The organism is Hallella bergensis DSM 17361, assembly GCF_000160535.1.
GTDB classification, from domain to species: Bacteria; Bacteroidota; Bacteroidia; order Bacteroidales; family Bacteroidaceae; genus Prevotella; species Prevotella bergensis.
This window is the reverse complement of sequence record NZ_GG704781.1, coordinates 41,122-98,792: the sequence shown is the minus strand read 5'-3', so window position 1 is coordinate 98,792 and position 57,671 is coordinate 41,122. Positions and strand designations below refer to the sequence as shown.

The window sequence follows — 57,671 nt, the reverse complement described above, 5'->3', positions numbered from 1 at the left end:
CTGCAAGCGGTTTGCATGGGTGTCGCTAATGCCGTTGGTTGTTCTTATCCTACCCTTGACGACGATGTTGGTAATGCCAAACTGCTTGTCGTTGGCCATGTCATACAAGTTGATGACCAGCCTGCCCGGCTCGTTGCTTGCGGCTACGCCGGTGACGGTTTGGATGTACGAGGTGTACCATCCTCCATCTACATTGTTACGGTTGGGCTTCAGCGCGCTGTCGAGTGTAGTGGTTGTGGAACCAGCTTCCCACGTCACGTTGAACAGTCCGTTGTCTGTTCCGATTCTGGAAATGGTGAAAGACACGCCGGTGGGTTGAAAAACGTAATTGCGGTTCGGTGTGACGGTAAACGTGAGCGCGTTGCTTTCGCCGGCTGCTGCCTGTTTCTCGTTTGGAACAAGTGTTGTTTCCACAACGCCGTTTACAGGTTTGGTGCTGACATGGGCGGCGTCGAAGTTGCTGCCAAGCGAAAGGGTTGTTGCCGCGATTCCGTCCTTGAGATTATCCGACAGTACAGCTGCGGCTGTCAGCGAAGACTGACCTGCGTTAAACGTCCACGTGATGGTACCCTCTTCGCCGGTTGCGGGCGTTTCAGGATCTGTGGTGCCTTCTTCTGTGAGCTTCACCATTCTGCCAGTGTAATATTCTATTCCATCGGCTTTGTTCACGGCGGGGTAGTATTCCTCTACGGGCGATTCGGCATCGGCATTGCCATTCTTCATAATCTCCTCCACTAAGGAGTTGGCAAAGACTTCGAGATTGGTGTAATAGCCTTTGGTGTCGAGCGAGTAGGCTATCGCATCGTTAGGGTTGCTGGGATCGAGCCCATTAGCTATCTCCCAAGCGTCGGGTATGCCGTCGTTGTCGGTGTCGTAACCGGCATCATGCTTACCGGTGGGAAAGTTTTTCTCGGTATATCCGTTGACGTCGGAAACGCGGTCGATGCGTCCTTTCGTTTTGGTCACCGACCCGGTGTAGGTTGATCTGCCATTCTTGGCTTCTTCCATGTAGCGGGCATCCACATCGTCGCGGAAAAAAGAGGCACCGCAATAACTCAAAATCTTCTCGTAGGCCGTTTCGGCACGATGAGTGGTTACAGTGCCGGCCGGTGCCTTAGCTTGATCAAGTTTGATTCTCACGCAGGGCTTTCCAGCTGCATTGCTGACATACTCTACCGCTGTTCCATAATAATGTGAGGGGTCGAGGGTGTAGCGTTCGCCGTTGATGAACTGGATGCCACTGTCGTAAGCCACCCCCTGCCAGTCGTAATTGGGTCCGTAGCCGTGTACATAATTGCCATTGATGTAATAGCGGCTGGTCATGCCCATGTACTTGTCATTGTCGGAAGAGGTGTTGGAATTGGCAATGGAAACCTGTGTTACACGATTCTTTTTGCTGGTTTCGGGTGTAGCTTTGTAATAGTTGTTCACCATATTAATATAGCCACCGCCGGGACCGCCATAACATCCACCTCCACCCCAGTCGAAGATGAGGCAGTTGCGGAAGTCCACATTTTCGGCCTGCAACGAGTTCTCCCATTGGTATTTGTCGTACTCTGTGTTTTGGGTGTAGCCCGCCCAGTCGTATCGTGCACCGTTGAAACGGGGTGCCCTGTTATTGACATGGGCAATCATGTTGTGATGGAAGCTGGCCAGTTTGCCACCCCAGATACCCCCGTAGCCATGCGCACCCTTGCCGTGTCCGGCATTGTTGAGACTCTCACCAACGGTGCACCATTGCATGGTGAAGTTATTGTTGTCGTAGAAAGAGGCCACCTCGTCGATGCTCCATGAGAAGGAACAGTGGTCGAGGATAATATTGGAAAGGCCGCGGTTCCAGATGGCATCAGCCCCATCGTTGACGTCTTTCTCCTCGCCTCGTCGCACTCGGATAAATCGAATGATATTGTTTGAGCCTGGCTTCACCGTGTAATACCTCAGCGTAATGCCGGGATAGGGTGCTGTTTGTCCTAATATTGTCGTGTTAGCACCGATGGATAGTTCTCGTGTCAGTGGGATGACACCGCCCACATCAAAAACAACGGTCTTCGGCAAGCTTCCGCTGACGGCAGCACGAAGTGAACCTGTGCCACTGTCTTTAAGATTCGTTACGTGTATGATTTTACCACCTCGGCCACCTGTGGTGTATCGCCCGTTGCCCTCTGCTCCGGGGAATGCCGGAGCGTTTGTTTGAGCCATAGCGCTGCCGCTGAGTGCAACGGCTGCAAGAGCCAATAGAATTTTTAATCGCATGATTTGTAGCTATTCGCTTGTTGAAGTGTTGTTTTAGTAGAGAAAGGGGGAGACGCCTGTATTCATACAGTATCACATCTCCCCAACCTTATAATTTTACAAAGATTATTTCTGCACGTATTTCTTGCCATTGGCAATGACTACACCCTTATAGTTTTTGCCAACGCGCTGTCCGGCAGGGTTGTAGGTATCGTTGTTCGCACTTTTGGCATCTAACTGATGAATGCCTGTAGACTCGGCAATGAACTCGACAGCATAGAAGTTAATGCTTCCATTGGGAAAGGTGATCACAATGTCGCCGGCTTCGACGCTGGCAGTCACATAGGGATGTACTTTTTTGACAGCTTCGGCCTCATCGAGCACTTTGTTCACAAGTTCCTTGTCATTCTGTGTCAGCACAATAGTACGTGTGTTATCAGTGCCCTTTCCTGTCCGGGCGGCAATCTTTACTGTACCCTTGGAAGGCACAGTGAGCGTGAGAAAGCGTTTTCCACTCGATTTGCCACCGCTTTTCAGACGGGATACGAATTGGGTATTCTCGTCTACGGTACCGAACTTCGCTTTGCTCAAATCGATTGTTGGCTTGCCGTCATTGGTCAGTACAAGCTTTACATCACCTGCAGTCCAGGCTTCGGGTAAATCGGCATTGGGCACAGCTACGTCTCCAAAGGTGATTACCTGTGCGTTGATTGCCATAGTCATAGCCATGGCTGTGATAAGAGTAAACAGTTTTTTCATAAGTTTTGTTTGATTAATTAGTAAATTATAGATAGTTTTTTCCGTAAACAACGGATATGCTGGCGTATTGTGATTTGTTCAGATAGTTATTGTGCAAATGTATTAAAAAAAACATTAATTCGATACTTTTCGAGAATAAAAAGTAAGAATTAATGCTTATAATATTGCAAATGTGTGATTTTAGCGTATGGGTAGCCAATCGGAGCTTATTTTAAACACCTTTTCAAGGGTAAGCTCTTTCATGTCTTTAGGCATGAGTTGGTGGCTCCACGACACCCGTCGATTGCTGTCGGCTCCCTCGCCCGAGTTGTTATATTCCTGATAGCGGGCGGTTTTCTCGTTTTCTTGGTTGCCCCAGTTATGCCATCCTTCTGGCCTGATATGCTTGCCGAGGTTGCAATTCATGAACAGCGTATGGGCATAAGGGCGCCAAGGACGACCCAAATATACCTTGTCGGCCTCGGGAGCAGCAATGAGGGTGCAATGGTTGAAGATGTAGCCGTAGGGCTGGTCGGCTGGTGTCGATGCAGCGGTGATGTAGCTGTTAACCTTGCTGAAGATGGTACAGTGTTCAAACCAAGCTGTACTTGGACCAAAGATGAAATCGGTTGTGCCTTCGATATAACAGTCCTTGAAGTAGAGGCGGGTACCGCCCACACCTGTGTAAACCGTGTCTTGATTGCCCAAGAAGCGGCAGTTGACGAACGTCAGCCTGTCGCCCTCTGTGTGAAGAGCCACGGCTTGCCCGAGTCTGGCGGCATTATTCTCGATCGTGATGTTCTTCACCATAATGTCACTACCCTGTATTTTCAACGTGTACGTGCGGAAAGTGCCCATAGGTTTGCCATTGTCCAACCGCTTGATGTTGGCATGATCGTCATAGGTAATGACGGTGTTATCGCGATCCTCACCACATATTTCGATGTTGGTGAGCCAGGACGGGATGATGAGTTTTTCCTTATAAGTTCCCTTTTTAACAAAAATAACCTTGTGGTATTCCATAAAAGCACGGCACACCTCGATGGCATCGTCGATGTTTCGAAACTCCGCCGTGCCGTCTCGTGCAACGAAAAGGGTATCTGGATTGTCGTACTTGTTGGCAGCCGGGAGTTGTAAAAAGGTTAAGTAGAAAAGTAATAGTAGTGTTGTTTGCTTCATATTTACATGATTTGTTGTACTTCTTGCAGGTCTGGTATCTTTTTGAGATTCTGCATGATGACCTTCACATCATCTCTGTCGTGCACCCGTATCTCCATTCTTCCTTCGAAAATTCCCTCAGCTGCGGAAAAACTTACGCGATGGATATTCACATTCATCTTGTTCGATATGACCTCTGCTACGTCGTGAAGCATTGACTTGCGGTCTATGCCGTTCACCTCAATGGTCGCGTCGAAGAAAAGCTCCTTATGCATATTCCACTTGGCATCGAGAATACGAGGGCCGAAACTCGACTTGATCTTGATGGCTACAGGACACGAGCGCTTATGAATCTCCACACGGTTTCTGCCGTTAATAAATCCCAATATATCATCTCCGGGAATAGGATGGCAGCAATTGGGGAAGAGATACATGTTGATTGTCTCTTCACTGATGATGCAAGGCTTCTTCCTATCAAAATCCTTTCCAACCACCAGTAAATCGTTATGGGTGGCTTGCTGTAATTCGTTGGGCTTCTCTTTTTTGTTGTTTCCAAAGAAAGGCACAAACTTTCGCCATCCCGACGATGCAGAATCCTTTCTCTTGCCATGGATTCCCTCCACGTCTTTTTCGCTGAGAATCACGGTTCGTTCGCCCAGCGCGAGAAGCAAAGCATCCTGATCCTGCACTTCATGCATTTCGCAAAGGCGGTTTAAAATGGAGGTAGAAAGTTCCAGTCCGTTTTTCTTCAGCCAGTCGTTCAGAATATCTTCTCCCTTCTTCTGAAGCTCTCTGCGGTTGCGTCGGAGGATGGCCTGTATCTTACTTTTGGCCTTGGCGGTTGATACAAAGTTTACCCACTCGGGGCGTACATGCTGTGATTTGGAGGCCAGCACCTCCACTTGATCACCACTTTGCAACCTATGACTCAGCGGAACAAGCTTGTGGTTTACTTTCGCTCCAATGCAATTCGTTCCCAAGTTGGTATGGATGCGAAACGCAAAGTCAAGCACTGTGCATCCTGCCGGCATGGTTTTTACCTCGCCTTTGGGCGTAAACACAAATATTTCAGATGAGAAAAGATTGAGTTTGATGGAGTCGAGGAAGTCCATGGCATCGGGCTGTGGATCGTCGAGAATTTCCTTGATGGTTCCCAACCAGTTGTTCAACTCTACATCGTCGTCCCTTGTTTCGCCCTCTTTATACTTCCAATGAGCGGCAAATCCCTGCTCAGCCAACTCGTTCATACGCTCCGATCGGATTTGCACCTCTATCCATTGGCCCTTATGCGACATCATTGTGGCATGAAGAGCCTGGTAGCCATTGGCTTTGGGATGGTTTACCCAGTCACGGAAACGATCCGGATGACTCTTGTAAATCTGGTTGAGGATGACATAAATATGGAAACACTCGTTAATCTCGTTGGCCCAATCCTGTGGTGTAAAAATAATCCTTACGGCCAGGATGTCATAAATCTCTTCAAACGTAACATGCTTGTTCTGCATCTTACTCCATATAGAATAGGGGCTTTTGACACGTGCCTTGATGTGATATTCTATACCAATCTTGTCCAATGCCTCACGTATCGGCTTGGTGAAATCATCAAACAGCTTTTGCCGTTGTTCCTGCGTGTACGTCAGTTTGTTTACGATACTGGCATATTCCTCGGGGTGTTCATATCTAAAACTAAGGTCTTCCAACTCCGTCTTGATCCGGTTGAGGCCCAACCGGTTGGCCAACGGGGCATAGATATAAAGCGTTTCTCCCGCTATTTTATATTGCTTATTGGGAGCCTGCGAGGCCAAGGTGCGCATGTTATGCAACCGGTCGCATATCTTGATGAGTATGACACGTATATCATCACTCATGGTGAGCAGCAGCTTCTTAAAGTTTTCTGCCTGTGCCGATGCGTGGTCACCAAAGATTCCTCCGCTGATTTTTGTTAATCCATCAACAATCTGGGATATCTTGTCACCAAAGATATTCTGTATATCCTCCACCGTATAATCGGTGTCCTCCACCACATCATGTAGCAGCGCGGAGCAGATACTTGTAGACCCCAACCCCATTTCCTCGCAAGCGATCTGTGCAACAGCAATGGGGTGAAGGATATAAGGTTCACCCGAAAGCCGTCGCACGCCTTTGTGAGCTTGCCGCGCAAAATTAAAGGCCTTGGTGATAATATCAACTTTTTTACGATGGTTCGAGTTCAGATAGGTATCCAACAAATGGTTGAAAGCAGCCATGATCATTTCCTCATCGGCCATTTCCCGGTCTGTATTCTTAAACTCTTGCTCGTCCATAATGGTAGATATGTAGTAGATTGATACTCCCTTGTCCGTTATCTTACTCTGATTTTCTTTCCAGCTCTGATGCTACTCCCCTTGATGCCATTCAGCCTGCGTAGTTTTTTAACGGTGGTACCGTTGCGGGCCGCAATCTCACTCAGGGTATCGCCCCTTCTTACCGTCACATGCTTGTTACTCCTCCTGTGCGTGCGTTTTCTGGTTGACACACGTGCATTGCGGCGACTTCCCCGCGCGCTGCTTCTCCTGACGGTGCTACTCCCCGTTCCTTTGATCTGTCCGTTAACATTGGAACTACCGTTTCCAACCATGGTTACCAGATTCCGATTCACCACGTATGTAGCATCGCCGTCGAGTTTCACCTCCCTGCGCTTGGTGAGATATTCTTCCTTATTATAATTGTAGATGGAGTCCTCATTGTCTATAAAAGCATTGAGCACGGTTTCCGGCATACGCAACGGTGATAGTTTAGAGTAGCCATTCACGATATTTCGACGGTATTGGGGATTCAATTCCTCCAACTGTCCAACATCGATGCCCGTCACATGAGCTATTTGTTCGAAGTGGACATCACGTCCCACCATCACCGTATCGGTCTTGGCGGGAAGCGTTGTTGTGAGTGGGCAGATGTTGTGCTCACAATAATAGTTCATGATATAATTCGCCGCAATGAATGCCGGAACATATCCTCGTGTCTCGCGTGGCAGATAGGGATAGATTTTCCAGTAGTCCCTTTCGCCGTTAGAGCGTCGTATGACTTTGTTTATCTTTTCCGGACCGCAGTTGTATGATGCGATAACCAAGTTCCAATCGCCGTATATTTTATACAAGTCGCTCAGGTAACGGGCGGCCGCATACGACGACTTCACAATATCCATTCGCTCGTCTACCAGAGAGTTCACCTCCAGTCCATATCGTTTTCCGGTAGCCAACATAAACTGCCACAGGCCTGTCGCACCCGCTTTCGACACAGCCTTGGGGTTGAGACCCGACTCAATGACAGGTAGGTATTTCAGTTCGAGGGGCAGCCCATAGCTTTCCAGAGCCTCTTCAAAGATAGGCACATAGAAATTTTGCGCGCCGAGCATGTAAGCCACGGAGCGGCGTAATTGCCCACTGTAGCGGTCGATAAAACTCTGTATGATGCTGTTGTAGGGCAGCTCGATAATCGTAGGAAGCTTGGCCAGACGTTCTTTGTACACCTCTTTGGCATACGTACGATTCTCGTCGGGCATGTTACAATCGGGATCAGGTTTAAGATATACCTTGGCATTATACAGACTCATTAAGCTGTCAAGTTCCTGAGTCATTGATTCTGGCAGGTCTATCTCCTCCTCTACCCCACTTTCGTTGGTTACAGTGACTGATGATTCGGTTTGCCCCTGCATGGTATACACACCACCAACTATTGTTATTGCAAGTAATATTCTTTTATAATTCATATTCTTTTATTTATTGCACCTGATTGATTGAAGGCTGGGTTGGCCTATTCACCTTAACCGACCATTCTCCCGCTCTTTTCTTTTCAAAAACTGAGGCTGCACTGCAATCCGATAGCGGAGCCCTTGAACGGGTTGCGATCCAGTCCGCCATTGATAACGGCAGGCGACACATGCATACTCAAATCAGGTGAGATATCAAACTCAGAAAGCGAGGCATCTACATAAGCGTCTACAACAGACAGGGCATAGACACCGATCAGCACAAAGAAACCCAGGTCGCGCCATCGGCGGTATCGGTCTTTGCGCTTGCGGAAAATCTCCTGCCAGCGTGCCATATTCTCCTTTGTTATCTGGTTACCCAAGTGTAAAAACTGATTATAACTCTGGGTTGTCGGATCATCATCCATAATGTCAAGGTAGGCCTGGCTGTAGTCGCGATACATCATATTGTTCCACCTCATGGCATATGCACAGCCCACAAACCCGCCGTAGAAGATAGGTAGCTTCCAAAACTTGCGGTTGTAGATCTGTCCGGCACCCGGCAACACCAGTGCCAACCACATTGCCCGCTTCGGACTGGGGCGCCATGTGTTCCAATCGCGCTTCTGTTTTTTGGGCATCGTGTCGGTTGCAGTCAGAGGCAAAATATCCTTACTCCCACCCGGGAGCAAGTCTATAGCCTGTCCAGGAGCAGTGCCCACCGTATCCTGCGCCATCTGCACGACCGGAGCCCTGCCTGTCGAATCCTTCTCGTTTTGAGCTTGAGCTGTGATTGAAAACCCTATCAAGCTCACAAAGACAAGCGTCTTTGTCAATATCGTGTTAAGGGGTCTCACCTATTTTTGCTCTTTGAGTTGGTCAAAGGTGTGCATGATGCGTTCAAGTTCTTCCTCGCTACTGAAGGGAATGCTGATTTTTCCCTTACCCTTGCTGTTACAGGAGAGTTGCACCTTGGTGTCGAGAAACGACGACAACTGATCTCTCAGCATCGTGAATTCTTCCGACAACTGCGTCTTGGCCATAATCTTTTTCTTGCCCTTCTCCATGTCATCGCCATTCTTCAGGTGCTGTGCCATCTCCTCCACCTTGCGCACCGACCATCCGTTTTTCAGCGTCTCCCTAAACAGTTTCAGTTGGAGCGAAGGGCTGTCCAGTGCCAGCAGTGCACGGGCATGCCCCATGTCTATTTCCTTCTTTTGTAATGACATCTGCACCTGTGCAGGCAGCTTGAGCAACCGGAGATAGTTGGTTATGGCCGTGCGACTTTTCCCCACACGCTCCGACACTTTCTCCTGAGTCATACCCGACTGCTCGAGCAGATGCTCATAGGCCAAAGCGATTTCTATGGAGTTCAAGTCCTCGCGCTGGATGTTCTCCACGAGAGCCATCTCCATCACATTCTCATCCTTGATGGTGCGTATATAGGCAGGAATGCTTTTCAGTCCGGCCAGTTGTGAAGCACGCCACCGACGCTCTCCGGCAATAATCTGAAACTTGTTTTCAGCAATCTGCCGCAGCGTGATTGGCTGTATGATTCCGATTTCACGAATGCTGTGAGCCAGTTCCTGCAGGGCTTCCTCATTGAAAAGGCTACGGGGTTGGTCGGCATTGGGTTCTATCTGGTCGATCGGTATCTCATTGATGGTCGATGACCCCTGCGTGCGTACGGCCTCCGTAGATATAAGCGCGTCAAGACCGCGCCCCAGTGCATTGTATTTTTTCCTAACTGCCATTCTTTCTTTCTAACTTCTAATTCCTATCTCTTTTCGTTTTTCGTGATAATCTCTCTGGCCAAAGCCAAATGGTTCTTCGCACCGGTAGAGTCGGCATCGTAGAGTATCACCGGCAATCCATGGCTGGGACTCTCGGAGAGCTTCACGTTGCGCTGAATCACCGTCTTGAACACCAACTCCTGGAAGTGACGTTTCACCTCGTCGTAAATCTGATTGGCCAAGCGTAGCCGGGAGTCGTACATGGTGAGTAGGAAGCCTTCGATTTCGAGCCTCGGGTTGAGTTTACTCTTGATAATCTTGATGGTATTGAGCAACTTGCTGATGCCTTCAAGTGCAAAATATTCACATTGCACGGGAATAATCACCGAGTCGGCCGCCGTGAGCGAATTCACGGTGATCAGTCCGAGCGATGGTGAACAGTCAATAAGGATATAGTCGTACTCATCCTTCAACGGTGCAAGAATGCCCTTAATCACCTTTTCACGATTCTCGAGATTCAGCATTTCGATTTCGGCTCCCACCAAGTCGATATGACTCGGAATGATATCCAGCCCATCAATATCGGTGGTGTAGATAGCATCGCGCACATCGGCATGGTCGATGATGCACTCGTAGAGAGAGCAGTCCACCTCACTAATGTCTACGCCCAACCCGCTCGATGCATTGGCCTGCGGATCGGCATCCACAACAAGCACCGATTTTTCCAACGTGGCCAGCGATGCGGCCAAGTTAATGGTCGTGGTGGTTTTACCCACACCACCTTTCTGATTGGCCAAAGCTATAATTTTCGCCATTTTGGTTATCTGATTTTTCTTGGGTTCCATCACGGGGACAGTCCACATAAAGGCTGCCGAATAGCACCGTGAGACTCCATAAGTTTTGATTGCAAAGATAGGTATTTTATGCGAGAAAGAAGATAATTAAAGGTTTTTTCGTACTTTTGCAAGATAAATACACAACTCTTGTACAATGGGATATCATCGGAGTTAAGGAAGTTAAAAACCCACAGGCGCCACCTTGGCAATCAAGGAGCTTCGTGCACCACTCCTCCCCTAACTCCCGAGCAAGCCGATTAATTCTTTTTTATTCCCTGAATTACAAGTGGTTGATTATTTTCACATACAATGGTTTACATTGAAACAAAACAGTTTAGACATGGCATTTGACAAACCCCTGATTCTTATTTCCAATGACGACGGCTACCATTCGGCCGGCATCCGTAAACTTGCAGACACAGTCAAGCCCTTGGCCGACGTGCTCGTGGTGGCTCCGGAACATGCCCGTTCAGGATATGGGTGTGCTTTTTCGGCCACCGATTACTTGTGTCTCAAGCGCCGCCACAACATGGGTGACACCGAAGTGTGGTCGTGCAACGGCACTCCAGTGGACTGTGTAAAGATTGCACTCGATCAGCTTTGTGCCGAGCGCCGACCCGATTTAATTGTCAGCGGTATTAATCATGGTGATAATTCCTCGGTGAACAACCATTACAGTGGCACGATGGGTGTTGTCAAGGAGGGATGTATGAAGTATATCCCGTCGGTGGCCTTTTCCAGTTGCTATTATGAAGAAGACGCCAACCTTGAGCCGCTCCGCCTCTATATTCAGAACATCATACGCCGTGTGCTGGCCGACGGACTGCCCAAGGGCATCTGCCTGAACGTCAACTTCCCGGCCCGCGAGACCTTTGAAGGCGTTAAGGTGTGTCGCATGACGAAGGGGCGATGGGTCAACGAGATTGTGAAAGAGCACCATCCGCGTGGCTACGACTACTATTGGGTGGTGGGCGAATACCATAACGACGAGCCGGAAGCTACCGACTCCGATCAATGGGCACTCCATCACGGCTATGTGGCCATCACGCCCACCCATATCGACGTGACGGCGTATGAGTTTATGGACGAGTTGAAAGGCTGGAAACTGTAAACCGTTGTCCCAACTCTGCAACTAAAAAAACTATAATCTCAGCGAGCAAATGAAATATTACCTGATCGTCGGCGAAGCTTCGGGCGACCTGCACGCCAGCCGACTGATGCAATGCTTGAAGAAAGAAGATCCCCTGGCAGAATTCCGGTTCTTCGGCGGCGACCTGATGTCGGCCGTCGGGGGAACGCGCGTCAAGCACTACAAGGAATTGGCTTATATGGGTTTTCTACCCGTGTTGATGCATTTGCCCACCATTTTCCGGAATATGGCGATGTGCAAACACGATATTGTGGAATGGCACCCCGACGTGGTCATCCTGGTCGACTATCCAGGCTTCAATCTCAAAATAGCCAAGTTTCTGCACAAGAACACCCACATCCCAGCCTATTATTACATCTCTCCCAAGATATGGGCATGGAAGGAGTGGCGCATCAAATCCATCAAACGCCACATCAGCGAGATGTTTTCCATACTGCCCTTTGAGGTGCCTTTCTATGAGGAGAAACATCATTACAAAATTCACTACGTAGGCAATCCCACGGCAGAGGAAGTCACCCATTTCCTTTCTGAATACAGAGAGATGAAGGAAATGTTCTGCACCCGTCATGGAATCAATCCACAAAAACGCATCATTGCCCTGCTTGCTGGGAGCCGAAAGCAGGAAATCAAGGATAATCTTCCGGCGATGATGGCCGCTGCCCGCACCTGTTGCCAGGCGCACTCGGACTATCAGATGGTGCTGGCAGGAGCACCCTCGATAGAAGATGAATATTATCAACAATTCCTATGCAATACCGATGTGGCAAAAGTTAACAACGAGACCTACGCTTTATTGGCTCATTCCACAGCCGCTTTGGTTACGAGCGGCACGGCAACGCTCGAGACAGCACTGTTCGATGTGCCACAGGTGGTGTGCTATAAAACGCCCCTCCCACGTCTCTTCCGATGGGGATTTGACCATATACTTCAATGCGACTACATCAGCTTGGTCAATCTCGTTGCCGATCGCGAAGTCGTACCGGAACTTTTTGCCGACCGTTTCGGTGTAGCCAACATGGCCGACGAACTCGGCAAAGTCTTGCCCGGACAGCCTGCCCGCGATGTCATGCTGCGTGGTTATGACGATGTTCGCACCCGGTTGGGAGACGCTGTGGCGCCTGAAAAAGCAGCTCGCCTCATGGTTTCCCTGCTCCAGTAACACGTGCAAGCCTGTCCGCGCCCCTGCAGTCAAAACAGGCTCAAACCCATGTTAAGGTTTGAGCCTGTTTTGTTATCAAGCAGCTTGGTCAGCAACTGTTTTGATCATAGTGCAAACTTATAGCCTACGGAGATTTGGAATACGCTGTTCTTGCTGTTCGATTCTTTCACAATCTTGGTCATACCCCAATTGTAGCGAGCATCTACAACGAAGTTGCTGAACTCATAAGACACTCCGACCGGGATAGCAAGGTCAAACTTGTTGATGGTAGCGTCAATGCCGGCCTGCTTGAATGCCTTGTCCAGACTAACTTCTGCACTCACACCGTTTTGCGACACCTTAATCTTATCATTAACCATAAATCCGGGTTGTAAACCCAGTTTGACGGCAAAGCCCTTGGCCACATAGACATTGGCCAAAATAGGGATATTGATGTAGTCGAGCTTCATGGTGCCATCGACACTCCCTAAGTTTCCCTTGGCGCCCTGCATTGAATAGAGCAGTCCACCCGAAAGGCTAACCATGTCAGTGGCTTGATATTCTATCTCGGCTCCTGCAGCAAGACCGATTCTCGAGTCTGCATCGTTATCTTTTGTTATTGAGGCAACATTGAGCCCCACTTTAGGCTGAACAGTGATGCGCCCTGCTTCCTGCTGGGCATTGGTGCTAAGCGTGGTTAGCAAAACCAACGCACTTAGAATAACTTTTTTCATGCTTCTTAAATTAAAATTTTATTGCTGATTGTCCTGCTGATGGTTGCAAAGGTATGTAAAAAATCAATAATAGAATGCAGAACTTTAAAAATTTTGCTGTAAAATAAACGTAGTTGTCCCATACCTCCGGATGTGCCTGGCACTTGTATTTTTATTGACAATTGCCCCTCTATGTTTTGTTTATTTGAAAATAAAAATCCTTCGGTGTGAAATTCGTAAAATTTCAGACTTTTCGTAATTGGTTAGTAATCAGACATGTAGCTAAACATGACTCTGTGGCATCAATTTCACTCTCTGTGATTAGATATCGAATGGCCTCGCGATTAAGCCTTAGTCACAAGGCGACAACGGCTCAGTCGCGTGACCTCAATGCCCAAACCACGGTACCAAAAGATAAGAATCGCGGAATCTTTGATTTTTTTTGCTCATCCGAATCAAAACTGAACGAAAAAAGATGGCGCTTTTTTCTCTGGATGCAACAAACAGAATGATCGGGAGACCATCATTAAATTTTACAACAACAATTATCAGGAGTCAGTCCCCGTACTATATTTGGCTATCTTTGCCGTTTATCAATTCTTATGGGAAAAAAATCATTTCTTACTGAATGAAGAGGAGTTATTTCCTTAATTTTGCAGCATGCTATATGCAATGATTCTATATGTATTTAAACCTTAAATGAAATAACAATGGCAGAAAGTATATTGAATGGTCGTGAGGGTCTAAGAAAAACCGTTTACGGCGTGGCTGAAGTAGCAGGCTATCTCTGGCAGAACGGATGGGCAGAGCGCAATGGCGGAAATATCACGGTGAACGTCACGGAGTTTGTCGATGAACAGATCAAGCAACTTGCCCCCATATCCGAAGTGAAGCAAATAGGCAGCACCTTGCCTCATCTGAAAGGACAATATTTCTATTGCAAGGGCACCGGCAAGCGCATGCGCGACTTGGCTCGCTGTCCGATGGATAACGGCTCTATTATTCGCATCCTCGACGACTGTGCCAGCTATGTTATCATTGCTGACAATCCCGTGCAGCCCACATCGGAGCTGCCCTCCCATCTGGCTATCCACAACCGCCAAATTGAGAAGGGATCGGGCTACAAAGCTACCGTTCACACACACCCTATCGAACTGATTGCGATGAGTCACACCAATAAATTTCTTAAGAAAGATGTGCTGACCAAACTGCTCTGGAGCATGATTCCTGAGACCAAGGCTTTCTGTCCGCTGGGCCTGGGCATTGTGCCTTATAGTCTGCCGGGCAGCAATGTCATGGCTCAGGGTACGCTCGAACAACTCGAGGAGTATGATGTGGTGATGTGGGAGAAGCACGGCGTTTTTGCCATGGATAAGGACGTGAACGCTGCCTTCGACCAGATCGACGTACTTTCCAAGAGTGCCAAGATCTACATGGCGGCCAAAACCATGGGGTTCGAACCCGATGGGATGAGCGATGAGCAGATGGGAGAAATCACAAGGGTGTTTGGATTGCCGAAATAACAGTTCCCCGATGGGTCGCGTCGCCGGTTAAAAAACTGTTGCTTCGAGAACGGCGAATGGCTAAAAAAGTTGGCACGTGACCTAAAAATTACTATATTTGCGGTATGGAAGTGGATAAGGCGCTGAATCTTTGTCCTTTGTTGCGTATCGCGCTGATGCTTATCCTGGGCATTGTCATGGGCGACGCGATTGGCTGTCGTCTGCCCTTGTGGTTGGGACTGGCGCTGACCGCTGTCGTGGTGGTGGGCGGTCTGACCATAGGCAGGAAGTATGAGACCGTGCAGGGTGTATGCATCATGATGGGCGTGCTGCTCTTGGGCGCTACGCTTGTTTGTTGGAAAAACAAGCTACTGACTGTGTCGCTGGCGGGAACGCCGCAAAGATATCAGGCCATAGTGACAAGTGAGCCACAGGAACGGGGGAAGACCATAAGATGCGACTTGGTCGTCACGAGTTTGGACAACCAGATTTTATCCCGCCCTTTCAACGTGAAAGCCGGTATTTTGAAAGGCACGACTTCTCAAAGATGGAAGCGCCTGCACGTGGGCGATGGCATAGAGGGCTGGTCGGTTTTCGAGCCCTTGTCCTCATTTTATCCGGAAAGCAATTTCAACTATGTGCGGTGGCTGCACACACATGGTTTTGTGGCTCAAACTTTTATTTATTATCGCAACTGGAATAAGGCTGCTGTAAGCACAGCCGGGCTGTCCCGATTTGAGCGCGTCAAGATACATGCGATGAAGCTGCGGAACTCGATGTTGGAGCGATACAGGATGCTGGGGCTCAGCCAGGATCAGTATGCAGTGGTGGCGGCGATGACCTTGGGCGACAAAAGTGGTCTGACCCAGGCGTTGAAAACACAGTATTCGGTGACAGGGGCATCGCATGTGCTGGCACTCTCCGGACTTCATTTAGGCATCATCTATGCCGTTCTCATCTTGTTGTTGGGCAGGTGGAAGCGCCGGCAATGGCTGGTCCGGGCCGTTGTCTTGTTGGCGATATGGATGTATGTCGTGCTGGTGGGGCTGCCCACGAGTGCTATCCGTTCAGCCACCATGCTCACCTTATATTCTGTTTGTGTGGTGCTGGGGCGTCAGCGTGCATCGATCAATACGCTTGCCTTTGCAGCCTTGGTCATGCTTGTGGTCAATCCGCTCAGCTTGTGGGATGTGGGATTTCAGATGTCGTTCATGGCCGTATTGGGCATTCTGGTGTATTACCGCCCCATTTTCCATGCACTGACCTTGCAGAATACTGCTGTGCGATGGTTATGGGGACTCACGGTGGTGTCGCTCTCGGCACAGATTGGAACGGCACCGTTAGTGATGTATTATTTCGGGCGTTTTGCCTGTTATTCCATCCTTACCAATATCATTGTGGTTCCTGCGGCTACACTGATACTCTATGGTGCGGTACTGATGCTGCTGGCCATGCCAGTGGTGGCCGTCCAGAAGATGATAACCATGGCCATGGTGTATGTTTCCGGACTTCTCAACACATTGCTCGGTCACATAGCTCGGTTGCCGGGAGCCAGTATTGAAAACATATCCATCAACACATGGCAAGTATACCTTATTTATATGGTCATCTTATCCACAACGATTCTTGCCCGCTATGCCATGAAAATCAGGCAGCAGGAACGCTTGGATACATTTGGTTGAAATAAAAGCGATGCCCAAAAACACAATGTCCACACAGCAGAAGGCTGTATGGACAGTTGTGAGTCGGAGTTTTATTGTTCGGGGAAATGCTGATAAACTTTCAGTCCGTATTTCCCGGCAAGTGCATAGGCATATTCCATAATGCCGGCCAAAGTGTGCTCGTAGTTTACCCATTCCTTGTTTCTCAGGAAGAAATACAGCTCTATGGGCAGCCCGCTGGCGGTGGCTTCTTTCTGTCGAACCATGAAGGTCATTTGGTTGTTGATGGCAGGATTGTTTTTCAGATAGTCTTCTAAGTCTTGACGATAGCGCGACATGTTAGTTTCCTCCTGACCCTCGTCTGTGAACTTAATGCTGCGTATGTCGAAAAGAATATTGCGGGTGACACGCCTCCCGCCAGCGTCCTGCATACCTTTCCAGTTTTGGAAAGACCCGTTGACCAATGTGATAGGTGATACGGTGACGATGGTGTTGTCGAAGTTTTGCACCTTGACAGTGGTGAGGTTCATCTCGATGACGTTACCGTCGGCGTTGGTCGTGGGCACGGTTATCCAGTCGCCCACATGCAGCATGTCGGCTGAGGTGAGGCGAATGCCAGCCACCAAACCTTCGATGGTGTCTTTGAAGACCAACATCAGAATGGCCGATGTTGCGCCCAGTCCGGCCAGCAGGGTGATCGGGCTACGACCGATGATAATGGAAATGACAATGATAACAGCGATGAAAATCACAACGACTTGTAACAGTCCACAGAACGACACCATGTACTGACGCAGGTTTGTGCCGTTGCCGTTTTGCGACCGCTTCAGGCTGTTGATGATGGCAACGATGAGGTTGACCGTAGCAATGGTAGCATAGATGGCCGTCAGTCGGTTGAGGGCTTCCTGAACAACTGGGAATTGGTAAAAGACGATGGGCAACAGCTGCCACACCACGAGAGCCGGAACAATGCCGCACGCGGCCTGGAGCACGGGACGGTTAAAGAGGATGTCGTCCCACTGGGTTGCCGTGCGGCGCGTAATTTTTTCTACTACGGGAATGAGAATGCGCCGGCAGAGTTGGTAGGCTCCCCAGGCCAATAGCACCACAAGGGCTATCATCACGGTGTGGCGCACCCAGATAATGGCGCTGCCTGAAAGGCCGCACATTCGAATTAAACTCTCAATGTAAGATACGATAATTTCCATAAGGTTTTCTTTCTTTTATAATGTGAATATTACTGTGGGCTACACAGTACTGAGCATACTTTGTCTTGAAACTTGCGGCCATTCTTCGCGTGCATCACCCCCTGATTAATGATGCTGAAGCAGAGTCGGTGGCCATTGGACGCGGTGAGGTAGCCGCAAAGCGAACTGACTCCCTCCAGGGTGCCTGTCTTGGCTCGGACGTTGCCACTTGTAAACTGGGAGCGCATTCTGCGTCGCAGGGTCCCATCTTGTCCGGCAATGGGAAGTGAGGGCAAGAGATGGTTGTAGATATTCTCGTTCTCGTAGGCATAGCGCAGAAGCCGAACTTCTAATTCCACACTGACATAGTTGTATAGCGACAGTCCGGAGCCATCGGCAAAACGATAGCGCGACCCGTCGAGTCCCAATTTGTTGACAAGTTGTCGGATAACAGCCTTGGCACTTTTGGCCGAAGCCGGGTGGTTACCTGTGGAGGCGGCAAGCTGATAGAACATGGCTTCGGCATAGAGGTTGTCGCTCTCTTTCATCATGCGCATGAGGATTTGGTCAATGGTGTGGAAGCGGCGCACAATGCAACTGGCCTCGTGGGGCTTGCGCTTGTTGCCGATCGCGCCGGCGAGATAGATTCCCCCCTTGCGCAGTTCTGTATAAAATCTATCCATGAACTGATCCTTGCGCGAGATGAGTAACGGCGACAGCACGGGGTTGTCGTCGTCCCAACACCAGCCCTCGCCAAGCAGGTCGGCATCTTTCATCGATTTGTCCGCGTAGAGGTTACCGCGAATGGTGTCTATGCCCATCTTGTGCAGCCCCTCTACAAACGCTCGCATGTCGTCGGTGTTGAAACGGGGGTCGAATCCCCCAACGCAGTAGACGTCGCCTTGGAGCACACAACTGTCAACCTGTCCGGTGTAACACAGTTCTGTTTTGAACTGGTAGCTCCCACCGAGTCGGTCAAGGGCTGTGATGGCTGTGATGGCTTTCATGGTAGAGGCCGGCCGCATGAGTTGCCGCTCGTTGAACCGATAGAGGGCAGAGTCGGCATCAAGGTCCCATATCATAAGTCCAAGTTGTGAGGTTTGGAACATGTCATGGGTGAGCAGTCGGTCTATCCTGGCCTGGATATTCTGTGGCCAAGGCAGAGTGTCGTTCCGAATGATGAGCGAATCGACCCACACGGAGTCAGTTTCGAGGGTGTCATTGTCTTCTGTATATTCGTCTTCGATATTCTGTGCCTGCACGATTGTCAAGGCGAAAAGAGACCAAAGGCAGCAAAAAAGAACTTTTATCTTATGACTTGATAACATACGATGTTTCTACTAATTTTCCCGCAGGGCTATACTTCATCTGCGTTGTCGTGAGCTTCTGAGATAGATAGGGTGGCTATGCGGTTTTGTAAGTGCTTCACAAAGGATGCTTCCTGTCTGGGCTCCACTGCAACATATTGTTGGTTGGCAAGACCGAGGAGCAGAAAATGACCCATACCTAAAGCAGTCTTGACGGGTCGGCACGATTTGATGTCGGCCAGGCGGATGGTCCTTGTCTTGCTGAATCGTCCGCGATATATGGTCAATGTGTCATCGTTGAAAACGTATTCAGAATGAAGCACACGCTCGATGAACAACACATGGAGCACAATAAGAATGCATCCGGCAATGATAGCTTGCACCCAAAACAGATAGATGGCCAGCAGGGCAAGAAGAATCGCCCCGCATTTGGAGCCAAGTGTAAACCTATGATGAAATGTACGGATCATATTGACGGAACTGCGCAATGCATGCTATAAGGCAGTACAACGCTACAATGTGCAAAATTACAAATATTATTGCAAACGAGTGGCTTTTGTTATGATATTATGAAGATTTCTACTCATAATATGTACCAGGGGGCAGATCGGGTATTTCAGTAGGCGTCATGGTTCGGAGTTTCTCGTTGTAAAACTCTGAATCGACGGGGATACCGCGGAGGCTGCGCACTCTGGGTATGCTTGCAAACCACGCATCGCTGGACATATACCATGAAAAGTGGGTGATTTCGTGGATGGAGGGTATTTCCTTGTTGAGCTTGATAGCGTATCTGGGGTTGACAGAAGATAGGAACCGCTGGCCATTGTCCATCTGAAGGGCTAATACCAAGTACAGTTGGTAAGTGTTTCGAGGCTTCAGGTTGGACCTGTCCATATTTTCGATTCTCGTCATGACATGTATGTCCCACCCATCGTTATTGAACCGTTCCATCATCTTGCGGAACACCACACCATGCGGTGACGTGTCTTTGATGCCACTGTGAGCAATGGCAAGATGAATCATTTCATGGAGAAGCACACTCTGGAAGCTATGTTCCGACTGGTCGTAGTAATTGCTCATCCTGATGGTGAAGCTACGGTATGGCCTATTGTTCCACAGCGTTCCTTGTTTCCATGACAGGGATCCGAGTTGTGTGCGGGAATAGCCAACGTAGAAGCGGGGTGTGGGTAGTTTGCTATCGAAATACTGGCGATTGAATTGGGCAAACTGTTTGCGTAACCATGTCGTATCAATTTGCATGGGACTGATAGAATTATTGCTGTGTGAGGGTGGCCACGACATATTCTGATTGTGTGCCGACACGGAACTTGCCACCCCAAATTCCCATGCCGCTTGTGATGTAATATTGCGTCTTGCCCTTGGTTAGTTGTCCATAGGCCTTTTCGTAGATCAGGTCTTCCACCCAACTGATAGGCCACACCTGACCATAGTGCGTGTGTCCGCTCAATTGGAAATCAATGCCTGCCTCCTCGGCCTGCTCTAAGTTGTAGGGTTGATGGTCGAGCAAAATGGTGTAGCGAGTCATGTCGAGACCGGCAGTAAGTTCTTGCACCGATTTGCGCTGGGGGTTCATGCGATCGTCACGCCCGATAATGTTGATGCCTTGCACAGTAATGGCTTGATCCGTCAGGAGGTTGAAATGGGCATCCCTGTAGAACTTCTCGGCATTTTGCTTACCACTGAAGTATTCGTGATTTCCTAAGCAGGCATACACTGGTGCATTGAGCCTTCGAAACTCTTCGGCCATGTCTTCGTCGAACAAAGGACGGATATGGCCGTCGATAACATCGCCACCGATGAGGATAAGATCCGGCTTTTCGGCATTGATTTTATCAATCCAGGTAGTAATCTCCTTGCGGTTGTTATGATAGCCTACGTGCAGGTCAGATATCATTACAATCTTTTTGGTATCACCTATAGACTTTACGGTGTGCAATTCTATAGGCACGCGCACCTTATGCAAATAGTTGAAATATCCGTAAGTAAACACCGCGATGAGTATTCCGACCACCGTCAATATGCCTTTCCAACTACCGAACATAAAGCTATGAGGCACGAGATGCAGCAACCGCCCAATGTCCAATATCAAGAACACCAGCACGGCATACAACAAAATGAAGATGGCCGAGTTGCCTACTTCGTATGAAACGCGAGCCAGCGGCATAGGCCATTTGTCGATATTGAGTAGGGCGAAGTTGGCAAAGAACCAAAAAGTAAGGATAAGGAGAATGCCCAGCACTATACCTTTGTAAACGTTTGACAAAGGCAGAATATACCATATGCGCCAAGAAGTATATGCTAACCCAATGAGTGGCAGCACAAGAAAAATGAAAGCCCACATTTTATACATAATAGTGACAAAGGTAGTGAGAAAACAATAATATCCGTTAACGATTTAACGGATATTATTGTTTGGCTTATGAATTTACGAAGCGTTAGGAAGTGCCTATTTCACTTCTTCCCAACGGAACACAGCTCCGTTCTTCCTTGCGGGATCGGCACCCTTATAGTCCATGGAGTAGGGGCTGCCCGTAGTAGGACTTTTGCCCATATAGGTATGCTTGTCAAAGGACATCAGCATGAACTCGCGATTGAGGAAATCCTGATACATGAAGGTTTCTGCTTCGTTTTCGTTCTTTGTCATACGCACGTCTCCGGGTATTCCGAAGCCTGCTGACATAACATATCGACCATCTTCGCATTGTAGCAGTACCTTGCCCTCGCCCTTGTCGACGAACCGGAAGTGGGTGAGCACACCGTTGTTATGGGCTTGCGTGTCATGAAGCACCCCGTGCGTGGTAGCCTCGGCAGGTCGGTTGGTGGCCAGGTTGATGATTCGGAACGTCTTGTTATAAGGTATGTTTTGGCTCCGATCGGCTTGCGTCTCCTCTACGGTGAAGTCGTCAAAGAGGGCGTATCCGCCCTGCCGTCCTTTCTGATTGAAAGCAAAGAGGGCTGTACGGCTACCCTGGAAAGTGGTGAGCTGATAGCTGAGCCGCATCTCTGGACCTGCATCGGTGAAATTTTTCCCATCTGTTGAATAGGCATATCGCGCTTTGTCGTTGTCGAAGTCTCCGTTGAAGCGTAGCCATACGGTCTTGGGCATCATGCCTTTCTTGAATGTAGCCAATACGATAGTGTCGTTGGTCTCTTGTATGTAGGTCTGCAGGATGGCTTCTTTGGCATTTTTCACAATACCCACCCACGAGCAGGGAACGTTGATATTGCCCAGTCCGGCCACATCACCATCCTTTAAGTTTCTGGGATCGAGCTTCACGGTGGTAATCGATGTCGGGCCAATCACGCGTTGGGTAAGTGTGTTGCGTGCCCACATCAGTTGGTCAGCCGGCATGGTTTTTAGCCTGAGCTGTCCCTTGCTAAGGCTCCACATCGACTCCTCTGGATTGTGATTCCACTGCCAAATGCGTCCCAGCTCCTTACCGTTGAAGTTTTCGTTGCGCTCATAGGGAGCATGAGGAGTGGTCACAGCGTTGTTGGGCTTGAGCCAAGTTCGTGGTGCACGTCCTAAGTTGCCTTCCAAACCAATCATTGGCCAGCCGTCTTTCCAGGTCACGGGAAGCAAGTCCACTGTGCGGCCGATAGAGTGGAAGTCTTGCATCAGGAGGGCATACCACTTGCCATCGGGTGTTGACACAATGCCACCTTGGTGTGCATTCGATGCTGCTGTGGCGTGAATGTCAGGCTCGGGAATATGGAACGGTGTGCCATTGTCAACGATGCGACCCTTCCATTGGGTAATTGGTGCAGCATGATAACCGAACGTTTCGTCAGCCGTGATGGTAATTGTCTCATATGGACCCCATATGCTCTTCGAGCGGCTGCACAGTGTCCGGCCATTAGGACGGTAGTCGGTCGAAATGAGATAGTACCAGTCGTTGATTTTGTAGATGTGATGTCCTTCACCCACAGCGGTGCCTTCAGGAATGATGATGCGCTCTGTTTCGTATATCGGCTCGCTCAGGTCGGGCTTTAGCTCGGTACATTTTACATCGCCGTAGCCATGAATGGCATATATTTTACCATCATCATCAAATAGTACGCTGAGGTCGTAGATGTTGCCTTTCATATTGATGTGTTTCCATGGGCCACGCGCATCATCGGCAGTATACACCTGAAGGCCTTTGCCATTGATGTTAGTAAACACATAGAATTTGCCATTATGGTACCGGATAGCTGGTGCCCACACTCCCTGTCCGTAAATTTCCTTGCCATCCTTGAGAGAGAAAGCGGGCTCGGAAAAGTCGAAGCGATCGAAGCAATAGCTCCATTGCTCCCAGTTCACGAGATCTTTGGAGTGGAGGATGTTCACCCCCGGGACGCTGTGCATTGTAGTGCCCGCGAGATAATAATCGTCACCCACACGAATGATATCAGGGTCGGAGAATTCATCGTAGAATAAGGGATTCGTATAAGTGCCGTTGCCGTTGTCGGCTGTCCAAGATTTGGTTTGAGCCGAAGAGGAAAGAGGCAAAGTAACCAAGAGGGCTGAGATAATAAAATGAATGGGGTTCATAGTTTGGGTAGTTATTAGTGAAAGAGTCTCATCTATGCTTGCTTGGGCATCGATGAGACTCGGTTTAGCAGTGGGGTTGTAGAGATGTGACGAAAAAAGCAGAGAGGAGCGGTGCAACCGTATAGCTGCATACGCCCCTCCTATGGCAATTTATAGGTTTGCCAGTTCTACTACCTTGTCTACGGCTACCGATAAGCCGTCCTTGTTCTTACCGCCGGCTTGGGCGTAATGGGGCTGTCCGCCGCCGCCTCCCTGAATGAGTTTGGCAGCCTCACGCACCATCTGCCCGGCGTTAAGGTTGTGCTCTTTGACCATGTCCTCAGAGAGCATCACGGAGAGCATGGGCTTGTCGTTATAAACAGAACCAATCACACAAATGAGATTGGCGGGAATGAGCTCGCGAATCTTAAACACAATATCCTTGGCAGAGGCAGGCTGCACGGGTATGACAGCTTTGACAACGTTCATGCCATTGACGGTCTGAACCCGTTCGGCAAGTGTCTTGGCGGTGCGGTCCACAGCCTGCGACCGGAAACTTTCCATCTCCTTTTTCATCTGTGCGTTCTCTTCGATGAATTTCTCGATGGTGGATTTCAGGTCTTTCGAGTTGTTGAACACACCTTTGATATATCTTACCGTGTCTTCCAGGGTATACATCGCCTCTTCGCACTTTTGCCCGGTCATGGCTTCTATACGGCGAACCCCGGCAGCCACACTGCTTTCGGATAAGATTTTAAACATGCCGATGCAACCCGTGCTCTTGGCGTGGATGCCTCCACAGAACTCACAGCTCGGTCCAAAGCGCACCACGCGCACCTTGTCGCCATACTTTTCACCAAACAGAGCCACGGCTCCCATCTTCTTAGCTTCCTCAACAGGTGTGTCGCGGTGCTCATCCATAGGATGGTCTTCGCGCACAAGGCGGTTGACTAATCGCTCCACTTCGCGAAGCTCCTCGTCGGTTACCTTCTGGAAGTGGGCGAAGTCGAAACGCAGCGTATCGGCGCTCACGTATGAGCCTTTTTGCTCCACATGGTCGCCCAAAACTTTCTTCAGGGCATAGTCGAGCAAGTGTGTGGCAGTATGGTTTGCAGCGCTTGCCGTGCGCTTGTCGGTGTCCACGCAGGCCATAAAGCCGGCATTGGGATCCTTGGGCAATGTCCTGATGATATGTACACTTTGATTGTTCTCGCGCTTGGTGTCTATGACGTCAATGGTTTCGGCCTCGTTCACAAGCACTCCCTGGTCGCCGACCTGCCCACCCATTTCTCCATAGAAAGGCGTGTGGTCTAACATCACCTCGTAGAAACTCTTCTTCTTCTGTGTCACCTTGCGGTAGCGCGTGATGTTGCACTCGTATTCGGTATAGTCATAGCCTACAAATTCTTGTTCGCCTTCCTTCAAAACCACCCAGTCGCTGTTCTCTACAGCAGCAGCGTTGCGAGCACGCTCTTTCTGCTTAGTCATCTGAGCGTTGAATCCTTGCTCATCTACAGAGAGTCCGTTCTCACGGCAAATGAGTTCGGTAAGGTCGAGCGGGAACCCGTAGGTGTCAAACAGGCGGAAGGCTTTGGTGCCGTCAAGTTGGGTTTTGCCCTGCTCACGAAGCTCTTCCATATCGCCGTTGAGCAGTTGAATCCCCTTCTCTAAAGTACGCAGGAAGCTGTCCTCCTCCTCCTTCATCACTCGACTAATCAATTCTTGCTGTGCCGGCAACTCGGGATAGGTACCCCCCATTTCCTGTATCAATACGGGGAGGAGCTTGAACATAAACGCATGGCGCTGGTCGAGGAATGTATAGGCATAGCGCACGGCACGTCTCAGGATGCGACGAATAACATATCCGGCTTTGGCATTACCGGGCAACTGTCCGTCGGCAATGGAGAAGGCCACAGTGCGCAGGTGGTCGGCAATAACACGCATGGCGATGTCGATTTTCTCTTGGTTGTCTGCTGCCTTGCCATCTTTGCCAGATGGAGTTGTAAAGCCATATTTCTTCCCAGAGTGAATCTCGATTTCCTTGATGATAGGCTGGAAGATGTCGGTGTCGTAGTTAGAGTTTTTGCCTTGAAGCATACGCACGAGGCGCTCGAAGCCCATACCGGTATCGATGACGTTCATGGCCAATGGCTCCAGTGAGCCGTCAGACTTGCGGTTGAACTGCATGAACACTATGTTCCAGATTTCAATCACCTGTGGGTCGTCCATATTGACCAGTTCGCGACCGGGCTTCTTGGCTTTCTCCTCAGCCGGTCGGGAGTCGATGTGTATCTCCGAACACGGACCGCATGGACCGGTGTCTCCCATTTCCCAGAAATTATCGTGCTTGTTTCCATTAATGATATGGTCTTCGGGCAGATGTTTGCTCCAGTATTTGGCAGCCTCATCGTCGCGTGGAATGTTTTCCTCGGGCGAGCCTTCGAACACGGTGACATACAGGTCGGCTGGGTCGAGGTGCAGCACGTCTACCAGAAACTCCCAGGCATAATCGATAGCCCCCTCCTTGAAATAGTCGCCAAAACTCCAGTTGCCGAGCATCTCGAACATGGTGTGGTGATAGGTGTCGTGCCCCACCTCCTCTAAGTCGTTATGCTTACCGCTTACACGCAGGCATTTCTGCGAGTTGGTGCGGCGGCGCGGTTCGGGCTCCTTGGTGCCTAAGATAATATCTTTCCACTGGTTCATACCAGCGTTGGTAAACATCAGCGTGGGGTCGTCCTTAATCACCATGGGTGCCGACGGGACGATGACGTGACCTTTCGACTCAAAGAATTTCTTGTAAGAGTCGCGAATTTCGTTTGCTGTCATCATTGTATTGTTGCTTTTATTTTAATTCCTTTTGTCCTTTGCCGTGCAAAGTTACTAAAAAGAAAGCACATAGGCGGTTACGGGTAAAGGATAATTCTTATTCTCTTATTTTTTTTTAAATAATTGATGATGATTCGGTAACTGTTCAATCTTTTTGTTATCTTTGCAGAAGAACCCTTTCTAAGGGTTCCTGGACTTATCCAAAGCAGCATTAAAACCAGTATCACCAGATGACAGTGAATAATAATCCCCCTCCCAAACTCTATTACTCTATTAAAGAGGTTGCAAAGATGATCGGTGTGAACGAAAGCACACTGCGTTATTGGGAGACTGAATTTCCCAGCCTCAAACCCAAGACTGTGGCATCGACCAAGGTGCGCCAGTACACGGACAAAGATATAGAGGAAATCAAGGTGATTTACAATTTGGTCAAAGTGCGGGGATTCAGAATTGCTGCCGCACGCAAGTATATGTATCACAATCGTGATGCTTCGGATCGAAGTGCGGAGGTGTTAGACGCTCTTATAGATGTGCGCGAACAACTCAAAGAACTGAAAAAGCGCCTTGACGGGTTGGTCTAAGATGCTTTGACTGTCTGTCTTGGCACTATTCATGTTCTATAGAGTCTCTTCGTATTCGCCCGTCATACGTTTGCCATACCAAAAACAACAAACCCGCTGAACCAGCGGGTTTGTTGTTATTCAGTTGGGATACCAGGATTCGAACCTGGAATGACAGGACCAGAATCTGTAGTGTTACCATTACACCATATCCCAATGTCATTCGCAACTCATCTTGGAATTGCGGTGCAAAGGTATATTATTTTTTTGAAAGTGCCAAATAATTGAAGATTTATTTGCCAAAATTTTCAAAGAATTTGTTACGATGCCGTATTGGGTTGTATGACTATAGACTTACGGCTCTACCACGCATCGACTTGAATCCTGTCGAGAATATCATGCCATCAAATCATGAATCGCAGTTTAAAACAACAAAATATTACCCCAAAAGACGTTTTTTCTCAATTATTCAGCGTAACTTTGCGCTATATATATAATATTGACAAGCAAGGTGTAACTATTTTAAGATTTTCAATGACAGAAGCAACAGAACTCGTTAAAACCATTACCAAAGGAATCCAGAACAAGAAAGGCCAGGATATCGTAGTTGTAGACCTCAGTCATATAGAAGGAGCAATCGCTAACTATTTCGTTATCTGCCAGGGAAGCTCATCAAATCAGGTCGAGGCCATAGCCGAGTCTGTGGGCGATATATGCCGCAGGGAAATGAGCGAGAAACCAGTCGGCGTGAATGGCTTGGGCTACAACCAGTGGGTAGCCATTGATTTTGCAGATGTGTTGGTTCATATTTTTCAACCGGAAATGCGCACCTTCTACAATCTCGAAGAGCTTTGGGAAGATGCTAAATTAACTAAAATACCCAATGTTGACTAATCTTTGGCACGTCGTTTGATGCCCAAAGGAGTACAACAATCAACTATTCAACGATGGATAATAATAAACAACAACCTCAAAATAACAACGACGACCAGCCAAAGATGCCCAGGTTCAACATGAACTGGATATACGCCATCATTGCTGTGTCGCTTGCCATCCTGTTCTTTACCGGTGGCGGAGAATCTCTTGCAAAGGGTTCCGGCGTGAGCAAGGAAGTTCAGTACACTGAATTCAAGACTCATGTTGAAAAGGGATATGCCCAAAACGTAGTCATCAACATCACTGACCACACCCTTCGTATGTATGTCAAACCCAAGTTTATCCGCAACGTTTTCAAGCAGTCGGCCAAACAGACGGGCAAGAATCCATACCTCTCCGTGCAGTTCGGTTCGGTAGACGAACTTGAGAAATATCTCGACACCCAGCTGCAGAAAGGTAACATCACCGGATTTAGCTACAACAACGAAAAGGGGAGTGACTTCGTGGCCATTCTCATCAACCTCCTCCCCTTGCTTTTCATCTTCGGTATGATATTTTTCTTCAGTCGTCGCATGAGTGGCGGCGGCCCCGGTGGCGGCGTGTTCAACGTGGGCAAGAGCAAGGCCAAACTCTTTGAAAAGGGTTACGAATTAGGCATCACTTTCAAGGATGTGGCTGGACAGGAAGGTGCCAAACAGGAAGTTCAGGAAATCGTTGAGTTCTTGAAGAACCCAGAGAAATATACCGAGCTGGGAGGAAAAATTCCCAAGGGCGCATTGCTTATCGGCCCTCCGGGAACGGGTAAGACACTCTTGGCCAAGGCTGTAGCCGGTGAAGCCGGCGTGCCTTTCTTCTCGATGTCGGGTTCCGACTTTGTGGAAATGTTTGTCGGCGTGGGTGCCAGCCGTGTGCGCGACGTCTTCGCCCAAGCCAAACAAAAGGCTCCTTGTATCATCTTTATCGACGAGATTGATGCGGTAGGCCGTGCCCGCTCCAAAAACCCCGCTATGGGCGGCAACGACGAGCGCGAGAATACGTTGAATGCCCTGCTCACCGAGATGGACGGATTCGGAACCAACTCCGGTGTCATCGTGCTGGCAGCCACCAACCGCGTTGACATGCTCGACAAGGCGTTGCTGCGTGCCGGCCGTTTCGACCGACAGATCAGCGTAGACCTACCCGACCTCACGGAGCGCAAGGCTATCTTCCAGGTGCATCTCAGACCACTGAAAACCGACAACAGCCTCGATATCGATTATTTGGCTCGTCAGACTCCGGGATTCTCGGGAGCAGACATTGCCAACGTCTGCAACGAGGCCGCGCTAATTGCTGCACGCCATGATAAGGATTGCGTGAGCAAGCAGGACTTCCTCGACGCGGTAGACCGCATTATCGGTGGACTGGAAAAAAAGACCAAAGTGATGACCCAGGCTGAAAAGCGGAGCATCGCCATCCACGAGGCCGGACATGCCACCATCAGCTGGTTCTGCCAGCATGCCCATCCCTTGGTCAAGGTTACCATCGTGCCGCGTGGCCAGGCCCTCGGTGCGGCTTGGTACATGCCCGAGGAGCGTGTCATCACAACCAAGGAACAGATGCTCGACGAGATGTGTGCTCTCTTGGGCGGACGTGCGGCTGAGGAGTTGTTCATCGGACACATCTCAACGGGGGCCATGAACGACTTGGAGCGTGCCACGAAAAGCGCTTACGGCATGGTGGCATACGCTGGCATGAGCGACAAGTTGCCCAACATTTGTTATTACAACAATCAGGAATACCAGTTCCAGCGTCCTTATAGCGAGACCACGGCCAAGGTGATGGACGACGAGGTACTCAGAATCATCAATGAGGAGTATGCTCGGGCCAAGAAAATCCTGACCGAACACAAAGATGGGCATCAGCAACTGGCTGAATTGCTGTTTGCCAAGGAGGTCATCTTTGCCGAAGATGTGGAGAAAATCTTTGGCAAGCGTCCTTGGGTGAGCCGCACAGAAGAAATCTTACAAGAAAACAAAGCTCTTCAAGATGCGCGCGAAAAGGCCGAGACTCCCAAGTTGGAAGATATGCCCGACATAGTGAAGCAGGCACAAGCTGAGCATGAAGCGGCACAGAATAAGCATAAAGATGCACAGGCTGAGCCATCCCAAGATGAACAAGAGTCTATAGAACATCAAACAGCACAAGAGAAAGAGACGGAAACAGAAACAGAGGCCAAAAATGAATCGGCAAAATAGGCGGTAAAGGAAGGAGATGGGCGTTCGTCCCATCCCTTTCTCTCCCACCATTCTTCCCTCCGCACTATTCACTCTTAACTCTACACTCTTAACTCATCACTCCTAAAATATGAATAGCAAACAAAAGAATTTAATCGTCAGATCCATCACCGGAGTGTTGTATGTATCCATTATGGTGGCCGGATTCCTCAACCCCAGAGCCATGGTACTGTTGTTCTCCGTTATCACAGGGCTTTGTGTATGGGAGTACACCGGACTGACCAACAGCTACGCCGAGAACGTACAGGTCAACAGGTTCATCTCCACGGTTGCCGCCGTATATCTGTTTGTTGCGGTAGCTGCATGGCGAACAGGAATTGTTGGTCATTTCATTGTGATGGTACCCTATATCCTTTCCATTGTCTATCTGTTTGTCAGTGAAATCTATACCGGCAATAAAAATGCCATCAACGACTGGGCCTACACCATGCTTGGGCAGTTCTATATCGCTTTACCCCTCTCCCTGATCAACATTCTGGCCTTTGAGATGGCACCCGATGGCAGTGGAATCCGCTTCGACACTCTGCTCCCCCTGAGCGTTTTTATATTCTTATGGGTCAATGACACGGGTGCCTATTGCACGGGTACGCTGTTGGGGAAACACAAACTCTTCCCCCGCATCTCACCGGCCAAATCTTGGGAGGGCAGCTTCGGCGGTGCAGTGCTGGTACTTGTCGTGGCCGCAATCATTGGTTATCTGGCCAACAAAAGCGGAGACCCGCACACGCTGAACACCTATCAATGGATTGGCTTGGGGGCGATGGTATGTGTTTTCGGCACCTGGGGCGATCTTGTGGAGAGTCTTTTCAAGCGCACACTTGGCATCAAAGACAGCGGTAACATCCTGCCCGGACACGGTGGCATGCTCGACCGTTTCGACTCCAGCCTCATGGCCATCCCAGCTGCCGTAATATACCTTTATACCATCACAATGTTTTAATTCATCACTCATCCCTCTTCACTCTTCACTCATCCCTCTTCATTTTATAAAATATAATTACTATTTTCCAGTAATAATATTTGTTGCATCCAGAGCAAAACACGCCATGTTTCTACAGAAAAATTGAATTTATCCGAGCAGAAAAATTCAAAGGCTTTGCGATTACTATCTTCTGGCTGTCCGACTTAGGCCTCATCATCAAGCGGAAGAATAGTATTCGTCTCACGATTAGGCTTTGATCGCATCGCCATTCCATACCTAATCGCGGGTCATCAAATTGCATCCCACACACTATATTTGCTAAACGCCTAACTGTCAGCATAATACAAGTCACCTCAAATTTCTCGTATTTCCAGCCAACAGCTATTTATTTTTAAATTCACGAAATATCAAAGACGGATTGTAAAGAAAAAATTATCTCGACTCTTTCGATCTCACAACAGGAAGACGATAAGGATCTGGCTCTGCTTGTTAACCTCAAAACATTGATAATTATCAAAAGTTACTGCTTTACAAGCGTCAGGTAAAAACAATAACCACAGGTGCCTTTCCCTAAAAAAACTTGAACTGACGAGTCAACTTTTTTAAAGGAAAGACAAGCCCTATATAATAATGTTACTGCCCAACATTTTGGCCAGCTTGTTGCGGATTTCCTGCATTTCCCTATATTCCTCCATCAGCTTTTTGAGTTGCTCCATGTCGTCAGAGGCTTGCTTAATCTGGTTCATCAGTTCTTTAAGGTGCAACTCCACATAATCCATACGGAAGTCGAGAAGCAGGTGATCCACCTGTTGCTTCAGTCTTTCCATTTCATTCTCCTCGTTCTCCCTGCGGTCCTCTTCATTAAGGATTTCCTCTTCTTTGGACAACGAGAAATGATAGTGGTCGGCGGCCATCTGAGTTGCTTCCTGACTAATTTGGATATCGTCATGGTGAATGAAATAAGGCTCGGCCCGAAACTCGGGATTATCACTCATCTGCACGGCTTCTTCCAAGATTTTATTGAAGACCTGATGCTTAAACTCCAATTGGTCGCTCTCAAGGTTACAGCGTATGTATTGGGCAATGGTCAGATCGTACACATTGCCGTCTTCGTCCTTGATATTCCGTATGAAGCGCTCTCCATATCGCACAACCATCTGTGCAAGCATGCGTTCCACCTTGCCAGCCTGTTGCATTGGTGTAACGGTGTGGATGGGTGGTGCAGTTTGGCCGGCTGCGGAGTCGGCACCTTGTTCCCGCATGGTTGGTGTTGCAGAACTGTTGCTCTTGCGCCGTCTTCGAATAAAAGCATTCATCTGATTGATCAGCGTGCGCTCGTTAATATCGATACGCTGGGCACAGTCGTGAATATAGGTGTTGCGAAGTATCTGGTCTTGTACCATGGAGATAGACTCCACGATGGAGTTGATGGCATCAGCGCGCTTGGTGGGGTCGGTCTCGCCCTTGAGCAGGAGGTCGGTCTTGAACTGGATGAAGTCGCTCTGATGTTGTTCGATATACTCCCGAAACTCTGCAGCCGTGTGTGAACGGGCAAATTCGTCAGGGTCTTTACCGTCGGGCAGAAGCAACACCTTGAGATTCATTCCCTCGGCCAGCAGCATATCCGTACCCTTGATGGCCGCATGAATACCCGCCGGGTCGTTGTCATAAATAAGGGTGATGTTCGACGTGAAACGATGCAGGGTGTGTATCTGGTGGAAACTCAGGGCTGTGCCCGAGTTGGCAACGACATTCTCTATGCCACACTGGTGCATGGCTATCACGTCGGCCTGTCCCTCCACCATAAACACCCTGTCTTCCTTGGCAATGGATTTCTTGGCCTGCCAAATGCCATACAACTCCCGGTCCTTGTGATAGATATCGCTCGCCGGAGAGTTGACATATTTCTGGTTTACGCCCTTGGTGCGGCTGTCAAGCACACGCGCAGTAAAGCCTACCACCTTGCCGCTGATGCCAATCCATGGAAACACCACCCGTCCGGCATAACGGTCGAGCAGTTCGCCACGGTCTGTTTTGAAACAAATGCCCGTGGAAAGCAGAAACTCTTCCTTGTAACCTTGATTCAAAGCAGCCCGAGCCAGGGCAGAACGATCGCTCAAATCGTAGCCTAAGCGAAACTTCCTGATCACATCATCGCGAAAGCCCCGACTGTGAAAATACTGCATGCCGATGGCTTTGCCGTCAGCATGGTTGTGAAGCAAGTCCTCAAAATAGTTGCAGGCCCAATCGTTGACGATGAACATCGATTCGCGCTGGCTTTGCTCGGCTTTCTCCTCATCAGTGAGTTCGCGTTCCTTGATTTCAATATGATATTTTTGAGCCAACCACCTGAGTGCCTCAGGATAGGTCATTTGCTCATGCTCCATCACGAAGTTCACAGGCGTACCACCCTTGCCACAACCAAAACAATGGCAGATTCCACGTGCCGGCGATACATAGAAAGACGGCGTTTTCTCGTTGTGGAACGGGCAGAGCCCTTTGTAGTTGGCACCCGACTTCCTGAGAGTCACAAACTCCGACACCACCTCCACAATGTTGGCAGTATCCTTTATCTTTTCTACGGTCTGTCTGTCTATCATAAAATACGCGAGTTTTGTAGTAGGGTGAGATGAGAACGATTATTTGAGGAAAACAGAAAGATGAGAATCAATTTGTCTGATTCCCTTGGCAATGATCCTTGCGTTGCTCCTTGCACCTTGGTAAGAGGTGTGTGTGTGATCTTTCTTGAAATAGGCGGCGGCATCGGCCTTGCCCTTATAATGCTTGTCAAGATAGTCGGCTATGAGATTGTGGGCATCTACAAATTCCACCCCAGTGTCTTCCACCACCTCGCGATACCATTTGCCATACGAACTGTTGCGACGCTCGACCTTGCCTCCGGGCCACTCATTACGTGTCGTGAGCGACAGCAGGATGGGCGTGGCTCCCTTCTCACGCGTGTCGTCTATCATCTTTTTCAGATACCATCCGAAACTGTAAACCACCTCGTAACGGCCATCTTTTTCCATTTTAAAGACATGGCAGGTGTCTGCTGTTCCGGGAATTACACCACGCTCCTTGCGATCCGTGATCGGGCAGATATCGTTGTGTCCGAACTGGATGAGCACAAAGTCGCCCGGCTGAAGACTGTTGTAGACTTTCTCCCATCGACCCTCCCGAATATAGCTTCGCGTGGATCGGCCAGCCATCGCCGCATTGTAGGGGATGCATTTTCTGGTATCAAAGATGGTTTCCGCCAAGGCTCCCCACCCCCACATATCGTCTTTGTCTTTGTCCTTGTTTTTTACCGTGGAATCGCCCGTGATCCATACCACGGGTTTCCCCGCCTCACGCCTGACTGGCCATACGGGCAAAGCCACATTGATCATCATGTCCTGCAAGGGCTTTAGAACAGGATTACGGCTGGTCATCAACCCTTCGGCTGCTGAACGCGCATTCATTTCCGCTCCCCAATAACTCGTATGGATGTGGTCTCCGAAGAAATGATATTTCTCTTTCCACGAGCTATAGGAGTCGAGTTTTTGTCCACTTATTTCGTTGAGGTCGACAAATGGCACCCCCTCCTCGGCTGCCACGATCGCCCCCCACCCAGTCTGCGGTTTGCGGACGATTTTCCCACTCTTCTCGTCATAAGCATCACGCGGTGTAAGGCTCATGATAATTGGGTGTGCACCGGCAGCACGGCAGTCGGCGATATAACGACGAAGATACCCGCCGTAACTATACACGGTTTCGCTCTCACCGGTCTCCTTGATGGTGATATTCAGGCTGTCATAGCCCGTGCCGGGAAGCACTGCGCGGGCACGACCGGAATCGTAGGGGCCGTTATCGTTGTGCCCAATGGATATAATCACCCAATCGCCGGGCTTCAGCGCCTGCCGTATGTCCGGCCAAAGCTTGTTGTAGAACGTACGTGTGGACATCCCGCCGAGCGCCTGATTTTCGACGGTGATTCTGTTTCCATTGAAATATTGATTGGCATAGTATCCCCAACCCCATTGGCCGTTGCCCCCATCTCCCTTGGTTCCGTTACGCATCGTGGAGTTTCCCACCAAAAAGAGCACCGGATTGACACCCTTCCTCGTACTGCCGGGAGCCGGGCGCGACATCAGTGCCTGGGCAATGGAGTCAGGCGTGTTGTCAACGACCTTGTTGACATCCTCGACAGGGTTGGGCAAATTGTCAAAGCCCTGTGCCGACACCAATGGTGAGGCAGCAACAAATAGAGCAACTGCTGTTAGGATTTTCTTCGTCATCATGTATGTATTTAGCAACTACAAAGATACGGCTTTTTATCTACGGGGAGTGTTTAAAACCTCAAAAAAACACTACAATATGTTAGCACGTCGCCTCTAATAAATGACATCTGTTAACCTTCGCGGTGTTTTTATATGTTTTATTTGGCCAAAAACTAATTAATTTGTATTTTTGCCATAATAAGCGACATATCAAATATATAGCATAAATTCATGAAATTAAGAATTGTTGTACTTGCCAAGCAAGTGCCAGACACAAGAAATGTGGGTAAAGACGCAATGACAGCTGAGGGCACCGTAAACCGTGCTGCTCTGCCCGCAATCTTCAACCCTGAAGACCTGAACGCCTTGGAGCAGGCTCTCCGCCTCAAGGACCAAAACCCCGGCTCCACGGTTGGCGTACTCACCATGGGGCCTCCCCGGGCAGGTGAGATTATCCGCCAGGGACTTTATAGGGGAGCCGATACCGGGTGGCTTCTCACCGACCGGAAATTTGCCGGCGCCGACACCTTGGCAACCTCGTATGCACTCTCCATGGCTATCCGCAAAATCGGAAACGCAGACATCATACTCAGCGGGCGTCAGGCCATTGACGGCGACACCGCACAGGTGGGGCCACAGGTAGCCCAGAAGCTCGGACTCAACCAAGTGACATACGCTGAGGAAATTGTGAAGATTGAAGATGGCAAAGCCACCATTCGTCGGCACATCGATGGCGGTGTGGAAACGGTCGAGGCTCCGCTCCCGGTGCTGATCACTGTGAATGGAACCGCAGCGCCGGCACGTCCTTGCAACGTCAAACTTGTGATGAAATACAAATACGCCACCTGCCCCATGGAACGCAAGGGGGATGAACCGTGGGCTGCGCTATATGAGTCGAGGCCTTATCTCACACTCAACCAATGGAGCGTGGCAGATGTGGACGGTGACGAAGCTCAATGCGGACTGTCTGGTTCGCCTACCAAGGTGAAAGCCGTGCAGAATATTGTGTTCCAAGCCAAGGAAAGCAAAACCCTCACCAGCAGCGATGCCGACATAGAGGGACTGATGAAAGAACTCATCGGCGAAAAAATCATAGGTTAAAACAAGACTGGCCGTATGAGCCACACACAGAATTATGAATAACGTATTTGTATATTGCGAAATAGAAGAAACAACCGTTCAGGAAGTTTCTCAGGAATTGCTGACCAAAGGTCGCAAATTGGCCAATCAGCTTGGTGTACAACTGCATGCTGTAGTTGTCGGAACGGGCATCAAGGGCAAGGTAGAGAACCAAATTATCCCCTACGGTGTGGATAAACTCTTCGTGTTTGACGCAGAACGGTTGTTTCCCTACACCTCTGCACCCCACACGGATATCCTTGTCAACCTATTCAAAGAGGAGAAACCGCAAATCTGCCTGATGGGCGCTACGGTCATCGGGCGTGACCTCGGCCCTCGGGTTTCATCTTCTCTTACCTCTGGTCTCACGGCCGACTGTACGCAATTGGAGATTGGAGACTACGAAGACAAAAAGACCGGCAAACTCTATAAGAACCTGCTGTTCCAGATTCGACCCGCCTTTGGTGGAAACATTGTTGCCACCATTGTCAATCCCGACCACCGTCCTCAGATGGCCACCGTGCGTTCGGGTGTGATGCTGCGTGAGATTCTCGACGAGAACTATAAGGGAGAAGTGGTCTATCCGGATGTTTCCAAGTATGTTTCAGAAACCAGCTATGAAGTCAAGGTTATAGACCGACAGGTGGAAGCAGCCCGAAACAACCTGAAGTCGTCTCCCATTGTTGTGGCCGGAGGCTATGGAATGGGCTCCAAGGAAGCATTCTCCATGCTCTACGACTTGGCCGACGTGCTCCACGCAGAAGTTGGTGCAAGCCGGGCGGCAGTAGATGCAGGGTGGTTAGACAACAAGCGTCAGGTAGGACAAACTGGCATCACGGTTCATCCCAAGGTTTACTTTGCCTTTGGCATTTCAGGTCAGATTCAACATATTGCCGGAATGCAGGACGCAGGGATTATCATCGCCGTGAACAATGACCCGGATGCACCTATCAACGCCATCGCCGATTATGTTATCCATGGCAATGCTGAGGAGGTGATTCCGAAGATGATCAAATACTACAAACAAAATAGTAAATAACAAGAAGGAACAAACCAGAGATTAAAACAACAACGATCATGCCCAATTACTATACCGACCATCCCGAAATCGAATTCCACCTCAATCATCCGTTGATGAGGAGAATTGTGGAACTCAAGGAACGCAACTATACCGACAAAGACAAATTTGAGGATGCCCCCATCAACTTCGAGGATGCCATCGAAAATTACAAGCGTATGCTTGAAATCACAGGCGACATCACAGCCAACATCATTGAACCCAACTCTGAAAGCGTTGACCTGGAAGGTCCACATCTTGAGAACGGGCGAATGGTCTATGCAAGCAAGACCATGGAAAATATCAAGGCCACGCGACAAGCCGGCCTTTGGGGCGTTTCCATGCCCAGACAGTATAATGGGCTCAACATTCCGATCACCATCTTCTCGATGATGTCCGAAATGGTGGCTACGGCCGATGCTGGTTTCCAAAACATCTGGAGCCTCCAAAGTTGCATCGATACCCTATATGAGTTTGGCTCCGAAGAGCAGAAACAGAAGTATATTCCCCGCATATCTGCCGGCGAAACCATGTCGATGGACTTGACCGAACCGGACGCTGGTTCCGATCTGCAGCGCGTGATGTTGAAAGCTACACAAGACGAGGACGGTACGTGGCGGCTCAACGGCGTGAAGCGCTTCATCACTAACGGCGACTCGGACATTCACCTCGTGCTGGCCCGATCCGAAGCAGGTACCAAAGATGGACGCGGACTCTCCATGTTCATCTACGACAAGCGTGATGGTGGAGTTACCGTTCGCCATATCGAGAACAAACTCGGCATTCATGGTAGTCCCACTTGCGAACTGGTTTACAAGAATGCCAAGGCTGAACTTTGCGGCGACCGTCGCCTGGGACTTATCAAATACGTGATGAGCCTGATGAACGGTGCCCGCCTGGGTATTACCGCACAGTCCGTCGGCTTGGCTCAGGAGGCTTACACACAAGCTATTGAATATGCCAACGCCCGAGTGCAGTTCGGAAAGAAAATTGCAATGTTCCCCGCTGTCTACGACATGCTTTCCCGCATGAAAGCCAAGCTGGATGCAGGACGAGCCATTCTCTACCAAACTTCGCGCTATGTGGATATATACAAAACGCTGGAAGACATCTCACGTGAGCGCAAACTCACGCCCGAGGAACGGAAGGAGATGAAAACCTACAGTCGGCTGGCCGATGCCCTTACACCCCTGAGCAAAGGCATGGTCTCCGAGTATGCCAACCAATGTGCCTACGACTGCATTTCCGTTCACGGCGGATCCGGGTTTATCATGGAATACAAATGCCAGCGGCTCTATCGCGATGTTCGCATCTTCTCGATATACGAGGGTACGACACAGTTGCAGGTGGTGGCTGCCATGCGCTACATTACGAATGGAACCTACCTGAACATCATCAATGAGATGCTGCCAGAGGAGACATCCGATGAAATGAAAGACTGCAAGGAGCGCATTGGCAAGTGCATCAAGCTCTACGAGGAAGCCATCGCAAAAATAAAGGCCACCGATAATCAGGAAGTTCACGACTTCCTCGGGCGTCGCCTGTACAATATGACGGGCGACATCGTCATGTCGCTATTGCTCATTAACGATGCGTCCAAGGCTCCTGAACTCTATGGCAAGAGTGCCAGGGTATACACCAAGTTGGCCGAAGAGGAAATCGCAGGACATGCTGCATTCATTCAGTCGTTTACTGTCAACGACCTGGAGAATTGGAGACTGATCTCCGAAACTGATATTTAACATGATATACAGGATAAACATATAGTCCCGACCACCATGCGCATGGGCGGGGCTTTTTGATGAGAATCCATAAATGATGCCTTGACACAAAGGGCAAATGCAAAGTAAAACACAATGAAATCACTCCGGGAAATTTATAGAATTGGCAAGGGGCCATCGTCGAGCCACACCATGGGACCACAGAAAGCGGCACAGTTTTATCTTGCCAAGCACCCTGAAGCCAAGAGCTTCCGGGTTACCCTCTATGGCAGTCTGGCCGCAACAGGAAAGGGACACATGACCGATGTGGCCATCAACGAAGTGCTCAGCCCCACTGCTCCGGTAGATATTGTTTGGAAACCAAACGAATTCTTGGAGTTCCATCCCAATGCCATGATGTTTGAAACTGACAAGGGGGCACCCTGGACGGTGTACAGCGTTGGCGGCGGAGCCATATCAGAAGGACTCAATCCCACAGGACTCCTTCCCATCGGTAAGGATATCTACGATCTCACGTACCTCGAAGACATTCAGAACTGGTGCGACACCTATGGACGCACATACTGGGAATATGTGGACAAATGCGAAGACCCGTCAATATGGGACTATCTGCAAGAGATATGGGAGGCCATGCAAGCTGCTGTGGAACGCGGCTTGGAAGGAGATGGTGTCTTGCCCGGGCCACTCAACCTGCAGCGTAAAGCTCCCACCTATTATATCAAGGCCAGAGGCTACAAGCAGAGTTTGCAAACACGTGGACTGGTCTATGCGTATGCGCTGGCCGTGAGCGAGGAGAATGCCTCTGGGGGAACCATTGTCACGGCTCCTACTTGTGGTGCATGCGGTGTGATTCCTTCCGTGCTCTACCATCTTTCCCGAGGGCATGGATTCTCCGACCGCAAGATTTGTCATGCTCTTGCAACGGCCGGATTAATCGGTAATATCGTGAAAGAGAACGCATCAATCTCCGGAGCTGATGTAGGTTGCCAAGGAGAGGTAGGGGTGGCATGTGCCATGGCATCGGCAGCTGCCTGCCAACTTTTTGGAGGTAGCCCGTCACAAATTGAATATGCTGCGGAAATGGGATTGGAACATCATCTGGGAATGACATGCGACCCTATCTGCGGGTTGGTACAGATTCCTTGTATCGAACGCAATGCCTTTGCAGCCACACGGGCTCTCGACGCCAACCTCTACGCATCGTTCAGCGACGGGAAACATCGGGTAAAGTTTGACCGTGTGGTGCAGGTGATGAAACAAACAGGGCATGACATCCCCTCCCTATACAAAGAAACGTCGGAAGGCGGACTTGCAAAGGGTGGTGAATTTTGCTTCTCTTGCGATCAGTTATAACTCTGCACCTGTTATGCGTAAACTTCTCTTTCTGTTTTTTGCCATGCCCTTCGCCATGCTGTCTCCCACTTCCTGTCGAATGGCACCGTCGACAAACCTTGGCGACACCGTAGAGGCCAAATACTTCGAACCCGTTGACAGCACCACCCATGACACGGCACATAGCAAAAAACAAAATCTGTCTGTCCGAGACAGCTTGGGCATTTATGTCATAGGTCCAGCCTCAACAGCTGCAACTGTGCAACTCTTGAGCTACCCAAGTTGCCGTGATACGGTGGTTTATAAAAAAGAAAGACGTATTAAGGTAACGGGAAATGCCGACTACGACCACATTGTCCGGGCTAAGTTCCGGGTTTCGAAGGCCGGCGATACACTGGTAACCCATCTGGAAGAAATGAAAGATTTGCCTGCGATAAAAGACAAGTCGATGGAGGAAAGAGGTATTAAAGAGTAATCATGATTGCATGCTGTTGATGTAAATGCAATACAATCCCCTGAAGAGCAGGTACTCGTCATATTCCACTTTATGTCGACACAGCGGGTACACCAAACGTGCATGGCCACCCGTCATCACTACAGTCGTATCCGATCCCTGTTGAGCACGAATCCTGTCAATAAGCCCGTCTATCATGGAAGCAGCACCATAGAATACTCCAGACTGCATGCATTCTGTGGTATTCCGCCCTATGAGATGCTCCGGCAACTTCAAGGGAACTTCCCGTAACTGGGATGCACGGGAACTAAGGGCATCTAAGGAGGTTCGGACGCCGGGAATAATCATTCCACCAACAAAACGTCCTTCCCGATCCACAACATTGACCGTAGTCGCCGTTCCCATATCAACAATAATAAGCGGACACGAGAATTGGCTCATGGCACCAATGGCATCGGCAATCCGATCGTGCCCCACCTGCTCAGAATGTTCCACGCAAATCTCCATCCCGAGTTTGAGTCTGTTGTCGCCCATGACCATCATCTCAACTCCCGTAACCTGAAACACCACTTCACAAACAGCTTGTGTCAGTTCCGGAACGACTGACGACAGGATGCCACCCCTAAACTCCGGATGTTCCTTTCGCAACTCCCGAAGCTCCGTTTTGACACTTGCGATCGTTTCAAATTTACCTTCTCCCAGCGCAGTTGCTATCCGAGTTGCGTGCAAAACCTGGCCATCCGCCATCACGCCAACAACAACATTGGTGTTTCCTATATCAATGACAAGTATTTGATTCATTCCCAAGAGGCTACAGGCAGCTGCTTATTTGTTTTCCATGATTGTATCCAGAATCAGCGATGCCGTCTCATCCTTGCTGCAAAGCGGCAGTTCCTCAACTCTGTCCGGCATAATAATGGTCACCTGATTCGTGTCTACGCCAAACCCAGTGTTCCCCGAAGCTATCGTGTTGGCACATATCATATCCACGTTTTTCTTCATCAGTTTCTCTTGCGAATGACTGATCAGATTTTCCGTTTCCATCGAAAATCCAACCACACACTGCCCCTCCCGCTTGTGTGCTCCCAGATATTGAAGGATATCTTTGGTACGTATCAGCGGCAGGTTAAGATCGTCACCGTCTTTCTTCATCTTCTGCTGATGATAGCTTCCGGGCGTATAATCGGCCACAGCACTGCACATCACGACGATGTCAAACCCATCACATATCCGCGTCACCGCTTCATACATTTCATCCGCTGTGACTACAGGAATCGTCTCAACGCCTACAAAAGGCTGTAACTCCACCGGACCGGATACAAGTGTAACCTCCGCCCCGCGCAGCTTGGCCATCTTGGCAATGGCATATCCCATCTTTCCCGAAGAATGGTTTGTGATATATCTCACGGGGTCTATACTCTCCTGCGTCGGCCCGGCCGTAACCAGCACTTTCCATCCTTGCATATCATGAGGCTTGGCAATATGTTTCAGCACATACTGCAAAATCAATCCCTCCGATGGCAGCTTACCACAGCCCACGTCTCCACAAGCCAACCGCCCGGCATCGGGAGGTATCACCTCCACACCATAACGTGTCAGCTTTTCCAGATTATCCTGCAATATAGGATTCTGCCACATGTTCGTATTCATCGCCGGAGCCACAAGTTTAGGACATTGACAAGCCATAAACGTCGTGGTGAGCATATCGTCACAAATGCCGTTGGCTATTTTTCCGATGACATTGGCCGTTGCCGGGGCAATCAACATGATGTCGGCCTTCTTCGCCAACGACACGTGCTTGACATCAAAATTAAAATTACGATCAAACGTATCGACAGCACACTTTCTCGATGTAAGCGTCTCAAAGGTCATGGGAGCAATAAACAGGCTGGCATTCTTTGTCATAACCACCAGCACTTCCGCATGCTGCTTCACAAGCATCGATGCCAAATTAGCCATCTTATAAGCAGCAATGCTGCCCGTCACACCCAGTATTACCGTTTTCCCGCTTAACATTTCTTTTCCGTTTATTCCTGATCCTTGAGAAGACCGTGCTTCTCATAGTTTGTTCGTCGTGTTATCTTGTTTTGCTCATCAACAAACACCACTTGGGGGTGGTGTGCTGCAGCTTCCTCCGTCGTCATGTTGGCGTATGCCATGATAATCACTTTGTCGCCCACCTCCACGCAGTGAGCCGCCGCACCATTCAAGCAAATGATGCCCGATCCGGCCTCTCCCGCAATGGCATAGGTGGCCAATCGCTTACCGTTGTCCACGTCGGCAATCTCCACCCGCTCATATTCCACAATGCCGGCAGCCTCCATCAGTTCGCTGTCGATGGTGATGCTGCCCACATAGTTGAGGTCGGCCTGTGTCACCACCGCCCTATGTATCTTGGATTTCAGCAATGTTATTTCCATATGAAATTGTCTATCAGTCGGGTTTTACCAATATACACGGCAATCGCCACAAGCGTTTCTCCTTCTATCGCCTCCACACGCTGCACGTTGTTCAGGTCTACCACCTCCACATAGTCCACGCGTGCCAGCGGCTCGGTCTGCAAGCTGTCGCTGATGATTTTGATAATAGCCGAGGCGTCGCGCTCACCGTTTTCCACAGCCGTCTGTCCAAGTTTAAGACTCTTTGACAAGATAAGCGCAGCCCGACGCTCCTCTGCACTGAGATAGGTGTTACGGCTCGACTTGGCCAATCCGTCAGCTTCGCGAACAATAGGACAAGCTATAATTTCAAGGTCAAAGTTGAGATCGCGAACAAAACGGCGCACAGTGGCCAGCTGCTGGGCATCTTTCTGCCCAAAATAGGCACGGTCAGGACCAACGATGTTGAACAGTTTGCTCACCACCGTACACACTCCCCTGAAATGGCCGGCGCGTCGTGCGCCGCAGAGCAGCTCCGTAGTCTCCGTGGTATCTACAAAGGTGGTGAAATGAGCGGGGTACATCTCCGAAGGCTCGGGATTGAAAATAAGATCTCCGCCCATCGCCTCCACCGCAGCCATATCATGATTTAAATCTCTCGGATAGGCCTCCAAATCTTCCGACGGACCAAACTGAATAGGGTTTACAAACACGGAAACCACCGTTCGATCGTTGTCGGCAACCGACTTTGCTATCAGGCTCTGATGCCCCTCGTGCAGGAATCCCATCGTCGGAACAAGTCCTACGCTCAATCCTTCCTTGCGCCATCCTTTTACAATCTCGCGAACTTCTTGAATCGTCTTTACAACTTGCATTTTCTTGTATATTTATTTTTCTCGTCTATACGGACGATATTTTTTCACCTATTTAATACAACGACTTGAGCACATCGTCACTGATGGCAAAAGTATGTTCCTTAGCGGGAAAATCCTGACGCTCGCAGTCTTCCTTGTATTGTTTGAAAGCGGCCAGCATCGTGTCGTGAAGATTGGCATATTTCTTCACAAATTTGGGTGTGAAGCCATTGGTGTAACCCAGCATATCCTGATACACCAACACCTGTCCATCACAATATTTACCCGCGCCGATACCTATCGTCAACGGTGATACCTGTTCGGTAATCATCTTTGCCAATGCCTCTGGCACGCATTCCAACGTGATGGCAAACACGCCCGCAGCCTCCAACGCCCGCGCGTCTTCCATGAGTTGCTGCGCCTTATCGCTCGATTTCCCCTGAACCTTGTAACCACCCAGCGTGTTGAACGACTGCGGTGTAAGTCCGATATGTCCCACGACAGGAATCCCAGCCTCCACAATGGCCTGCACGCGGTCGGCATAACGCACACCACCCTCAAGTTTCACGGCCTGACAATTGGTCTCTTTCATGATGCGTCCCGCATTTTTCACAGCATCGTAGACCGATGTTTGGTAAGACATGAAAGGCATATCGATCACCACAAAAGCCTCTTTGGCCCCACGACAAACCGCCTTGCCGTGATGGATCATATCGTCTACCGTCACCGCGAGCGTGTTGTCATAGCCCAGCATGACGTTACCCAACGAGTCGCCGACAAGAATCATGTCTATGCCCGCCTCGTCGATGGTGCAGGCCGTGTGGTAATCGTATGCGGTGAGCATACTCAAGCGTCTCACTCCTTTCTGCGACAGAAAATAAGCTGCAGTATTCTTCATTTTACCTTTACATCAAAACCAATAAGCATTCCTCCCTACAAACGGGAAGAACAAAACAGCTGCAAAGGTATAAAGAAACTCTGAAAAATTCTATCATATCATATTATATTATCCTTTGTCATGCATCATCAGCCGGATTTCGTTCCATGTGATGTCTGCCCTGCATATAGCCTTGACCTCACTGAGCGACGCACCCTCCGGCAGTTGGCTGATGGCATGGCGAATGGCCTTGACCTTGGAGATGTCGATAACCTTGTCTGCCGACAATCTCCCCGTGCTCACAAATCGTGCCAAGTGTCCATAGATCGTACCAACGGTCAGTCCTCTCTCCCGAGCGATGTCCTCCGGTTTAAGACCATTCATGAACATCTGGTAACTGGTATCATAGGTCGACACCCTCTGCGCTTTACGCTCTTTCCGTACTTGCTTTTCAGAACCAACAGCCTCCGTTTCCGAAAACGGGGACTGCCCCACCTTCCTCCTTCGGCGTGGGCGCGCTCCCCCTCGGCCAGGATTCACCACTTCCATGGCGTCAAGCATGCTCTCATGCTTGGCAAGCATATACGTTGGAACATCAAAAACTTCCTCCTCCATCCTGCGAAGCAATTTGTTCTTGGCCAAATAGTTTTGCAACAACTCCCCATACCGTTCTTCCATCAGTTCCGCGCCCTTGGTATTCTGAGTCTTTGCTTCCTTTGTGAGTTGTAGCACTTTTTTCAAATTGCGCTCTATGGCATCCAGAAAATAACCGGCACTGCGCCTCACGCGTTCAAGGAACCCCTCATCATGCAGTCCCTCTGATGATGTCGCCCGAATCACCCCTTGCCATTTATAGGCCACGTCAATAACTTCCTTTTTCAGGTTAACCACAGCCTGTCCGTGCAGGTTGGTGAGTGACTGCACTCCCCTGAAATACTCCAGCAGCGTCCGGTGAACCATACGCTCTGCTCCCATCAGTGCCGAGAAATCAAACAGATCAAGCAACTGGTGTCTGAAGTATTCTTCCTTCAGGTTGGGCAAATTCCTGACACTCTGTTCTGCCGCCTCCTGCTGGTGTGAGATATACTCCGCCACACGATGGTCATTGATGATATTTTCATCGGTTATCGGCGATGCCAGCACCAGTCCTTCCAGACTTTTGCATCGGCTCAAGGCCACATACACTTGCCCCGAGGCAAACGAAAGTCCGGCATCGATGATTGCATGTTCAAAGGTCAGGCCCTGACTCTTGTGTATGGTGATAGCCCATGCCAGCCTTAAGGGGTACTGCCTGAACACTCCCTGAACCTGCGGCTCAATGACTTTTGTCTGATCATTGATGACATATTTGGTGTTTTCCCATTCCTGCGGTTCCACCTCGATGGGTTCCCTGTCGCCCGCACACAACACCTTGATGGTGGTGCTGTCAAGGTTCACCACACGGCCAATTCGTCCATTGTAATAACGATGTGCCCCCGACGCATCGTTCTTGATAAACATCACCTGCGCTCCAAGTTTTAGTTCTAATTTGACGTCAGCAGGGTAACTGTATTCAGGGAAGTTGTCCTTGATCACCGCCTTGTAAACATAGCGCTCTCCCGAAAGTTTTTCGAGTTCTGTCTCATTATAGTTGTCAGCCAAGCGGTTGTGGGTGGTGAGTCGGATATATCCATCTTCTGCCTTTGGCACAAATGCCGGTTTATACCGATTGTTCAAGCAAGCAATATCCTGAGGCTGCGGCTTGCCATCGCGAATATGATTCAGAATGTCGATAAACTCTTGGTCCTGCTGACGGTAGACATGCGTAAGCTGTATCGTCACATAACTGATTTTTTGCAACGCCTTGCTGCCAAAGAAATAGGGCGTGTCGTAATGGGTTCGCAAGATTTCCTCATCCTGTGGTGTTACCACTGGGGTGAGTTGCTGCAAATCACCAATCATCAGGAGTTGTACGCCACCAAAAGGTTGGGTATGGTCGCGGTATCTGCGCAATACAAAGTCGATGGCATCGAGCAGATCGCTCCTCACCATCGATATTTCATCGATGACCACCATATCGAGTGTTCGTATGATCCTGCGCTTTTCCTTGCCGAAGTCGAAACGGTCTTTAATCGACGTTCCCGGAACATAGGGGGAGAGTGGTAACTGGAAAAAGGAGTGGATCGTCACTCCTCCGGCATTGATAGCAGCCACTCCCGTTGGCGCCACGACGATCATACGCTTCGATGAATGCTCCTTCACGGTCTTCAGGAACGTTGTCTTTCCCGTTCCGGCCTTACCCGTCAGGAATATACTTGTTCCCGTATGCTCTACAAAGTCCCACGCCTCTCGAACTTCCTTGTTCTGTTCCATTTACCCGAAAGAATTTTTAATTACTCACAAAGGTAAGGCTTTTTATCGAGACAGGGAGTTTTTGCAGCAGCATTCTCAGGATAAAAGATTCCATCAACAAGTACCCGAACAGCCTTCATCAAAGTTGTCCGGGCTGTGTCTACACACCTCCCTACCCTATCAATTGCGGAAGGAACGAGGAGATGATGAGGATAATGATGCCAAGTATTAAAACATTGATGGTTTTCTGCGAGCATCCCCTCCACTCCTTGAGAAGGATTCCCCACACGTTGGAGAATACGACGTTGAGAGCCATCAGGATACAGAAAGCGAGCGTTGTGAGCGTGGGTGACTCGGCAAGAAATCCCTTACCCATGGAGAGTCCGAAGAACTGACTATACCAAAGTACACCGGCCAACAAGCAGAACAAAACGTTGTTACCCCACACCTTGCTCTTGCTGTAGTCGCACCATGTACCGTTCTTCTGATTCTGATAGAAGCAGTAGATGGCATTGGTTACAAAACCACCAACTGTAACGAGCAGGGTGGCTGGCAACATCTTGAACATATCCGGCGTAAGGTCACCGAAGTGAATACCCTTGCCAAACTCAAGTCCGACATTGAAACACCCGCTCATGAATCCGGCAAGCAAGGCAATGACAATGCCCTTGGGGAAGTTGAAGTCCTTTACGGCTGCTTTCTTCTCTTCCTCAGACAGGCTGTTGGCCCTCATGGAACCTGCTACCCCGATAACGCCAATACCCACCAGCGTGACCACCACACCGAGAATCACGGCAAAGGTGAGCGAATCCAAGGCATTAAGCTCTGGGAAGAACATGTTGAGCAACACCGGTCCCATGATGGTTCCGAGTGCGGCACAGGTTCCCAAAGCAACAGACTGTCCCAAAGCCACGCCTAAATAGCGCATGGAAAGTCCAAACGTAAGGCCGCCCACGCCCCACAGAACTCCAAACAGGATGGTCATCCATATATTGACACTGTTAGCGCTTGCAAAGAGCTCGAATAGGCTGTGACCTTCGGGCACGGCAAGGAGGGCGCCTAAGAAGGGTAATACGAGCCAGGCGAAGAAGCCCTGAACAATCCAGTAGCTCTCCCAGCTCCAATCCTTGATCTTATTGATGGGAACATAGCAACTGCTCTGGCAGAACGCTCCGATGGCAATGATCAGTAGTCCGACTGCAATATCCATAGCTTCATTCTTTGTGGTTTGATTGGGGAGTCGTGGAGCCGAAACCGCCCTGCCATATCATTCCGTGAACAGGGGGTTGCCTTCAGCTCCAACGCTCCAAAAAACTGCTTACTTTCTCTTGAACGTTACCTCTTGTTGGTATTTCTCCACATCTGCAATGTATTCCTCACCAACGGGAACGTTATGTGTATAGTTGAAGTAGTCGTACACAGCACCTATGGGCAGTGTCTTGGCCTCTTCCATGAGAGCCAGACGCTGGAAGTTTTTCCCTTCAGCCTCGTACTCGCGCAGCTTGGCCGTGGGTTCCAAGAATGCTTGCAACAAACTCTTCTGCGTAGCGCGAACTCCTATCATATATGCACCAATGCGGTCGATGGAAGCATCGAAGAAGTCGAGTCCGATATGTGCCCGGTCGAGTGCGTCGGCACGCACCAGCTCTGCAAAGAGGTTACGGGAGTCATCGTCAAACAGCGTCACATGGTCAGAATCCCAATGCATGGGGCGAGACACGTGCAACATCAGTTCCGGAACGAAGAGCAGCAGCGAGGAAACGGCGTCGCTCACGTCCTCTGTTGGCTCATAGTGCCCCATGTCGAGAGTGTAGATCAGGTCGTTCTTCGAACAATAGCCGGCCACAAAGTCGTGGGAACCCACGGTGTAGGCTTCTAAGCCAATGCCAAAGAGTTTGGCTTCGAGACAGGTCTTCATGTTGGGCAACTTCTCTGAGAGAATCTCGTCTAAGGATTCCTTGAAAATCTTGCGATACCAGTACTTGTTTACCGTGTAGTCCTTGGAACCATCGTGCACCCATATATTCATGATACAGGGGTCGTCCTGATACCTACCCATTGCATCTGCCACACGACGACAGCGTTTGGTATGTTCTATCCAGAAGTCACGGATTCCCTTGTCAGGGTTGGCTAAGGAAAGATTGCCGCTCTTGGGATGAGAGAAGGAGGTGGAGTTGAAGTCAAGCTTCATGTTGCGCTCCTTGGCCCATTCCATCCAACTCTTGAAATGTTCTGGCTCCACCTCGTCGCGGTCAACAAATTTACCTCCAAAGTCGCCATAGGTCTCGTGCAGATTCAAACGGTATGTACCACCGAGCAAGGAAGTCACCTTCTCAACATCCTGGCGCAACTCATCAATATTGCGAGCCTTGCCAGGGAAGTTGCCCGTAGTCATGATACCCCCCGATGCAGCCTCGCCGCGCTCAAAGCCCACCACGTCGTCAGCCTGCCAGCAGTGCAGGGAAATGGGTGTCTTTTCAAGTGTTTTCAAGGCAGCGTCTGTATCAATGCCTAATGATGCATAGCGCTCCTTGGCCAATGCATAGTTTTTCTCGATCATTTCTGATTTCATAGTAACAATGTTTTTTGATGCCCGACCGGTCTTGTCACGGATACACGCTTAGCGTATCTCATTCATATAGGCGGACATCGGTTTGTAATTTATTTGGTTTTTTGGGGTTTCTCCTAACGCCTTAGTCGCGATACTTGCCCGTACTATGGATCCTCACCCCCGGGTAATGGTCAGGTATTTCTCATACCCCTTGTCCCAGACCTCCCTGTCTTGTGGTTCGAATCGCTCCGGTTCGACAGAGTTGGCTATCATGCCCCGCATTTCCCACACATCCTTCACCATGCCACTTGCCTTGGCCTGGAGCATAATGTTGCCCATTGCCGTAGCCTCCTGAGGACCTGCCAAAACCGTGATTCCACACGAATTGGCCGTGAACTGGTTCAGGAATTGGTTCATCGAGCCACCTCCTATAATATGGAGACATTCTATATCGAAATCGGCAAATTCCCTTAGCCAAGTGATGACCTGCCGATAACGCAATGCCAACGAGTCGAAAATGCAACGGCAGTACTCCGTATGGGTCTGTGGAACGGACTGGCCGGTCTTCTCACAATAGCGGTTAATAGCCCCTACCATCGAGTCAGGGTTGTTGAACATTTCATCGTCGGGATTGATAAGGCTTCTGAAGGGCTCTACATCGGGCAATCCACGCTGGAGCTCTGCATGTCCCAAGCTCTTGGCTTCGGGCCATTCCGAACGGCAACGTTCGTAGATCCACATGCCACAGATGTTTTTCAGGAAACGTGTTGTTCCTTCAATTCCACCCTCATTGGTGAAGTTCTTGGCAAAACTGCTCTCATTGATAATGGCCTTTTGGGTCTCAATGCCCATCAGACTCCACGTGCCCGAACTCAGGTAAGCAAACTTCTTGTTTTGGGCAGGAACGGCTGCCACGGCGCTTGCCGTGTCGTGACCAGCCACAGCGACCACGGGGATCGCTGACAGTCCCGTCATTTTCTGCACCTCCGGTGTCAGTATCCCGATGACCGTTGCCGGTTTGGTCATCGGCCCGAATTGCTCGCGCTTCAACCCTAAGCTTTCAACCAGTTCCCCGTCAAGGTCACCGGTCATGGGATTGAGAATCTGTGAGGTGGACGCCACAGTGTATTCACACACGGCCTTGCCCGTGAGCATATAGCTCAGTGCATCGGGCATGAAGAGTATTTTTGCCGCGTGGCGTAGGGCCGAGTTGTTGTCCCGGCGCATCTGGTGAAGCTGGAAAAGAGAGTTGAAGTTCATCAATTGAATGCCCGTCTTCTCATACACCTTCTCCTTAGGCATGACATTCATAAAATAATCTTCCATCGTGCCAAACGTATGTGGGTCTCGATAAGCCACTGGGTTGCGTAAAATCTGACCGTCGTCGCCTACAAACACAAAGTCGCACCCCCATGTGTCGATACCGATGCTCTGCACTGGAAGATTACGCTCGGCAGCTATTTTCAGGCCTTTTATCACCTCTTTATATAATGCAAAGATGTCCCAATAGAAATGTCCCGTGACCTCGATCAGGGTGTTGTCAAAGCGCGTCAGTTCCTCCAAATCAACCTTTCCGTCTTCCAGCGTGCCCACAATGGTTCTCCCACTGGTGGCTCCGAGATCCACAGCAAAAAAATATTTCTTATTCTCCATAGAAGTGACCGTTAGTGTAATAATAGTTGTCGATTTGATATTTGTTGCAAATTTAGTACGTTTTCCGTATCTCAACCATAATTATTTGATTTTTCGACCTATAAATTTGAGATGACAACGACGGGTAGGGCAAACGAAAAATTTGGCTCGTCCGACAGGTCATGTTTGGCAAACTTCTGCTTGCCCACGACATGAAAACCCAGTTTTCTACCCAGCGAAACCCTGGATTCGGTATCTGACACCCCAACCATGTAAAATAATATGACCAAAAACTGATGATTGATTTTGGAGTCATCTGGAGACAAAAGCGCCATGTCGCGACGGTCAACATCCGACCGAATGAGCGAAAAAATTCTGGAGCGATGCGGTTGGTATCTTTTGGCAGTATGGTTTGGGCTTCATGGTGATGCGTCAAAGCTCATTTGCCATGGCGACAAAGCCCGAATCGCGTCGCCATTCCATATGCAATCGCAAGCTGGGAAACAGGAATCACAAGCATAATTTTCCCAAGCACCTGACCTTTAATAGATTACAAACCCGTCTTTTTTTTACGAATTTCAAAGCCACGGTATTATTTTTTTTAAATACGCAAAACTCAGAGGGGTGTTTGTCAAGAAAAAACAAGTATCCTGATGATTTCTGCTCCCATTGGACTACAACGATTTTAAAGGACTTGGGAAAGGCTATGGATAATCAAAAAATGTAAGAAAACAATGCGATAGGCTTTGAGAATGAATGTAAAATTGTTATCTTTGCAACGGTTCCGCTATTTTCTAACCTGTGGAGCAGGATTCAGAACATCATAAAACAACAGATCATTATGTCGACTTTAACCATTGCCATTATCATCACGTTTTGCATAGGCTATCTACTCATAGCGGTTGAGAGTATAACAAAAATAAACAAGGCCGCCATCGCGCTGCTGATGTTTGCAGCCTGCTGGAGCTTGTTCATGATTTCGCCCGAATCCTACATTACGGGATTTTCAGGACAGGAATTAGTCAACCAGGTGAGCACCATCATCGAGCGCCATCTGGGCACCACCTCCACCACACTCTTCTTCCTCATGGGAGCCATGACCATTGTCGAGATTGTCGACCAGAACGGAGGATTCAACTGGGTGCGCTCGGTCTTGCAAACCCAAACCAAACGGGCCCTGCTGTGGCGCATTGCCTTCTTGACCTTTGTCTTGTCGCCTGTTTTGGACAACCTGACCACAAGTATTGTTATGGTGATGATCTTGCGCAAATTGATACACGACCACAAGGATCGCATGATCTATGCCTCGATCGTCATCATAGCCGCCAACTCGGGTGGAGCCTTCTCGCCCATCGGCGACGTGACCACCATTATGCTCTGGAACATGGGAGCCGTCACGGCTCTGGGCGTGATTTCAGAACTTTTCATACCCTCTCTCGTGTCCATGGTTGTGCCGGCATTCATCATGCAATACATGCTGAAAGGCACCCTTGACGACGACAAGGAGCTAACTACACCGAGTGACTACAAGGTATACGACTTCTCCCACAACCAACGCAAGGCCGTGTTTGCTATCGGCGTGGGTGGTCTCTTGTTTGTGCCTGTATTCAAGAGCATCACTCAACTGCCACCGTTTGTTGGCATCTTGCTCGTGCTGAGCGTGCTGTGGGTCACCACAGAGGTGTTCTACCGCGGCCTGCACCCCAGTAAGGAGCGAGAGGGAACGATGAGACGCGTGGCCCATCTGCTGCGCAACATCGACATGTCTACCATATTGTTTTTCCTCGGTATCCTCATGGCTGTGGCCTGTCTGCAGGAGACCGGTGTGCTCATCGCACTGGGCGATGGCCTGAATGTGGTCTTCAACAGCAACCACTATGCCGTAACCGGTGTTATCGGCGTGTTCTCGAGCATCGTTGACAATGTGCCCCTTGTGGCCGGATGCATGGGCATGTATCCCATTGAGGCTGCAGGAGACATGGCCGTGGATGGTATTTTCTGGCAGTTGCTCGCCTACTGTGCTGGAGTTGGCGGATCGATTCTCATTATCGGTTCTGCCCCAGGCGTGGTGGTGATGGGACTCGAAAAAATAACGTTCGGGTGGTATCTGAAGCATATCGCCTGGATTGCCTTTGTGGGCTACATTCTGGGCATTCTCGCCTATTGGGTTGTCCGCACCTATATTTTCACGGTGCCCTTGTAAAGGCTGAGGGGCTTGCCCACACCTCTACTTTAATTTTGTGAATCATGTTGCATGGGGGAGTTGAAAATTCCCCTTGAGAAAAACTGTGCAACAGGCTTTGGGGATGAAAGTAAAAGTGTTATCTTTGCAGCCGTTTCTGCGATCACCTAACCTATGGAGCGAGAAACAGAACTGAAAACATAACAAAATAACAGATAAGCATGTCATCTTTAACCATTGCCATTATCATCACGTTTTGCATAGGCTATCTATTCATAGCCCTTGAGAGTATAACAAAAGTGAACAAGGCGGCCATCGCGCTGCTGATGTTTGCGGCCTGCTGGACCTTGTTCATGATTTCGCCCGAATCCTACATTCAGGGATTTTCAGGGCAGGAATTGGTCAACCAGGTGAGCAACGCCATTGAGCACCATCTGGGTAGCACCTCCACCACCCTCTTCTTCCTCATGGGAGCCATGACCATTGTCGAGATTGTAGACCAGAACGGGGGATTCAACTGGGTGCGCTCGGTGATGCGGACCAAAACCAAGCGGGCTCTGATGTGGCGCATTGCCTTCATGACCTTTGTGCTGTCGGCAATTCTCGACAACCTGACCACCAGTATTGTCATGGTGATGATCTTGCGCAAATTGATACACGACCACAAGGATCGCATGATCTACGCCTCGCTCGTCATCATAGCTGCCAACTCGGGAGGAGCCTTCTCGCCCATTGGTGACGTGACCACCATTATGCTCTGGAACAAGGGAGTCATCACGGCTCTGGGCGTGATTTCAGAGATTATCATCCCCTCTGTCGTATCCATGGTTGTGCCGGCACTGATCATGCAATATATGCTGAAAGGCAATCTTGACGATGACGAGGAATTAACCACACTGAGTGACTACAAGGTACACGACTTCACCGGCAATCAGCGTAAGGCCGTGTTTGTTATCGGCGTGGGTGGCCTCATGTTCGTTCCCGTATTCAAGAGCATCACCCACCTGCCGCCGTTTGTTGGCATCTTGCTCGTCCTGAGCGTGCTGTGGGTCACCACAGAGGTGTTCTACCGCGGTCTGCATCATACCAAGGAGCGTGGAGGAACGATGAAACGCGTGACCAACCTGTTGCGCAACATCGACATGTCCACCATCTTGTTTTTCCTCGGTATTCTCATGGCTGTGGCTTGTTTGGAGGAGATTGGCGTGCTCACCGCGCTGGGCGAAGGTCTGAACGTGGCCTTCAACGGCAACCACTACGCCGTGACCGGTATTATCGGCGTGTTCTCGAGCATCGTTGACAACGTGCCCCTTGTGGCCGGGTGCATGGGCATGTATCCCGTTGAGGTCGCAGGTGATATGGCTGTGGATGGAATCTTCTGGCAACTGCTGGCCTACTGTGCCGGGGTTGGCGGCTCGATGCTCATCATTGGCTCTGCCGCCGGGGTGGTTGTGATGGGACTCGAAAAAATAACGTTCGGGTGGTATCTGAAGCATATCACCTGGATTGCCTTTGTAGGCTACATTCTGGGCATCCTCTCCTATTGGGTTATCCGCACCTATATTTTCACGGTTCCCCTGTAAACACAGGGGTTTATCCCGTCTCAGCAACCCAACGACTCAATTTGTTGGCATAGGGAAAGCAAGCCCATACGGCGATGGTGTGAGACGGGGGCGAACCCTCGTCTCGACCATACCAGAAGCTGGTACAATGAAAATGGTAAAAAATATCAGTAAAAATTTGGTGGGAAAAAATATTCATCGTATCTTTGCACCCGCAATCCGAGACAATCGGGCGTTTAGCTCAGCTGGTTTAGAGCATCTGCCTTACAAGCAGAGGGTCGGCGGTTCGAATCCGTCAACGCCCACTTAGGGGTGTTTCCCTGTGGTCCTTCGGGGCTGCGGGGAATTTTTAGAGGGCGTTTAGCTCAGCTGGTTTAGAGCATCTGCCTTACAAGCAGAGGGTCGGCGGTTCGAATCCGTCAACGCCCACAGAAGGAAATCTTGCAACTGTGATGGTTGTGAGATTTTTTCTTATTGGGGGCTATTGAACCCACCAAAGCAGAACAACAATTATCATTAACGATTATTTAGCAACTTTTCAACACACTTTGCAGCACGGTGTGGATTAAAATTTGTAATTTTGCAGAACAGATAATACATATAATCATGAATCTCGATTTGCTGACTGCCATCTCACCCATCGATGGCCGCTATAGAAGTAAGACAGAGCCACTGGCCGACTATTTTTCCGAATATGCACTGATCAAATACCGAGTGCGTGTAGAAATAGAATATTTTATTGCGCTTTGCGAATTGCCATTGCCACAACTGGCACAATTTGACCACAAGCTCTTCGACACGCTCCGCGACATCTACCGAAAGTTCGATGAGGAGTCGGCACAACGTGTGAAGGACATTGAGAAGGTGACCAACCACGACGTGAAGGCTGTGGAATACTTTATCAAGGAGGAGTTTGACAAGATAGGCGGGCTCGACAAGTACAAGGAGTTTATCCATTTCGGGCTTACCTCGCAGGATATCAACAACACGAGCGTGCCCTTGTCTGTCAAGGAGGCTCTCGTCGAGGTGTTCTGTCCACAAGTGCAGGAACTTATTGACCAACTGCAACAGTATGCCAATGAGTGGAAAGAGGTGCCCATGCTGGCCAAGACACACGGGCAACCGGCATCGCCAACCCGCCTGGGCAAAGAGGTGATGGTCTATGTGTACCGGTTGACTGAGCAGCTCAACGAATTGAAAAACACTAAGATTACCGCAAAGTTTGGTGGCGCCACCGGCAACTTCAATGCCCACCACGTGGCTTATCCTGAAAAGGACTGGAGAGATTTCGGCAACCGCTTTGTCGGCGAGAAGCTGGGATTGGAACGTGAGCAGTGGACCACTCAAATCAGTAATTACGACTACATGGGTGCCGTGTTTGATGCCATCCGTCGCATCAACACCATCATCATAGACCTTGACCGAGACTTCTGGATGTATATATCCATGGAGTATTTCAAACAGAAAATCAAGGCCGGAGAAGTGGGATCGAGTGCCATGCCACACAAGGTAAACCCCATTGACTTCGAGAACAGCGAAGGGAACCTCGGCATTGCAAATGCCATCTTGCAGTTCCTGGCTACCAAACTGCCCGTGAGCCGTCTGCAGCGCGACCTCACCGACTCGACCGTGTTGCGCAACGTAGGTGTGCCTTTTGGTCACAGCATGATTGCCATCCAAAGTACACTGAAGGGACTCCGGAAGTTGATACTCAACGAAGAGAAATTGTACGAAGACCTTGACAACACATGGGCGGTCGTGGCAGAGGCCATTCAGACCATCCTGCGGCGGGAAGCATACCCACACCCCTACGAGGCACTGAAAGACCTGACGCGCACCAACCGAAAAATGACAGAGGAAACGATTCATGAATTCATACAGACGCTGAATGTCAGCGATGAGGTGAAGGCAGAACTGATGGCCATCACACCACACAACTATACAGGAATCTAATTGATACCGATAGTCCATTGAAGAGAAAAACAAAAGAACAGAAGCAGAAAAAAGAATACAGGCGTTTCATTTTGAACGCATACTTACAATAATATATAGCAGAGAACACATATTTCATTTAATTATTGAGAGCACAGTTAAATTATTAACCCTGGCCGAGAGGCTAAAAAAACAGAAATTATGTCAGAAGAATTAGACAACAAGAACCAGGAGCCAAGACAGGAACAGAATCAGGGCAATGAACAAAGCCGCGAAGGCTATGGTCACACATCAGAGTATCAGAATGACTATCGTGAAGGCAACGTAAGGTCACAGCGCCCACGCATCCATACG

At 49.5% G+C, this 57,671-nt stretch carries 43 protein-coding genes and 3 tRNA genes (1 of these 46 running past the window's edge); 18 read left to right on the top strand and 28 right to left on the bottom strand.

Annotated elements, in window-relative coordinates; translation table 11 throughout:
- From HMPREF0645_RS04385 to HMPREF0645_RS04350, 8 genes are all read right to left on the bottom strand, one after another.
- On the bottom strand, positions 1-2,253 hold the 5' portion of the coding sequence (locus HMPREF0645_RS04385) for a hypothetical protein (protein WP_007173674.1). The gene continues 93 nt to the left of window position 1, outside the view; 2,253 of the gene's 2,346 nt are visible here — the first part of the coding sequence; it begins with the start codon at positions 2,251-2,253; its stop codon lies beyond the left edge, outside the window.
- A 105-nt stretch (positions 2,254-2,358) separates the two neighbouring features.
- Complete coding sequence (locus HMPREF0645_RS04380) at positions 2,359-2,991, bottom strand: hypothetical protein (RefSeq protein WP_007173673.1); 633 nt, start codon at positions 2,989-2,991, stop codon at positions 2,359-2,361.
- 180 nt (positions 2,992-3,171) lie between these two features.
- Positions 3,172-4,149, bottom strand: a complete 978-nt coding sequence (locus HMPREF0645_RS04375) for a pectinesterase family protein (protein WP_007173672.1) — start codon at positions 4,147-4,149, stop codon at positions 3,172-3,174.
- A gap of 2 nt (positions 4,150-4,151) precedes the next feature.
- Positions 4,152-6,431, bottom strand: a complete 2,280-nt coding sequence (locus HMPREF0645_RS04370; protein ID WP_007173671.1) for a RelA/SpoT family protein — start codon at positions 6,429-6,431, stop codon at positions 4,152-4,154.
- Positions 6,432-6,469: 38 nt separating this feature from the next.
- Positions 6,470-7,822, bottom strand: coding sequence for a lytic transglycosylase domain-containing protein (locus tag HMPREF0645_RS04365; RefSeq protein WP_245544014.1), 1,353 nt, complete (start codon positions 7,820-7,822; stop codon positions 6,470-6,472).
- Positions 7,823-7,959: 137 nt separating this feature from the next.
- Positions 7,960-8,712 carry a DUF5683 domain-containing protein gene (locus HMPREF0645_RS04360; protein WP_007173669.1) on the bottom strand — a complete coding sequence of 251 codons (753 nt, stop codon included), beginning with the start codon at positions 8,710-8,712 and terminating at the stop codon, positions 7,960-7,962.
- The gene (locus HMPREF0645_RS04355; protein WP_007173668.1) at positions 8,713-9,609 is read right to left on the bottom strand and encodes a ParB/RepB/Spo0J family partition protein; all 897 of its coding nucleotides are present in this window, start codon (positions 9,607-9,609) and stop codon (positions 8,713-8,715) included.
- Positions 9,610-9,632: 23 nt separating this feature from the next.
- Positions 9,633-10,403 (bottom strand): ParA family protein, encoded by a 771-nt coding sequence (locus HMPREF0645_RS04350; RefSeq protein WP_044123392.1) that lies wholly within the window; start codon positions 10,401-10,403, stop codon positions 9,633-9,635.
- A 361-nt stretch (positions 10,404-10,764) separates the two neighbouring features.
- Between HMPREF0645_RS04350 and surE the strand changes: the two genes are divergently transcribed.
- Both surE and lpxB read left to right on the top strand, forming a co-directional pair.
- Positions 10,765-11,535 carry a 5'/3'-nucleotidase SurE gene (gene surE / locus HMPREF0645_RS04345; protein ID WP_044123296.1) on the top strand — a complete coding sequence of 257 codons (771 nt, stop codon included), beginning with the start codon at positions 10,765-10,767 and terminating at the stop codon, positions 11,533-11,535.
- A gap of 49 nt (positions 11,536-11,584) precedes the next feature.
- Positions 11,585-12,733 (top strand): lipid-A-disaccharide synthase, encoded by a 1,149-nt coding sequence (gene lpxB, locus HMPREF0645_RS04340; RefSeq protein ID WP_007173665.1) that lies wholly within the window; start codon positions 11,585-11,587, stop codon positions 12,731-12,733.
- Between the two features lie 104 nt (positions 12,734-12,837).
- Here lpxB and HMPREF0645_RS04335 read toward each other — a convergent pair whose 3' ends face one another.
- The gene (locus tag HMPREF0645_RS04335; protein WP_007173664.1) at positions 12,838-13,446 is read right to left on the bottom strand and encodes a porin family protein; all 609 of its coding nucleotides are present in this window, start codon (positions 13,444-13,446) and stop codon (positions 12,838-12,840) included.
- Positions 13,447-14,135: 689 nt separating this feature from the next.
- On the opposite strand from HMPREF0645_RS04335, the gene rhaD reads away from it, so the two are divergent.
- The gene (gene rhaD / locus HMPREF0645_RS04330; protein WP_007173661.1) at positions 14,136-14,948 is read left to right on the top strand and encodes a rhamnulose-1-phosphate aldolase; all 813 of its coding nucleotides are present in this window, start codon (positions 14,136-14,138) and stop codon (positions 14,946-14,948) included.
- Between the two features lie 104 nt (positions 14,949-15,052).
- Positions 15,053-16,609 (top strand): ComEC/Rec2 family competence protein, encoded by a 1,557-nt coding sequence (locus HMPREF0645_RS04325; protein ID WP_007173660.1) that lies wholly within the window; start codon positions 15,053-15,055, stop codon positions 16,607-16,609.
- Between the two features lie 71 nt (positions 16,610-16,680).
- Here HMPREF0645_RS04325 and HMPREF0645_RS04320 read toward each other — a convergent pair whose 3' ends face one another.
- The 7 genes from HMPREF0645_RS04320 to alaS all read right to left on the bottom strand — a co-directional run bounded on the left by HMPREF0645_RS04320 (position 16,681) and on the right by alaS (position 26,448).
- Positions 16,681-17,796: a mechanosensitive ion channel family protein gene (locus HMPREF0645_RS04320; protein WP_007173659.1), complete on the bottom strand. Its 1,116-nt coding sequence runs from the start codon at positions 17,794-17,796 to the stop codon at positions 16,681-16,683.
- A 29-nt stretch (positions 17,797-17,825) separates the two neighbouring features.
- Complete coding sequence (gene dacB, locus HMPREF0645_RS04315) at positions 17,826-19,103, bottom strand: D-alanyl-D-alanine carboxypeptidase/D-alanyl-D-alanine endopeptidase (protein ID WP_007173658.1); 1,278 nt, start codon at positions 19,101-19,103, stop codon at positions 17,826-17,828.
- A 29-nt stretch (positions 19,104-19,132) separates the two neighbouring features.
- Positions 19,133-19,552 (bottom strand): PH domain-containing protein, encoded by a 420-nt coding sequence (locus HMPREF0645_RS04310; protein WP_007173657.1) that lies wholly within the window; start codon positions 19,550-19,552, stop codon positions 19,133-19,135.
- 109 nt (positions 19,553-19,661) lie between these two features.
- Positions 19,662-20,342: a SprT-like domain-containing protein gene (locus tag HMPREF0645_RS04305; protein ID WP_007173656.1), complete on the bottom strand. Its 681-nt coding sequence runs from the start codon at positions 20,340-20,342 to the stop codon at positions 19,662-19,664.
- Between the two features lie 13 nt (positions 20,343-20,355).
- Positions 20,356-21,453 (bottom strand): metallophosphoesterase, encoded by a 1,098-nt coding sequence (locus HMPREF0645_RS04300; RefSeq protein ID WP_007173655.1) that lies wholly within the window; start codon positions 21,451-21,453, stop codon positions 20,356-20,358.
- A gap of 96 nt (positions 21,454-21,549) precedes the next feature.
- A complete protein-coding gene (locus HMPREF0645_RS04295) occupies positions 21,550-23,637 on the bottom strand; it encodes a glycoside hydrolase family 43 protein (RefSeq protein WP_007173654.1) in 2,088 nt (695 codons plus the stop codon).
- 150 nt (positions 23,638-23,787) lie between these two features.
- Entirely contained in the window at positions 23,788-26,448 is a 2,661-nt protein-coding gene (gene alaS / locus HMPREF0645_RS04290) for an alanine--tRNA ligase (RefSeq protein WP_007173653.1), read from the bottom strand.
- A gap of 227 nt (positions 26,449-26,675) precedes the next feature.
- Here alaS and HMPREF0645_RS04285 point away from each other — a divergent pair, with 227 nt between their 5' ends.
- The gene (locus HMPREF0645_RS04285) at positions 26,676-27,026 is read left to right on the top strand and encodes a MerR family transcriptional regulator (protein WP_007173652.1); all 351 of its coding nucleotides are present in this window, start codon (positions 26,676-26,678) and stop codon (positions 27,024-27,026) included.
- Positions 27,027-27,150: 124 nt separating this feature from the next.
- Here HMPREF0645_RS04285 and HMPREF0645_RS04280 read toward each other — a convergent pair.
- Positions 27,151-27,221 (bottom strand) — tRNA-Gln (locus tag HMPREF0645_RS04280).
- A gap of 318 nt (positions 27,222-27,539) precedes the next feature.
- Here HMPREF0645_RS04280 and rsfS point away from each other — a divergent pair.
- The 3 genes from rsfS to HMPREF0645_RS04265 all read left to right on the top strand — a co-directional run bounded on the left by rsfS (position 27,540) and on the right by HMPREF0645_RS04265 (position 31,094).
- A complete protein-coding gene (gene rsfS, locus HMPREF0645_RS04275) occupies positions 27,540-27,899 on the top strand; it encodes a ribosome silencing factor (RefSeq protein ID WP_044123295.1) in 360 nt (119 codons plus the stop codon).
- Between the two features lie 53 nt (positions 27,900-27,952).
- Complete coding sequence (gene ftsH / locus HMPREF0645_RS04270; RefSeq protein ID WP_007173650.1) at positions 27,953-30,115, top strand: ATP-dependent zinc metalloprotease FtsH; 2,163 nt, start codon at positions 27,953-27,955, stop codon at positions 30,113-30,115.
- Between the two features lie 109 nt (positions 30,116-30,224).
- The gene (locus HMPREF0645_RS04265; RefSeq protein ID WP_007173649.1) at positions 30,225-31,094 is read left to right on the top strand and encodes a phosphatidate cytidylyltransferase; all 870 of its coding nucleotides are present in this window, start codon (positions 30,225-30,227) and stop codon (positions 31,092-31,094) included.
- Between the two features lie 602 nt (positions 31,095-31,696).
- Here the strand turns inward: HMPREF0645_RS04265 and dnaG are convergent.
- Complete coding sequence (gene dnaG / locus HMPREF0645_RS04260) at positions 31,697-33,676, bottom strand: DNA primase (protein WP_007173647.1); 1,980 nt, start codon at positions 33,674-33,676, stop codon at positions 31,697-31,699.
- A gap of 39 nt (positions 33,677-33,715) precedes the next feature.
- A complete protein-coding gene (locus HMPREF0645_RS04255; RefSeq protein WP_419185644.1) occupies positions 33,716-35,353 on the bottom strand; it encodes a rhamnogalacturonan acetylesterase in 1,638 nt (545 codons plus the stop codon).
- Between the two features lie 213 nt (positions 35,354-35,566).
- Here HMPREF0645_RS04255 and HMPREF0645_RS04250 point away from each other — a divergent pair, with 213 nt between their 5' ends.
- The 5 genes from HMPREF0645_RS04250 to HMPREF0645_RS04230 all read left to right on the top strand — a co-directional run bounded on the left by HMPREF0645_RS04250 (position 35,567) and on the right by HMPREF0645_RS04230 (position 41,039).
- Complete coding sequence (locus HMPREF0645_RS04250; RefSeq protein WP_007173645.1) at positions 35,567-36,436, top strand: electron transfer flavoprotein subunit beta/FixA family protein; 870 nt, start codon at positions 35,567-35,569, stop codon at positions 36,434-36,436.
- A gap of 34 nt (positions 36,437-36,470) precedes the next feature.
- The gene (locus tag HMPREF0645_RS04245) at positions 36,471-37,493 is read left to right on the top strand and encodes an electron transfer flavoprotein subunit alpha/FixB family protein (RefSeq protein ID WP_007173644.1); all 1,023 of its coding nucleotides are present in this window, start codon (positions 36,471-36,473) and stop codon (positions 37,491-37,493) included.
- 38 nt (positions 37,494-37,531) lie between these two features.
- Positions 37,532-39,253 (top strand): acyl-CoA dehydrogenase family protein, encoded by a 1,722-nt coding sequence (locus HMPREF0645_RS04240; protein WP_007173643.1) that lies wholly within the window; start codon positions 37,532-37,534, stop codon positions 39,251-39,253.
- Between the two features lie 114 nt (positions 39,254-39,367).
- Positions 39,368-40,585 carry an L-serine ammonia-lyase, iron-sulfur-dependent, subunit alpha gene (locus HMPREF0645_RS04235; protein ID WP_044123294.1) on the top strand — a complete coding sequence of 406 codons (1,218 nt, stop codon included), beginning with the start codon at positions 39,368-39,370 and terminating at the stop codon, positions 40,583-40,585.
- A gap of 13 nt (positions 40,586-40,598) precedes the next feature.
- The gene (locus HMPREF0645_RS04230) at positions 40,599-41,039 is read left to right on the top strand and encodes a hypothetical protein (RefSeq protein WP_007173641.1); all 441 of its coding nucleotides are present in this window, start codon (positions 40,599-40,601) and stop codon (positions 41,037-41,039) included.
- Here the strand turns inward: HMPREF0645_RS04230 and HMPREF0645_RS04225 are convergent, their stop codons facing one another.
- From HMPREF0645_RS04225 to HMPREF0645_RS04185, 9 genes are all read right to left on the bottom strand, one after another.
- Positions 41,040-41,819, bottom strand: a complete 780-nt coding sequence (locus HMPREF0645_RS04225; protein WP_007173640.1) for a type III pantothenate kinase — start codon at positions 41,817-41,819, stop codon at positions 41,040-41,042.
- Between the two features lie 24 nt (positions 41,820-41,843).
- Positions 41,844-43,034 carry a bifunctional phosphopantothenoylcysteine decarboxylase/phosphopantothenate--cysteine ligase CoaBC gene (coaBC, locus tag HMPREF0645_RS04220; protein WP_007173639.1) on the bottom strand — a complete coding sequence of 397 codons (1,191 nt, stop codon included), beginning with the start codon at positions 43,032-43,034 and terminating at the stop codon, positions 41,844-41,846.
- Positions 43,035-43,045: 11 nt separating this feature from the next.
- Positions 43,046-43,438, bottom strand: a complete 393-nt coding sequence (gene panD, locus HMPREF0645_RS04215) for an aspartate 1-decarboxylase (protein ID WP_007173638.1) — start codon at positions 43,436-43,438, stop codon at positions 43,046-43,048.
- Complete coding sequence (panC, locus tag HMPREF0645_RS04210) at positions 43,429-44,271, bottom strand: pantoate--beta-alanine ligase (protein ID WP_007173637.1); 843 nt, start codon at positions 44,269-44,271, stop codon at positions 43,429-43,431. Before panC ends, panD begins: the two co-directional genes overlap by 10 nt.
- 52 nt (positions 44,272-44,323) lie before the next feature.
- Positions 44,324-45,148 carry a 3-methyl-2-oxobutanoate hydroxymethyltransferase gene (gene panB, locus HMPREF0645_RS04205; protein WP_007173636.1) on the bottom strand — a complete coding sequence of 275 codons (825 nt, stop codon included), beginning with the start codon at positions 45,146-45,148 and terminating at the stop codon, positions 44,324-44,326.
- A 108-nt stretch (positions 45,149-45,256) separates the two neighbouring features.
- Positions 45,257-47,479: a helix-turn-helix domain-containing protein gene (locus HMPREF0645_RS04200; RefSeq protein WP_007173635.1), complete on the bottom strand. Its 2,223-nt coding sequence runs from the start codon at positions 47,477-47,479 to the stop codon at positions 45,257-45,259.
- 151 nt (positions 47,480-47,630) lie between these two features.
- Positions 47,631-48,668 (bottom strand): L-rhamnose/proton symporter RhaT, encoded by a 1,038-nt coding sequence (locus tag HMPREF0645_RS04195; RefSeq protein ID WP_007173634.1) that lies wholly within the window; start codon positions 48,666-48,668, stop codon positions 47,631-47,633.
- A gap of 108 nt (positions 48,669-48,776) precedes the next feature.
- Complete coding sequence (locus HMPREF0645_RS04190) at positions 48,777-50,030, bottom strand: L-rhamnose isomerase (protein ID WP_007173633.1); 1,254 nt, start codon at positions 50,028-50,030, stop codon at positions 48,777-48,779.
- 153 nt (positions 50,031-50,183) lie between these two features.
- Positions 50,184-51,662 carry a rhamnulokinase gene (locus tag HMPREF0645_RS04185; protein ID WP_007173632.1) on the bottom strand — a complete coding sequence of 493 codons (1,479 nt, stop codon included), beginning with the start codon at positions 51,660-51,662 and terminating at the stop codon, positions 50,184-50,186.
- Between the two features lie 820 nt (positions 51,663-52,482).
- Here HMPREF0645_RS04185 and nhaD (HMPREF0645_RS04175) point away from each other — a divergent pair.
- The 5 genes from nhaD (HMPREF0645_RS04175) to purB all read left to right on the top strand — a co-directional run bounded on the left by nhaD (HMPREF0645_RS04175) (position 52,483) and on the right by purB (position 57,338).
- Positions 52,483-53,844 carry a sodium:proton antiporter NhaD gene (gene nhaD, locus HMPREF0645_RS04175; protein WP_007173630.1) on the top strand — a complete coding sequence of 454 codons (1,362 nt, stop codon included), beginning with the start codon at positions 52,483-52,485 and terminating at the stop codon, positions 53,842-53,844.
- 200 nt (positions 53,845-54,044) lie between these two features.
- Complete coding sequence (nhaD, locus tag HMPREF0645_RS04170; protein WP_007173629.1) at positions 54,045-55,406, top strand: sodium:proton antiporter NhaD; 1,362 nt, start codon at positions 54,045-54,047, stop codon at positions 55,404-55,406.
- 209 nt (positions 55,407-55,615) lie between these two features.
- Positions 55,616-55,690: transfer RNA gene (locus HMPREF0645_RS04165), tRNA-Val, on the top strand.
- A 49-nt stretch (positions 55,691-55,739) separates the two neighbouring features.
- A tRNA-Val gene (locus HMPREF0645_RS04160) sits at positions 55,740-55,814 on the top strand.
- A gap of 177 nt (positions 55,815-55,991) precedes the next feature.
- The gene (gene purB / locus HMPREF0645_RS04155; protein WP_044123293.1) at positions 55,992-57,338 is read left to right on the top strand and encodes an adenylosuccinate lyase; all 1,347 of its coding nucleotides are present in this window, start codon (positions 55,992-55,994) and stop codon (positions 57,336-57,338) included.
- The last annotated feature ends 333 nt before the right edge of the window (positions 57,339-57,671 follow it).

What these genes read in the sequence shown, in the direction of transcription:
- HMPREF0645_RS04380 (WP_007173673.1), bottom strand. Translation starts at nt 2,991, where the DNA reads ATGAAAAAACTGTTTACTCTTATCACAGCCATGGCTATGACTATGGCA.
- HMPREF0645_RS04375 (WP_007173672.1), bottom strand. Translation starts at nt 4,149, where the DNA reads ATGAAGCAAACAACACTACTATTACTTTTCTACTTAACCTTTTTACAA.
- HMPREF0645_RS04370 (WP_007173671.1), bottom strand. Translation starts at nt 6,431, where the DNA reads ATGGACGAGCAAGAGTTTAAGAATACAGACCGGGAAATGGCCGATGAG.
- HMPREF0645_RS04365 (WP_245544014.1), bottom strand. Translation starts at nt 7,822, where the DNA reads ATGCAGGGGCAAACCGAATCATCAGTCACTGTAACCAACGAAAGTGGG.
- HMPREF0645_RS04355 (WP_007173668.1), bottom strand. Translation starts at nt 9,609, where the DNA reads ATGGCAGTTAGGAAAAAATACAATGCACTGGGGCGCGGTCTTGACGCG.
- HMPREF0645_RS04350 (WP_044123392.1), bottom strand. Translation starts at nt 10,403, where the DNA reads ATGGCGAAAATTATAGCTTTGGCCAATCAGAAAGGTGGTGTGGGTAAA.
- surE (WP_044123296.1), top strand. Translation starts at nt 10,765, where the DNA reads ATGGCATTTGACAAACCCCTGATTCTTATTTCCAATGACGACGGCTAC.
- lpxB (WP_007173665.1), top strand. Translation starts at nt 11,585, where the DNA reads ATGAAATATTACCTGATCGTCGGCGAAGCTTCGGGCGACCTGCACGCC.
- HMPREF0645_RS04335 (WP_007173664.1), bottom strand. Translation starts at nt 13,446, where the DNA reads ATGAAAAAAGTTATTCTAAGTGCGTTGGTTTTGCTAACCACGCTTAGC.
- rhaD (WP_007173661.1), top strand. Translation starts at nt 14,136, where the DNA reads ATGGCAGAAAGTATATTGAATGGTCGTGAGGGTCTAAGAAAAACCGTT.
- HMPREF0645_RS04325 (WP_007173660.1), top strand. Translation starts at nt 15,053, where the DNA reads ATGGAAGTGGATAAGGCGCTGAATCTTTGTCCTTTGTTGCGTATCGCG.
- HMPREF0645_RS04320 (WP_007173659.1), bottom strand. Translation starts at nt 17,796, where the DNA reads ATGGAAATTATCGTATCTTACATTGAGAGTTTAATTCGAATGTGCGGC.
- dacB (WP_007173658.1), bottom strand. Translation starts at nt 19,103, where the DNA reads ATGTTATCAAGTCATAAGATAAAAGTTCTTTTTTGCTGCCTTTGGTCT.
- HMPREF0645_RS04310 (WP_007173657.1), bottom strand. Translation starts at nt 19,552, where the DNA reads ATGATCCGTACATTTCATCATAGGTTTACACTTGGCTCCAAATGCGGG.
- HMPREF0645_RS04305 (WP_007173656.1), bottom strand. Translation starts at nt 20,342, where the DNA reads ATGCAAATTGATACGACATGGTTACGCAAACAGTTTGCCCAATTCAAT.
- HMPREF0645_RS04300 (WP_007173655.1), bottom strand. Translation starts at nt 21,453, where the DNA reads ATGTATAAAATGTGGGCTTTCATTTTTCTTGTGCTGCCACTCATTGGG.
- HMPREF0645_RS04295 (WP_007173654.1), bottom strand. Translation starts at nt 23,637, where the DNA reads ATGAACCCCATTCATTTTATTATCTCAGCCCTCTTGGTTACTTTGCCT.
- alaS (WP_007173653.1), bottom strand. Translation starts at nt 26,448, where the DNA reads ATGATGACAGCAAACGAAATTCGCGACTCTTACAAGAAATTCTTTGAG.
- HMPREF0645_RS04285 (WP_007173652.1), top strand. Translation starts at nt 26,676, where the DNA reads ATGACAGTGAATAATAATCCCCCTCCCAAACTCTATTACTCTATTAAA.
- rsfS (WP_044123295.1), top strand. Translation starts at nt 27,540, where the DNA reads ATGACAGAAGCAACAGAACTCGTTAAAACCATTACCAAAGGAATCCAG.
- ftsH (WP_007173650.1), top strand. Translation starts at nt 27,953, where the DNA reads ATGGATAATAATAAACAACAACCTCAAAATAACAACGACGACCAGCCA.
- HMPREF0645_RS04265 (WP_007173649.1), top strand. Translation starts at nt 30,225, where the DNA reads ATGAATAGCAAACAAAAGAATTTAATCGTCAGATCCATCACCGGAGTG.
- dnaG (WP_007173647.1), bottom strand. Translation starts at nt 33,676, where the DNA reads ATGATAGACAGACAGACCGTAGAAAAGATAAAGGATACTGCCAACATT.
- HMPREF0645_RS04255 (WP_419185644.1), bottom strand. Translation starts at nt 35,353, where the DNA reads ATGACGAAGAAAATCCTAACAGCAGTTGCTCTATTTGTTGCTGCCTCA.
- HMPREF0645_RS04250 (WP_007173645.1), top strand. Translation starts at nt 35,567, where the DNA reads ATGAAATTAAGAATTGTTGTACTTGCCAAGCAAGTGCCAGACACAAGA.
- HMPREF0645_RS04245 (WP_007173644.1), top strand. Translation starts at nt 36,471, where the DNA reads ATGAATAACGTATTTGTATATTGCGAAATAGAAGAAACAACCGTTCAG.
- HMPREF0645_RS04240 (WP_007173643.1), top strand. Translation starts at nt 37,532, where the DNA reads ATGCCCAATTACTATACCGACCATCCCGAAATCGAATTCCACCTCAAT.
- HMPREF0645_RS04235 (WP_044123294.1), top strand. Translation starts at nt 39,368, where the DNA reads ATGAAATCACTCCGGGAAATTTATAGAATTGGCAAGGGGCCATCGTCG.
- HMPREF0645_RS04230 (WP_007173641.1), top strand. Translation starts at nt 40,599, where the DNA reads ATGCGTAAACTTCTCTTTCTGTTTTTTGCCATGCCCTTCGCCATGCTG.
- HMPREF0645_RS04225 (WP_007173640.1), bottom strand. Translation starts at nt 41,819, where the DNA reads ATGAATCAAATACTTGTCATTGATATAGGAAACACCAATGTTGTTGTT.
- coaBC (WP_007173639.1), bottom strand. Translation starts at nt 43,034, where the DNA reads ATGTTAAGCGGGAAAACGGTAATACTGGGTGTGACGGGCAGCATTGCT.
- panD (WP_007173638.1), bottom strand. Translation starts at nt 43,438, where the DNA reads ATGGAAATAACATTGCTGAAATCCAAGATACATAGGGCGGTGGTGACA.
- panC (WP_007173637.1), bottom strand. Translation starts at nt 44,271, where the DNA reads ATGCAAGTTGTAAAGACGATTCAAGAAGTTCGCGAGATTGTAAAAGGA.
- panB (WP_007173636.1), bottom strand. Translation starts at nt 45,148, where the DNA reads ATGAAGAATACTGCAGCTTATTTTCTGTCGCAGAAAGGAGTGAGACGC.
- HMPREF0645_RS04200 (WP_007173635.1), bottom strand. Translation starts at nt 47,479, where the DNA reads ATGGAACAGAACAAGGAAGTTCGAGAGGCGTGGGACTTTGTAGAGCAT.
- HMPREF0645_RS04195 (WP_007173634.1), bottom strand. Translation starts at nt 48,668, where the DNA reads ATGGATATTGCAGTCGGACTACTGATCATTGCCATCGGAGCGTTCTGC.
- HMPREF0645_RS04190 (WP_007173633.1), bottom strand. Translation starts at nt 50,030, where the DNA reads ATGAAATCAGAAATGATCGAGAAAAACTATGCATTGGCCAAGGAGCGC.
- HMPREF0645_RS04185 (WP_007173632.1), bottom strand. Translation starts at nt 51,662, where the DNA reads ATGGAGAATAAGAAATATTTTTTTGCTGTGGATCTCGGAGCCACCAGT.
- nhaD (WP_007173630.1), top strand. Translation starts at nt 52,483, where the DNA reads ATGTCGACTTTAACCATTGCCATTATCATCACGTTTTGCATAGGCTAT.
- nhaD (WP_007173629.1), top strand. Translation starts at nt 54,045, where the DNA reads ATGTCATCTTTAACCATTGCCATTATCATCACGTTTTGCATAGGCTAT.
- purB (WP_044123293.1), top strand. Translation starts at nt 55,992, where the DNA reads ATGAATCTCGATTTGCTGACTGCCATCTCACCCATCGATGGCCGCTAT.